The sequence below is a fragment of the Rhizobium laguerreae genome (assembly GCF_002008165.1).
GTDB classification, from domain to species: domain Bacteria; phylum Pseudomonadota; class Alphaproteobacteria; order Rhizobiales; family Rhizobiaceae; genus Rhizobium; species Rhizobium laguerreae.
Genome location: NZ_MRDM01000010.1, coordinates 227,358 through 282,163, shown reverse-complemented (window position 1 = coordinate 282,163; position 54,806 = coordinate 227,358). Strand labels below are relative to the sequence as shown.

The following is a 54,806-nucleotide window of genomic DNA, read 5'->3' as shown; positions in this document are numbered from 1 at the left end:
GATCGAGATCAGGTTCGAGAATGTCGAACCGCGCACCTGGACCAGCGCGATAGCCCAGCTCGTCATCAGCAGGAAGAGCAGGACCAGATGGATTTGCACGCGGTCACGCTGAACGACGCGGAAGATGCAGACGGCGATGCCGAACAGGCCGGCCGCATAGAAGGCACCGATCGAGAAGGGATCTGTGCGTCCGAGAGCGAAAATCGACTGCGCTTCCGAAACATTTCTCAGCCAGAGCTCGACCAGCATCGGGTCGAGACCGGCCAGCGGATCGCTCAGGCATTGCGGTGCAATCACGATCGCCGAACCGAGAACGCCGGCGCCGACGACGGCGAGCGCGGCAAAGCGCAAGGGCCGGCGCAAGCGGCTGGCAAAGACCGCTGAAAACAACAGCAACCCGCCGCCGATCGCCGCCAGGCTATAATAGCCGAGCGAGAGATTGTCGCAGGTGACCATCGAATAAAGCCGGGGCGGCACTGTTGCGAAGAAGAGGATGCTGATCGCAATCGCCAGCGCCAGCCCGAAGGCCCTCGCGGCGGCGGCGAAATTTTCGCCCTCCCATGCCCAGAGCAGGGCGATGGTCAGGCAGACGGCGGCGACGAAGGGGGTCGTCTCGGCGCCGATGGCGATGGCAACGGCTGCCGCGATGCCGGCGACCGCGTAACTCCAGGCGCGACGCTCTGGATCCAGCAGCATCGCGATCATCGTCGCGACCAGCGCCAGCTGCGCATTGTGATGATCGATGGCGCCCGGCGCGAAACGGTTTCCGGTGTAGATCGCAAGACCGGTCAAGCCGAGACTGATATGCATGGCGGCAACCCCGCCGATGCGCCGGCCGGCGACCGCCATGGCGAGCATGGCGGGCAGGATGAGCGATACCGGCCAGGCGGCGAGCGCCAGCGCTTCGGCCGTCTCGCGGGGCGCAAACAGGCCGAAGAACCAGATTAGCGAGGCGATCGGCATATCGATCAGCCGCGACCAATGCATCAGCGTGCCGCCGTCGAGGCCGAGACGATATTGCATCAGATCGAACCAACCCTGCCCAGCCAGAAAATCGCGAACCTCGACGAGACGCATTCCGTCATCATTGTCGGGGCCGACGTAATCGGTGGCGCCGGAAAGCTTGGTGATGAGGATAGCGGCAGCAAGGATGACGCTATAGGCGATGACGGTTGGCCAGAGACGCGTCAGCAAGTCGCGCAGCCAGCCCCTGGGAGCGTCAGTCACGGAGGATGCGTGGGAGATCGGCTGCACAGCGTTCATTGTGGTTAGCGGTTCGTTTCGATACCCGAACTTTAGCCGCCGCCGATCAAGAAAGTGTAAAGCCGTTTGTGGCAGCTGGCGATTTTGCCTGCGTCATAGGGTCTTATTAACGGCGCATGATTTAGGCTGAGCGCGGCTTTAAGTGTAACGAGTAGAGTCATGGCCCGATCGCGTACCGATAATCTGACTATTGCCGTCCTGCTCCCCTGCTATAATGAGGCCGCGACGATCGGCGCTGTCGTGCAGGGTTTCCGGGCGACGCTGCCCGATGCTGCAATCCACGTCTACGACAATAATTCCACCGACGGCACCGCGCTGCAGGCGATGCTTGCCGGCGCGCATGTCGTGCGCGAGCGGCGTCAGGGCAAGGGCCATGTCGTGCGCCGCATGTTCGCCGATATCGACGCCGACATCTACATCATCGCCGACGGCGACGGCACCTATGCACCTGAGGATGCCGAGGAACTGGTGCGCACGCTTCTGACCGAGCGCGCCGACATGGTGGTCGGCACAAGGCGCGGTGTGCACGCCGATGCCGGACGTCAGGGCCATGCGCTCGGCAACCGGCTTTTCAACCTGCTCTACCGGATGATCTTCGGCCCCGACTTCACCGATATCTTTTCCGGCTACCGCGCGTTTTCGCGCCGCTTCGTCAAGAGTTTCCCGGCAGTATCAGGCGGCTTCGAGATCGAAACCGAGATGTCCGTGCATGCCTCCCGGTTGAAGCTGCCGGTCAGCGAGCTGGAGCTCGACTACGGCCGCCGGCCGGAAGGCTCACATTCCAAGCTTTCGACATTTCGCGACGGCGCCAAGATCCTCTGGATGTTCGCGATGCTGATGAAGGAAACCCGGCCCTTCGCCTTTTTCAGCGCGATCAGCGCCACCTTCATGCTGGCGAGCCTCGGCTTCATGGCGCCGGTGCTGGCGGAATATTTCGAAACGGGTCTCGTCAGCCGCATGCCAACCTGGGTGCTGTCGACGGCGCTGATGATGATTTCCTTCATGCTGTTCACCGCCGGCGTCATCCTGGATTCCGTCGCGCGCGCCCGCGCCGAACAGCTCCGTATCCATTATATCGGCCTGGAAAGGCCGAGCGCGTTGAAGGCGCCGCTCAGCGACGCAGGGCCGGTCTCTCGCGCGCGTCCCGGCAAGGCGGATGCGGCATGAGAAAGCTCATCCGCTTCGCCATCGCCGGCGGCATCGGCTTCCTCGTCGATGCCGGCATCCTGTCGGCGCTGCTCCATCTCACGCCGCTCGGGCCGTTTCTGGCGCGGCTCTTGGCGATCGCCTCCGCCATGGCAGCGACTTGGGCTTTCAACCGGAGCTTCACCTTCGATCGCACCGGCCGTTCGCTTGCCGCCGAAGGCTTCCGCTACGGCTCGGTCGGGGTGACGGCAGCGCTCGTCAATTACGGGCTCTATTCCGCGCTGCTGCTGTCGCTGCCGGCGCTTCAGCCGCTGGCGGCCATGGTGATCGCCAGCATCGCCTCGATGATCTTCAGCTTCTTCGGCTATTCGCGCTTCGTCTTCCGCGCCGAGTGATTAGAGCGCCGCGCGTCCAATAGGACGCGCTAAGGACGCTCTAACCCTCTGAAGTGGCGCATAATCCTTTCCGAAAATCGATTCCGATTTTCGGGTTATGCGCTAGACTGCCTCCCAGCCGTCCTTCTCGCTGGCCCGGTAGATCGCATCGATCACCTTCTGGTTCAGCTTCGAATTTTCGAGCGTGACGATCTCTTCCTTGCCGTTCGTCACCGCCCGGGCGAAGGCCTCGACCTGCCGCTTGTACTGGCGGCTGTCCTGGAAGCGGAAGATGCGCGATTCAGTGTGGCTGCGGTCGGCAAGCTCGATCTCTTCCGGCCCCCAGCGATTGGCGTTGAAGGGCGACTTGACCTCGATGTACCCTTCGGTGCCGTGGAAGACCATGACCTGGCGGTTGGCCATCTGCGTCGAGATATAGAAGCTCAGCTCGAAATCGCCGAAATCGGCCTTGACGCTCGAATAGATATCCGTGCCGAAATCCGGATCGCGCTCGGTGATCGCCTGGATCCAGAGCGGCTCCTTGCCGGTGGAAAAACGCGTGCCCATAACGGGATAGACGCCGATATCGGGAAGGCCGCCGCCGCCGAGCTCGGGGACGTTGCGCATATTGGCGGGGTCGCGATTGAAATAGGTGAAGGCGCCCTGCACATGCCGGAGCGAACCGATGGCGCCCTCGTCGATCAACGAGCGCACCTTCTGCCAGACCGGGGAATAGGTGATCATATAAGCTTCGGTGACAACCACCCGGTTGCGGTCGCGGGCGGCGATCAGATCGTCGATATCGCCTGATTTCAGCGCTAAGGGCTTTTCGCAGAGCACGTGTTTGCCCGCATCTGCCGCCTTGATCGACCATTCGATATGCTGCGAGGTCGGCAGCGGGATGTAGACGGCGTCGATGAGGTCGGAGGCCAGCATCTCCTCGTAGGAGCCGAAGGCATGCGGCACCGAGAAGCGGTCGGCCATCTCCCTTGCGCGCGCCAGATCGCGGCTGGCAACCGCGGTGACGACGCAATTCTCCGCATCCTGGATCGCCGGAACGACATTGTCGCGGCCGATCTTCGCCGTTGAAATGATACCGAAACGCAGCATGATCCAAGTCTCCCGAACTGATTTCCGCGAACCATATTCAGGCCTTAGCTGCGGCGCAATGGCGCGGCCCGAAATCATGGAAGTTTGCCTTCCCGGATGCGCGGATCGCACTAAGTTGGTCAGGGCGGCGTTCTGCCGTATCCGCGATTTCAATTCCTTCACACTTCTGGAGAGCGTCATGGAAATGCGCCGGCTTGGAAAAACAGGTCTTTCGGTCGCGCCGATCGTTATCGGTGGCAATGTCTTCGGCTGGACAGCCGACGAAAAAACATCCTTCGCCATTCTCGACGCCTTCTTCGACGCGGGCCTGAATACGATCGATACGGCCGATGTCTATTCCTCGTGGGTTCCGGGCAACAAGGGCGGCGATTCCGAGGAGATCATCGGGCGCTGGCTAAGCCAAGCCAAGGTCTCCCGCGACAAGGCCGTTATCGTCACCAAGGTCGGCTCCGACATGGGGCAGGGAAAGACGCTGAAGGAGACCTATATCCTGAAGGCGGTCGAGGATTCGCTCAGCCGGCTGCAGACCGACTATATCGACCTCTATCTCTCGCACTGGCCGGATGAAGATACGCCGCACGAGGAAACGCTCGGCGCCTATGCCAAGCTGAAGCAGCAGGGCAAGATCCGCGCCATCGGCTGCTCAAACTATGATGCGACACTGCTTCAGGCTTCCTTCGCCGCTGCCGAGAAGGCCGGCCTGCCGCGGTACGATGTGCTGCAGCCGGAATATAATCTCTATGAGCGCGCAAGCTTCGAGGGGCCGCTTGCCGATCTCTGCGTCAAAGAAGACATCGGCGTCATCACCTATTTCAGCCTCGCCGCCGGCTTCCTCACCGGCAAATACCGCAGCAAGTCCGATACGCAGGGCCGCGCACGCGAGGGCCGAGTTTCGCAATATCTCGACGACAAAGGCCTGCGCATCCTGGCCGCGCTCGACACGGTTTCAAGCGAGACCGGTGCAGCGCCGGCAGAAATTTCGCTCGCCTGGCTGCTGCGCAAGAAGGGCGTGACGGCGCCGATCGCCAGCGCGACCAGTCTTTCGCAGCTTGAAAGCCTGGCGAAATCGGCGACACTGGCGCTTTCCGATGAGGCGATGGCGCTGCTCGACGAAGCCGGCGCCTGAAAGAAAGAGACGCCATGACCGTGACGATACGTGATGCCCGCCCCGAGGACGAAGCCCGCTGGCGCGAACTTTGGGCGGCCTATCTCGCCTTTTATGACGTCACGGTCGATGCCGATATCACGGATTCCACATGGCGCCGGGTCTTCGATCCGGAGTCGGCAATCGCGATGCGTGTCGCCGACGTCGACGGCAGGATCATGGGATTTGCGCTCTATCTCACCCATGAGGGCACGTGGATCCACGGCAGGGACTGCTATCTCGAAGACCTGTTCGTCGATGCCGATGCGCGTGGCAAAGGCGTCGGGCGGGCGCTGATGGACGATCTCGTTTCGACCTGCAGAGCCAAGGGCTGGTCGCGGCTCTACTGGCATACGAGCGAGCAGAACAGAACCGCGCGAGCGCTCTATGACAGCTATGTCGAGAGCGACGGCCATATCCGCTATAGGATCACCTTTTGAGCGATGGAAAATTCCCATACCATTCGGAATGATCGCCTTTCCAATTGGCCATACCCGGTTTGGTGAGTATGCCGCGCGGGCTGATATAGCTCTGGATCACCCGCTTCGGCCGTTCGTGCCACTGAATATTGAAGGCCCAGAGCTTGGGGAAAAAGCAGAGCGAGGCATAAGGCAGGTGGTCGTGAATCCACCAGGCGAGCCGCTGCCAGTCGCTTTCATCGTGGTAGTGGTCGATCATCCATGGCACGGCGATGCAGACGGCAGCACCCATGCAGCCGTCAAAATCCCTCATATCCCAGATGTGATGCGCTGATGTGGCGGCATTGGTCGAACAGTTTAGCTTGTTCTCGTTGCCGAACCTGTTGACCGTGGGCGAACGATAACCGGAACGGATGTGCAGGCGCCCGAACGTCGCTTCCAGTGGCTCCAGCAATTCCTCGCAAAGCCTCTTGCCCGCCTCGATCGCTAGATCGGGATCTTCGGGGATATTGGGGATGCGATGGAAATCGGCGATTTCGGAATGCAGGAAATCGCGAAGAAAGAAGTTTTGCGACAGCCGCACGCGGCCGAGATCCTCCAGACCCTTCATCGAATTCGGCTTTCGCATGACCTTACCCCCACATCGACGGCAGGAATCATCGCCCGGCACCGATTTCCAGTCCACCCGAAATCGATCGGGAACAATTAGCGCGATCTTCGCTTCTTAATGTGTCGCCGCATTCGCGGTTTTCCCCAGAACAAGGATTGAGAAAATGGCCAAGGAAAAGACGTTGGAAGATCTCTTCTACGACACGCTGAAGGACATCTACTTTGCTGAACGGCAGATTTTGCGCGCCCTGCCGAAGATGGCGCGCGCCGCCCAATCCCCTGATTTGAAGGCGGGCCTAGAGAAGCACCGCGAGCAGACCGAAGTACATGTCGAGCGCCTGCAGCAGGTTTTCGAGCTGATGGGCAAACGCGCGCAGGGCAAGACCTGCGAGGCCATCCAGGGCATTATCGCCGAGGGCGAGGAAATCATGGAGGAATTCAAAGGCACGGCCGCTCTCGATGCCGGCTTGATCTCCGCGGCTCAAGCCGTCGAACATTACGAAATTGCCCGTTACGGCACGCTGAAGACCTGGGCCGCGACGCTCGGCCTCAAAGATGCCGTCGGTCTGCTGGACCAGACGCTGCAGGAGGAAACGGCCACCGACAAGACCCTCTCTCAGCTCGCCACCACGGCGGCAAACCAGAAGGCAAAGGCTGCCTGATGCATAAGGCGCCCTAACGAGAACGGGCGGCCCGGTTTCCATTCCTTACCGGCCGCCCGTATCCTTCTCGCTGTATCTGAAGAAATCGATGAAGGCGCGTAGCGCCGGCCGCATCTGCCGCCGGGTGGGATAATACAGAAACGGTCCGGCATAGGGAGCGCACCAATCCTCCAATACCCGCACAAGCTTGCCGCTCGCCAGTTCGTCATCGACCCGCATGTCGAAAAGATAGGCAAGTCCGGCGCCGTTCAGCGCCGCAAGCAGGGCCAGCCGGTCCTCGCTGACGATCAGCGGCCCATCGACCGAAACGACAAGCTCCTGCCCGTCCTTTTCGAATTCCCAGCGATAGATCGAGCCATTGGTGAAGCGCCGCTTGATGCAACGGTGATGGACGAGATCGCGCGGATGCTCCGGCTTCGGATGATGCTCGAAATAATTGGGCGAAGCGGCGATCACCGTCGTCAGATTGGGCGAGACCTTGACGGCGATCATATCGGCCTCGAGGCTCTCTTCCAGCCGTATGCCGGCATCGAAACCCTCCTTGACGATATCGGTGAACCCATCCTCATTGGCGATCTCCAGGGTGATATCGGGATAGAGGTTGAGAAAGTCGCCGAGCCGCGGAGCAAGCAGCAGATCGGAGGCGAAGCGCGGCGCGGTGATGCGCAGGTTTCCCGCCGGCCTGGCGCGCGTATCGCGGACGGCCTCCAAGGCGATATCGATCTCCTCGAGTGCGGGACGAAGTCTTTCAAGCAGCAGGCGGCCCTCTTCCGTCGGCGCGACGCTGCGGGTGGTGCGCGCCAGAAGCCGCACCCCCAGACTTTCCTCGAGGCTCGATATCGCATGGCTGATGGCCGAGGGCGCGACGAGGAGTTCCTTCGCCGCCGCCCGGAAGCTGCGATGCTCCGAGACTGCGGCGAGAACGGCGAGTTGCGAAAGCTGGGTTCTGTTCATTGATCGAAATGATAGAACAACCCGTTAGAAACCGCATGTATTTTCTGATGGATAGCGCAGCGATAAAGTCTGCCCGTAACCGCAACAACCGATCAAGCGGCTCAAAATCAGCTCAGAGGAGCACATCATGAAAACCCGGAAACTCGGAAACGATCTGACCGTCTCTGCCGTCGGTCTCGGCTGCATGGGCATGAGCTTTGCCTATGGCGCCAGCGACGATGCGGAATCGATCAGGACACTGCATCGCGCCATCGATCTCGGCGTCACCTTCTTCGACACCGCCGAAGTCTATGGTCCCTTTACCAACGAGGTTCTTCTCGGCAAAGCGCTGAAGCCGTTCCGCGACCGCGTGGTAATCGCCACCAAATTCGGCTTCAAGATCGATGCCAGCAAGCCGGGCGCTGCCGCCATCGCCGGCGTCGACAGCCGCCCCGAACATGTGCGAGGCGTGGCCGAGGCCTCGCTGAAACGCCTCGGCATCGAGACCATCGACCTCTTCTACCAGCACCGGGTCGATCCCAACGTGCCGATCGAAGAGACCGTCGGCGCCATGGCGGAACTGGTGAAGGAAGGCAAAGTCCGGGCGCTCGGGCTTTCGGAAGCCGGCAGCGCCACCATTCGCCGCGCCCATGCAGTCCATCCGATCGCAGCCCTGCAGAGCGAATATTCGCTCTGGACGCGCGATCCCGAAGAGGAGGTGCTTGCCACGTGCCGCGAACTCGGCATCGGCTTCGTGCCCTACAGCCCGCTCGGCCGCGGCTTCCTCACCGGGTCGATCCGCAAAGTGGAGGATCTCGCTGCCGACGATTTCCGCCGTCAGGTGCCGCGGTTCCAGGGGGGAAATTTCGACGCCAATGCCGCCCTCGTCTCAACGCTCGAGCGGCTTGCTGTCGAGAAGGGCGTAACGGCGGCACAGCTCGCGCTCGCCTGGGTATTGAGCCAGGGCGACGACATCGTGCCGATCCCCGGCGCCCGCAAGCTTCATCATCTCGAACAGAATGTGGCCGCCGCCGATATCGTGCTGAGTCCGGCGAACCTCGAGCAGCTCAGCGAAGCGATCCCCACCGGACAGGTGGCCGGCAAGCGCTATTCGGACGCCTCGCTTGCCATGACGAACATCTGACCCCCCACCGAAACAAAGAGCGAAAGCCCGGTCGGTCACCACCGGCCGGGCTTGCCTTCGGGGCTGGCGAAACTATTTAACGCCATCTCTGAGAACGGGATGACAATATGTCGGACAGGCAGGCAGTCGAACAGACGGTTCATCTTTATGTCGAAGGCATGGCCTTCGCCAATGAGGCAGCCTTGAAAAAGGCCTTTCATCCGAAAAGCTCGATCATCGGCCATTACGAAAATGCGGTCGAATGGCTGACGCGGGACGAATTCATCGCCGCGATCCTGCAGGAGGAGCCGGCCCCGCCCGGCACGCAGCCCTACATGGACATCCAGAGTGTCGATGTCGAGGGCGAAGCGGCAAGCGTCAAGGTCACCGACGATTTCGCCGGCATGCGTTTTACCGATTATCTCTCGCTGCTGAAGATCGACGGCCGCTGGACGATCGTCAGCAAACTCTTCCACCTGCATCGGTGAAAAGACCGGCCACGATTCGCGACCGGTCCATTATCTGGCGACGTTGGATGAAGCTCAGCTTCTGAGGACACCGCCGGTGAATTTCATCACACTGGCGACGATCTTCTGCGTCAGCGCCTCGAAATCCTCGTCCGTCAGGGTGCGCTCGACCGGCTGGATCTGCACCTCGATCGCCACCGATTTCTTGCCGTCGCCAACCGATGCACCCTCGAAGATATCGAAGACATTGACACCGGTGACCAGCTTGCGGTCGGCACCGGTGGCGGCCTTGACGATGGCGCCGGCTTCCACCGTCTTGTCGACGACGAAGGCGAAGTCGCGCCGCACCACCTGGAAGGGCGACAGCTCAAGCGCCGGCTTAGTGCGCGTCGCCTTGCGCTTGGCCTCCGGCATGGCGTCGACATAGACCTCGAAGCCGCATAGAGCGCCGGAGACATCAAGCGATTCCAGCGTCAGCGGATGGAATTCGCCGAAATAGCCGAGCACGACCTTCGGTCCCATCTTGATCGTGCCGGAGCGGCCGGGGTGATACCATTCCGGTCCACCCTGCTCGATCTGGATATTGCCCATCGGCAGGCCGCAGGCTTCGATGACGGCGAGCGCATCGGCCTTGGCGTCGAAGACGTCGACCGGCTTGCCACCGCCCTTGGCGGCGTTCGACCAGGCGCGACCGGCGCCGGCAAGCGAGGCCGTGCCGCGGCGGATGCCGCCGGCCACGCGGCGCTGACCGTCCGGCCTGTCGTTCTCATAAGTGCCGGAGACCTCGAAAAGCGCGACGTCGCCATAACCCTTATCCGCATTGCGCTGGGCAGCGGTCAGTAGGCCAGGCAGCAGCGACGGCCGCATATCCGACATTTCGGCGGCGATCGGGTTGGCGAGCTTGAGGGCGGGCGAGCCACCGCCGAAGAGCTTTGCCTGGTCTTCCGGAATGAAGGACCAGGTAACGGCTTCGAGCATGCCGCGCGCGGCGAGCGCGCGCTTGGCGAGGCGGCTGCGGATCTGCAGCGTCGTCAGAATCTTGCCGTTGACGGCCGCATGGCTTTCAAGCGGCGCCGGCTTGATATTGTCGACGCCGTGAATGCGCATGACCTCCTCGACGAGATCGGCCTTGCCGTCGATATCGGGACGCCAGGAGGGGACAGAGACGGAGACGCGCTCGCCGGAACCGGAGACAGTGAAGCCGAGGCGCGTCAGAATCGTGGCGCTTTCCTCATTCGAGACGTCGAGGCCGGTCAGACGCTTGACTTCCGAATAGAGGAAATCGACGATCTTCGGTTCGTAACCCTTGTAGCCGACGACCTCTGCCCTAGCAGCCGTCCCACCGCAAAGCTCCAGCACCAGCTCCGTCGTGCGCTCAAGACCGGGAACCATATATTCCGGATCGACGCCGCGTTCGAAGCGGTAGCGGGCATCGGTGATGATGCCGAGCGCACGGCCGGACTTGGCGATGTTCATCGGATCCCAGAGGGCGGATTCGATCAGCACGTCGACGGTGTTCTCGTCGCAGCCGGAATGTTCGCCGCCCATAATGCCGCCGATCGATTCCATACCATTCTCGTCGGCGATGACGACGTTGTTCGGGCCGAGCTTATATTCGCGCTGATCGAGCGCCATCACCGTTTCGCCTTCCTTGGCGCGGCGCACAGTCAGGTTGCCCTTGACCTTGGCGGCGTCGAAGACGTGCATCGGCCGGCCCTGATCGAAGGTCATGTAATTGGTGATGTCGACGAGCGCATTGATCGGGCGCAGGCCGATGGCGAGCAGCCGCTGCTGCATCCAGCGCGGGCTCGGGCCGTTCCTGACGCCGCGCACGAGGCGCAACGCAAAGCCCGGGCAGAGCTTCGGATCGTCGAGACCGAGCGTCAGCTTCACCGGCGTCTCGCCTTCGGCGGCGAAGGACGGGGCGGGCCGCGTCTTCAGCGTGCCGAGGCCGGAGGCGGCGAGGTCGCGGGCGATGCCGTGGATCGAGGTGCAGTCCGGCCGATTGGGCGTCAGGTTGATCTCGATGAGAGGATCGTCAAGATGAGCATAGGCGGCATAACTCTGGCCGACCGGCGCATCCTCGGGCAGATCGATGATGCCGTCGTGGCTGTCGGAGATCTGCAGCTCCTTTTCGGAGCACATCATGCCATGGCTTTCGACACCGCGGATATTGCCGACGGCAAGCGTCACGTCGATACCGGGAACATATGTTCCGGGCGCCGCGAAGGCGCCGACGAGGCCGGCGCGCGCATTCGGGGCGCCGCAGACGACCTGGACCGGTGCTCCGGAACCGGTGTCGACCATCAACACCTTCAGGCGATCCGCCTGCGGATGTTTTTCGGCCGAGACGACCCTGGCGATAACGAAGGGCTTGAATGCCGCCTTATCGTCGACATCCTCGACCTCCAGCCCGATCTCGGTGAGGCGCGTGCAGATTTCATCGAGGCCGGCATCCGTTTCCAGATGCTCTTTCAGCCAGGAGAGCGTGAATTTCATCGTCCCAATTCTCCGTTCAAGCGCTGAGGCCGCCGAACAGCGTCGGCATGTCGAGCGGGCGGAAGCCGTAATGCGTCATCCAGCGGACGTCGGCGTTGAAGAAGTCGCGCAGGTCGGGCATGCCGTATTTCAGCATGGCGATGCGGTCGAGGCCCATGCCCCAGGCAAAACCCTGATATTCGTCCGGATCGAGCCCGCCGTAACGCAACACGTTCGGGTGAACCATGCCGCAACCGAGGATCTCCATCCAGTCGGTGCCTTCACCGAACTTGACGATCGGGCCGGAGCGGTCGCACTGGATATCGACCTCGAAGGAGGGCTCGGTGAAGGGAAAGAAGGACGGGCGGAAACGCATCGTCACGCTGTCGACCTCGAAGAAGGTCTTGCAGAATTCTTCCAGCACCCAGCGGAGGTTGGCGACATTGGCCTTCTTGTCGACGACCAGGCCCTCGACCTGATGGAACATCGGCGAATGCGTAGCGTCCGAGTCCTGGCGGTAGGTCTTGCCGGGAATGATGATACGGATCGGCGGCGTCTGCGCCTCCATGGTGCGCACCTGCACCGGCGAGGTGTGGGTGCGTAGCACCTTGCGCTCACCATTCTCATCCGGGTTGAAGAAGAAGGTGTCGTGCATCTCGCGGGCCGGATGGCCCTCGGGGAAATTCAGCGCGGTGAAATTGTAATAATCGGTCTCGATGTCGGGACCTTCGGCGATCGAGAAGCCCATGTCGGCGAAGATCGCAGTGATCTCGTCGACGATCTGGCTGATCGGATGGATACGGCCGCGCTCGGCCGGCGAAGAGCGCACCGGCAGGCTGACATCAACCGTCTCGGCCTTCAGCCGCGCATCGATCGCCGCTTGCCGGAGCGTCGTCTTGCGGGCGGTGAGCGCCTCGGTCACCGCGTTCTTCAGGACGTTGATCGCCGCACCCTTGCTTTGGCGCTCTTCCGACGTCATGGCGCCGAGCGTCTTCAACAGTTCGGAGACGGAGCCCTTCTTGCCAAGGGCGGAAACGCGCACGGCTTCGAGCGCCGTCTCGTCATCGGCGGCGGCGATTTCGGCGAGCAGCGATGCGTTGAGCTGGTCGATATCTGACATTGTCACTTCTTTCCGTCCAGTATCAGGCGGGCGATCGGGAGGTAGGCGGCGCCGGCCGGCGCCAGGAATATAAAGAAAGAAAAACCCGCGCTAGCCCAAACCAGCGCGGGTTTCCCAAATCATAAATTCAAAAGCTTGGGAAGCGCTGGTTACTTGACCGCGCCTTCAAACTCGTTCGCCGTGCCGGCTTCCTTGAGGTATTCAAGAGCCTTCTTGGCAGCGCTGACAAGCGCGCCGAATGCTTCCGGCTCGTGGATCGCCATGTCGGAGAGAACCTTGCGGTCGACTTCGATGCCAGCCTTGTTCAGGCCGTCGATGAAGCGGCCGTAGGTCAGGCCGAATTCACGCACAGCGGCGTTGATGCGCTGGATCCAAAGCGCACGGAAGTTGCGCTTGTTGACCTTGCGGTCGCGGTAGGCGTACTGCTTCGAACGATCGACAGCAGCCTTGGCGGTACGGATGGTGTTCTTACGGCGGCCGTAAAAGCCCTTTGCTGCCTTCAGAACCTTCTTGTGCTTGGCATGAGAGGTGACGCCTCTTTTTACACGTGCCATATCATGATCTCCTTAAATCTAGCGTTCGCGGACGAGTCTCAGAGACCGTTCGGCAGGTAATTCTTGATAACCTTGCGGCCATCCGGTTCTGCGAGAACCATGGTGCCACGTGCATCGCGAATGAACTTGTTGGAACGCTTGATCATGCCATGGCGCTTGCCGGCAGCGGCAGCTTTGACCTTACCGGTTGCGGTGATCTTGAACCGCTTCTTGGCAGAGGACTTCGTCTTCATCTTGGGCATTTTGCTACTCCTTCTGTCCTCCCTGCGCGCTTCATCAAAAAAGCCCTTCTCGCGAAGTCCGGTTCTCCGGCCGTCGCAACAAGGTGCGGGAGCGCTTGTTGTTGATCTGCGGCATCGGCGACGAACCGTTCCGCAAGCATTCGAAACTGCCACGGCATGCCCTGCCGGTCAGTTCGGACGCGCGCTTATAACCGCAGCGTCATGAAAGTGCAACGGGGCGGCGGAGGAATCTTCGCTGCTCCCGAAATACAGTGGCAGAAAGCACAAAAGCCGCCCTTGCGGACGGCCCTGGGCGAAAAACTGCCTGGCGCTTATTTCGGCGCCAGCACCATCATCATCTGGCGGCCTTCGAGCTTGGGCTCGGCTTCGACCTTGGCGAACTCGATCGTATCGGCCTTGACCTGCTGCAGAAGCTTCATGCCGAGTTCCTGGTGGGCCATTTCACGGCCGCGGAACTTCAGCGTCACCTTGACCTTGTCGCCTTCGTCGAAAAAGCGACCCATCGCCTTCATCTTCACCTCATAATCATGGGTGTCGATGTTCGGGCGCATCTTGATTTCTTTGACTTCGACGATCTTCTGCTTCTTGCGCGCCTCGGCAGCCTTCTTCTGGTTGGCATATTTCAGCTTGCCCAGATCGAGGATCTTGCACACCGGCGGTTCGACATTGGGGGAAATTTCGACGAGATCGAGGCCGGCTTCTTCCGCCATTTTCAAAGCCTGGTCGGTGGGCACGATGCCGACATTCTGTCCATCAGCTCCGATCAGCTGAACTTTGGGAATGCGGATTTCACGGTTCGAGCGCGGTCCGTCCTTCACGGGCGCATCGGTTTTAAAAGGTCTGCGAATGGTCGTATTCTCCTCGCGTTGTTTTCGGAACGTTGCAGCCTCGCGCTCCCGATCAGGGGCACAAACGTGTCGCGTCATCGCTGCAACGGAGTCAATATCATCCTTTAGCGGAAAAATCACCCGCTGTCAGCCTGCCAAGAATCTGTTTTATAGGCCAAAACAACAGGAGTTTCGCCGATGTCCGATCAGATGCCCGATTCCGCGCCGCAGTTCCTGACGGTCGGCGAGGGCGAGGCGGCGCGTGAGATCGCCATGCTCGTCCGCCCGGCGCAAGCCGGCAATGGCGCTCCGGCGCTTGTTTGGCTGTCCGGCTACCGCTCCGACATGAGCGGCACCAAGGCGGTAGAACTCGATGGGCTGGCGGCAGAACTTGGGCTCGCCTGCATCCGCCTCGACTATTCCGGCCACGGACTTTCCGGCGGCAGCTTCCGCGACGGCACGATCTCGCGCTGGCTGGAGGAGGCGCTTGCCGTCATCCGTCATGTCGCGCCCGATCGGGTGATCCTCGTCGGCTCGTCGATGGGCGGCTGGATCGCACTCAGGCTGGCGCAGGAGCTTGCGCGGCAGGGCGGCGTGACGCTCGACGGCCCAAAGCTCGCAGGCCCAAAACTCGCAGGGATGGTGCTGATCGCGCCGGCACCCGATTTCACCTCCGAGCTGATCGAGCCGAACCTCAGGGCCAAAGAACGCAAATCGCTGGCCGAGCGCGGCTATTTCGAAGAGCGTTCGCAATATAGCCCGGAACCCAACATCTATACGCGGGCGCTGATCGAGGACGGCCGAAAGAACCGGGTGCTCGACGGCATCATCGAAACCGGCTGCCCGGTGCACATTCTCCAGGGCATGAAAGACGCCGACGTGCCGCATGCGCATGCGATGAAACTGGTCGAACATCTTCCCGCCGACGACGTTGTGCTGACCTTCGTCCGCGACGGCGACCACCGCCTTTCCCGCCCCGGCGATATCGCGCTTCTCCTGAGTGCCGTCAAAGGCATCATCCGTTCATCAACAAATAGGCAGATGCCCGTTTGAACGGCAGAGGCGAATAAATTCGCCTGATGCAGGTCCCCCAACCCGTTGCATTTTAACCATATCGGCGGGTCGTAAGGTCCTCCCAAGAAGTAACGATTGACTCTTTCCGGCCCTCTCCATTAACACTTTGTTAATAAATAAGGGCGATGCAAGGAAAGAGCGGGCGTGCGGATCAAGGGTATCTTTGTGGCCATGATGGCCATGTTTGCGATGGCGACGGCCGCCATACCAGCCCCCAGCAGAAATGCTTCCATGGTGACAGGCAATGCCACCTCACAGCCGATCGGGCACTATGATTTCTGTCAGATTCACCGCATTGAATGCGGCGCAAATCGCAACGCCGGCCCCGTTGCCATGACCCCGGGGAAGTGGTCGCTGGTGCGTTCGCTCAACGCCACGGTCAACCGCACGATCACGCCGATGACCGACAAGGAAATCTACGGCAAGGATGAGGTCTGGGCCTATCCGACCACCGCCGGCGACTGCGAGGATTTCGCGCTGTTGAAGCGCCGCATGCTGATCCAGCGCGGCTTTCCGGCTGCCGATCTGCTGATGACCGTCGTGCGCAAGCCGGATGGTGAAGGCCATGCGGTGCTGACGTTGCGCACCGCCGAGGGCGATTTCGTGCTCGACAACCTCGCCGCCGACGTCAAGCCGTGGTTCGGCACCCCCTATTCCTTCGTCAAGCGCCAGTCGAGCTACAACGCCGGCCGCTGGGTCACCATCGAGAACGGCGGCGACGTCCTGGTCGGCGCGCTGCGGTAAGGGTTACAACAGAGAATGTGGAAAGGCCGGCGGTTTTGCCGGCCTTTTTGTTTTTGGGTCTCTCCGTTTGCACCAGGTCTGTTATTGGAGGAAAGGTGTTCGCGACCTGCCTTTCGCTTGCGCTCAAGGCGTTCGTCGCTACCGCTCCTCACCCCCCTCATCTGTCCTACGGGCATCTTCTCCCCGCTGGGGAGAAGGGGGAGCAAGACGTACGATCGTCGTTCCGATAGAAGGTCTCAAGGAGAGCGAGGCGCTGCCACGACTCCGCTTCTCCCCAGCGGGGAGAAGATGCCGGCAGGCAGATGGGGGGGTGAGCGGCGAAGCCGCGAGTGCACAGAGCGTAAGCGAAGGGCAAGGGCCGGCTTGATGCCGAGTATGACGCACCGTCTCCCGGCCCTTCGCTTCGGGCTCAGGGCGTTCGTTGCTGCAATCGATTCACTGGATCGATTGCTCGGGCTGCGCCCGACCGCAACTCACCCATTCCCGATCAGGATACCGGCGCCGAGAACCAGGCCGCCGCCGAGAACCACCTGGAAGGCGGCGCGCAGGAACGGTGTTTCCATGTAGCGGTTCTGGATGAAGGCGATAGCCCAGAGTTCGAAGAAGACGACGATGGCGGCGGTGATCGTCGCCGTCCAGAAATGCGGGATCAGATAGGGCAGTGCGTGGCCGAGGCCGCCGAGCGCCGTCATGATGCCGCAGGCAAGGCCGCGTTTGACCGGCGAGCCTCTGCCGGAGATCTTGCCATCGTCATGGGCGGCCTCGGTGAAACCCATCGAGATGCCGGCGCCGACGGAGGCCGAAAGACCGACGAGAAAGGTCTGCCAGGTATCCTGCGTGGCGAAGGCGGCGGCGAAGATCGGCGCCAGCGTCGAGACCGAGCCGTCCATCAGCCCGGCAAGGCCCGGCTGCACATAGGTCAGCACGAATTGCCGGTGCACCGTCGCGTCCTCGTCGTGCTTGACGTCTTCGGGCGTATGTTTGTCGCCCAGCATGCGGGCGATATCCTCATGCCCCTGTTCGGCAAGGGCGAGATCGCCGAGAAGCTCACGCGTCGAGGCGTCCGAGGTTCGTTTTGCCGCCTCGACATAGAAACGATAGGCCTGCTCCTCCATCGCCTCGGTTTCTTCCCGCATCGCATCCAATGAAAGGTTTGCCCTGAGCCAGTCGGGCTTGCGCTCATAGAAGCCCTGCACATGCTCGCGCCGAATCAGCGGGATGCGCTCGCCGAAACGCTGGCGATGGATCTCGATCAGCGATTTGCGATGCGTATCCTCGACCTCGGCCATATCCTCGAAGACCTTGGCCGAGGCCGGAAATTCGCGGCGCAGCCTGTCGGCATAGGCGAGATAGATGCGGGCATCGTCTTCCTCGGAAGCAATCGCCAGGGCGAGGATCTCCTGCTCGGACAGCGACTCGAAAGATCGTTTCGAGGATCTGAAAAATCGCGCCAGCATGACTTTCTCCAAATTTAGAATTATTCTAAATCTAAAGAACGTGGTGATAGCGGTCAAGTGCGCGTGCAAGCCAACTGACAGATTGCCGCAAGCGGCACGGAGGACTTTGGCACGCTGCGATAAACACCTATATGGGAGGGCGCCGCATCACGCGGCGCCGGGGTTTTGGAATGGATAATGAGATTCAGGGCCGCCCTGCCCATGTCGCGGCGATCCGCGAAAGGGCGGAGGCGGAGATGCGGGAGATGGGCGTCGACGCAGCCTTCATCGACAGGCTGGTCGAGACCTTTTACGGGCGCGTGCTGACGCATCCCGATCTCGGCCCGGTGTTCGACGCCAGGTTGTCCGGCCGCTGGCCGGAGCATATGGCGAAAATGAAGAGCTTCTGGTCGGCCGTCGCCTTCCGCAGCGGCGCCTATGGCGGCAAGCCGGTGCAGGCGCACACGGGTGTCCAGAACCTGACGCCCGATCTCTTTCCGAAGTGGCTGTCGCTGTTTGCCGCAACACTCGACGATATCGCCCCAACGCCGGAAGCCAAGGCGTGGTTCATGGCAACGGCGGAGCGGATCGCCAAAAGCCTGACACTGTCGCTCTTCTACAATCCGGCACTCGACGATCCCGCGCGGAAACTCGCCTAAGAAATCTTAGGCCTTTTCCGCCGAGGCGGTGGCGCCGGCGCTGGCCGCCACCACAAGCGCGGTACCCAGCATCTGCAACGCGGTCATCGGCTGGGCGAGGATCAGAAAGCCGGCGAGAGCGCCGAGCGCCGGTTCGAGGCTCATCAGGATGCCGAAGGATGCCGACTGCATGCGCCGCAGCGCCACCATCTCCAGCGCATAGGGCAAAAGCGGCACGAGGATGGCAAGGCCGAGAACCTCGACCAGTCCCTTCAGCGTGAAGGCGCCCCCTGTCTCGGCCAGGCCGAAGGGGGTCGCGACGAGGCCGGCAACGATCAGCGACATGGAGAGACCTTCCAGCCCCTTGAAGGCAGCGCCGACCTTCTTGGTCAGCAGGATATAGACCGCCCATCCCACAGCCGAGCCGAGAGCGAAGAGGACCCCAGGGAGATTGCCGACCCAGCCTTCGCCGTCATGGGCGAGGAAGAGAATGCCGGCCGCAGCGATCAACGGCCAGGTGAGCCGCCAGGTGAGGCCATAACCGAAGACGGCGACCGAGAGCGGCCCGAGGAAATCGATGGCGATCGCCAGGCCGAGCGGCAGCCGCTGGATCGCCGCGAAGAAACACAGCGTCATGGCAGCCGTCGTCGTTCCGAGCAGCAATGTCGCCCGCCATTGGGCGCCGCTATAACGCAGCACCGAAGGCCTGACGATAGCGGCAAGGATGATCGCCGCGAAAGCAAGCCGCAGCCAGGTGGCGCCGGCAACGCCATAAGTCGCAATGGCTGACGAAGATAGTGCCGCGCCGAACTGGATCGACGACATCGACATCAGGCACATGGCGACACCGGCCGCCAAGCCGCCCGAAGCCGGCGATACACCCGGCTGCGCGATCAAGGCTGCGCCGTCCGTGTTCTCGAAGTTCTTGATGTCCATGTGGCCCCCGATCCTGGCTCGGTTCTAGGCCGAAGACGTGTGAGAACCAAATTCAATCTTTTCATGCCGGGATCAAGAGCGCTGATGCTCAAGCGCCAAGGATCGGCCGGCAAGGATGATCTCTTCGGCGTCTTCGGCGCTCATGTCGAAGACCTTCCTGCCGATATCGAAGCTGAAGCCGTTGCGGGCGAAAGCCGAGAGCTCTTTCGCCTTTCGCTTTTCGTCAAGTTGGACCCGGCGGAAGGGGCCGAAGGCGCGCTTGCGGGCGAATATCGCCGCTGCATGGAGATCGTCAGCCTCTTCAAGCGCCGCCTCGACCTTGTCCCTGGAGACGCCCTTGGCAGCAAGCTTCTGGGCGATCGCGCGCTTCGATTTACCGCCACGCACGGCCGAGCGCGTGCTGATCTCCGCATAGGCGCGATCGTCTAGGACCTTGTTGTCATAGGCAAATTTGACCGCGAAATCGGCGATGGCCTTGAGTTGCGCCGCGCTGATATCCTCGAATTTCTCCTTCGCCTTGCGGGTGATGGCGTCAAAGAGCTGCTTTTCCGTCATCATCCGCCGCTCCAGGCGATAGATAGCGGAATTGCGCGCCCAGCTCAGCATGCGTGATGTCGGAATATCGGATGGAACGGTCTCGTCGGTCATCGGTGGTGATCAGGCTTCCAGACCCTTGAGGACATTGGCAACGTTGAGGCCGATCTCCGGCACACCGTAGCCGCCCTCCATGCAGGCGAGCACCGGCAGGCCGGCGGTTGATATCATCGCGCCCATGCGGGTGAAATCGTCGGAGGTGAGGCTGAAGAAGGAGATCGGATCGCGCTCGAAGGTATCGACGCCGAGGGCCACGACGATCGCCTCGGCGCCGAAGGTCTTGATGCGGGTGAGCGCATCGGCAAGGGCCGAAGACCAGACATGCCAAGGTGTGCCCGGCGGCATCGGATAATTGCGGTTGGCGCCGACACCCTCCCCCTCGCCTTCCTCGTCAGCATGGCCGAGGAAATAGGGAAAGGCGTGCATAGGATCACCATGCAGCGAGGCGGTGAAGACATCGCCGCGGCGATAGAAGAGATCCTGCGTGCCGTTGCCATGATGGAAATCGACATCCAGCACCGCGACTTTCCTCGCACCATGATCGAGCAGCCGCTGTGCGGCGACGCCCGAATTGTTGATGAAGCAATAGCCGCCGAAGAGATCGATGCCGGCATGGTGGCCGGGCGGGCGGCAGAGCGCGAAGGCGAAACGATTGCCTTCTGCCAGCCAGTCGGCGCCGCTGACGGCACAGCGCATGGAAGCGATCGCCGCCTCGTAGGAACCCTTGGTGATCGAGGTGTCGGCGGCATTGGCATAGTGGCCGATCGCACCGACGATATTGTCGGGCACGCGCTGGCTGGTGCGGCGAACGGCGAAGGAATTGGCGATCGCCTCGCCGGTGAAACCGGCCGCTACCCAGCGGTCCCAGACGGTGGCGAGAAAGTCCAGATAGGCGGGATCATGCACTTTTCGAGCCGTTCCCAACCCGTGCGCATCCGGTGCCACCACGTCGGTAAAGCCCGCCTCCTTGACCGCCGCGAGGATCCATTCGGCGCGGAACGGCGCCTCGAAGGGCGTCACCAGCTGACCGGCGTGCAGCTCCGTCCTGGCATCGCGCAGCTTGTGATCCTCGGAATAGATGACGCGCATTTCAGATCCTGTCCTTGATTGACAATGGAGATTTACACGGCTCGGCCCTGACAAAAAAGCGGCGCGGGCCCTTGATCGTCTGGAATAATGACGCCACCTTCGCCGGTGTTTTGAGAACGAGGAAATTTTCCGCATGAAAGTGCTGATGGTCGATGTCGACGGCGTGCTCATTCATGGTCGTCCGACCGATGGCCTGCCTCTCTTCACCTATCTGGAGCGCGATCTCGGCCTGCGCCTCGACCTGCTGCAGCAGGAATTCTTCCAGACGCACTGGGGCGATATCATCATCGGCCGCGAGGCACTGGAGCCGAAGCTCGCCGGCGTTCTCGCAAAGATCGCGCCCCACCTCAGCGCCGAAGCACTGATCGATTACTGGTTCGAGAACGATTCGCGCCTCGATCTCAATCTGCTGGAAGAACTCGCGCCTCTTAGGCAAAGCGGCATCACTCTCCTGCTGGCGACCAACCAGGAGCATAGGCGGGCACGCTACCTGATGGAGCAGATCGGCCTTAGCGCGCATTTCGACGACATCATCTATTCCGCAGCACTCGGGCACAGCAAGCCTTCTCTCGATTTCTTCCGGCTGGCGACCGAGCGGGCCGGCGTACTGCCCGGCGAGATCGCCTTCATCGACGATATGGCGGCAAACATCGAAGCGGCTCGACAGTTCGGCTGGAACGCCGCGCAATGGACGGCGGGCGCGACGCTTGGCGGCGCGCTTGCTGTCTTCGCCAAGCCGGCTTGAGCGGGGCCGGCGCAATCAGGCGAGCCGTTTGTAGAAGAGGGTGGTGGCGCAGAAACCGCCTTCCGGCCACAGCGCATAATCCGGAATGACACCGACGCGCTGCCAGCCCAGGCGCGGATAGATCGCCTCAGCATCGCTGCCGGTTGCCGTATCGAGCACGAGCAGGGTTTTGCCGCGGCTTGCCGCCTCGCGCTCGGCGGCATCCATCAGCAGCCGGGCGAGCCCCTTGCCACGGGCGGAGCGATGCACCAGCAACTTCTTCAGATCGCCGCGATGCGGCTGGTTCGGCATCTGCGCGGCACCCACCTGCACCGTGCCGACGATCCTGCCGTCGAGTTCAGCGATCAGCAGCAGATTGCCGCCGGTGGCAACGGCATCGGCGACATCACGCCAATAGGGCTCGGCATCCTCAGGCCGATAGGGTTGCATGAAGCCGACGGAGGCGCCGCCCGCGACGCAATCGACGAGCACCTCCGAAAGGGCCGGAACGGCGGCGCGGGCCTCCTCGGCGGAAAGGGTACGAATAGCAGGCATGCTGTTCTCCTGAAATGAATGCTTCTATCGGCCGCCGCGATCGAGCACGACGCAGTAACGCGCCGGCGCGTTGCCGGGATTTTGGAAGACGTGACCCTCGCCGACCGGCATGAAGAGGCAATCGCCCGGGCGCAGCCGGTAGACGATCTCAGCCGCCGTCATCTCCAGCTCGCCGTCGAACAGCCAGATATGCTGCGTCATGCTATGGGCGCTCGCATGCGGGGGGAAGCTGACGCGGGCGCCAGGGGGGAATTCGACCTCGACGATATCGACATCGGAAGCCGTGCCCGGGGGCGAAACAGACCGACGCATATATCCCGTCTCCGGATCGCGCCAGACCTGCTGTTCCTGCCGACGGGCGAGCGGCGAGGCCTGCCCCTTTTCCGCAAAGAAGGCCGACAGCGACAGGCCGAGCGCGGCGCAGATCCTTGCCAGCAACGAGGCGGTCGGGCTCGCCTCCGCCCGCTCGATGCGCGAGATCATCGCCCGGCTGACGCCGGAGGCCGCAGCCAGATCATCGAGCGTCAGAGCCTTTTCCTGCCGCAGCGTGCGGATGCGGATGCCGATCGCCTGTTCGAGTTCCGGTTCCATTTTCCAGTCCCCTGATTCCACTATAAGAGAAATACAGTATCTGATGATGGAATCAAGTGGCTAACAAAAGCGGCCAAACGCGCCTTGCTTTCGCCGCTGCGCCGTCCCTATATGGCGGCCTAATCCGAGGAGAGAGTGATGGACGCCAGTACACAGAGCACGGAACTGACGGGAAGCTTCACGGCTGCCGCCTGGGACAGGATCGCGCCCATCATGGCCGAGATCGAAGCGTTGCCATTGCTGCAGCGCCTTTCGGACGGCACGCTGCCGCCGGAAATTTTCCGGCACTACATCCTGCAGGATGCGCTCTATCTGAAGCATTATGCGCGATGCCTTGCGATCGTTGCGGCCAAGGCGCCCGATAATGCGCAGGTCCTGCGCTTCCTCGGTTCGGCGCAGAAGGCGATCACTGTCGAGCAGGGCCTGCATGCCGGCTTCCTCACCCAATTCGGCATCACCTCCGCCGACGTCACATCCGCCGAGCCCTCGCCTGCCGGCTTTGCCTATACGAACTTCCTGCTCGCCACCGCCTATCACTGTTCCTACGCGGTGGCGCTGTCCTCCATCCTTCCCTGCTTCTGGATCTACTGGCACGTCGGGGAAGCGATCAAGAACCGGCCTGTTATCGAAGGCAATGCCTTCCAGGCCTGGATCAACACCTATGGCGATCCACAATTTGCCGCCGGTGCCCGCGAGGTGATCGCGCTGACCGACATCGCCGCCCGCGCCGCGTCACCGGTGGAGCGGGCGCAAATGACCGATGTCTTCGTGCGCGCCTCGCAATATGAATGGATGTTCTGGGATTCGGCCTGGCGGCTGGAGACGTGGCCGGTCTGATACGCGCCCGATACAGGACGAAATAGCGTAAACGGCGGGATAATTACCGCTTTGCGGCAGGGGGCGGCGCTGCTATATGGCGCGCATGAGCACCAATTCCACCACTCCGCTGTCCCATATCCGCAACTTTTCGATCGTGGCCCATATAGACCACGGCAAATCGACGCTGGCCGACCGCCTGATCCAGACGACGGGCGGCCTCGCCGAGCGCGAAATGTCCGAGCAGGTGCTCGACAATATGGATATCGAGCGCGAGCGCGGCATCACCATCAAGGCCCAGACCGTGCGCCTGCATTACCAGGCGAACAACGGCGAGAAATACATTCTCAACCTGATCGACACGCCCGGCCACGTCGACTTCGCCTATGAAGTCTCACGGTCGCTATCGGCCTGCGAGGGTTCGCTGCTCGTCGTCGATGCCAGCCAGGGCGTCGAAGCGCAGACGCTCGCCAACGTCTATCAGGCGATCGACAATAATCACGAGATCGTCACCGTCCTCAACAAAATCGACCTGCCGGCGGCCGAACCCGACCGCATCAAGGAACAGATCGAGGAAGTGATCGGCATCGACGCTTCGGAGGCCGTGCTGATTTCGGCAAAGACCGGCCTCGGCATTCCCGACGTGCTGGAAGCGATCGTCCACAAGCTGCCGGCACCGAAGAGCCCCGGCGGCGAAAAGGCGCCGCTGAAGGCGCTGCTGGTCGACAGCTGGTACGACGCCTATCTCGGCGTCATGGTTCTCGTCCGCGTCATCGACGGCGTGCTGACCAAGGGCCAGACGGTGCGGATGATGGGCACCGATGCGAAATACCAGGTGGAGCGCGTCGGCGTGCTGACGCCGAAGATGGTCAATATCGACCGCCTTGGCCCCGGCGAGATCGGCTTCATCACGGCCTCGATCAAGGAAGTGGCCGATACCCGCGTCGGCGACACGATCACGGAGGATAAGCGGCCGACAGCGCAAGCGCTGCCGGGCTTCAAGCCGGCCCAGCCGGTGGTGTTCTGCGGCCTCTTCCCGGTCGATGCCGCCGATTTCGAGGATCTGCGCGCCGCCATGGGCAAGCTTCGCCTCAACGACGCCTCCTTCTCCTTCGAAATGGAATCGTCGGCGGCCCTCGGCTTCGGTTTCCGCTGCGGCTTCCTCGGCCTGCTGCATCTGGAAATCATCCAGGAACGGTTGGAGCGCGAGTTCGACCTCGACCTGATCGCCACCGCACCCTCCGTCGTCTACAAGATGTACATGACCGACGGCACGGAGCGTGAGCTGCACAATCCGGCCGACATGCCCGATGTCGTCAAGATCTCGGAAATCCATGAACCGTGGATCCGCGCGACGATCCTGACGCCTGACGATTATCTCGGCGGCATCCTGAAGCTCTGCCAGGACCGGCGCGGCATCCAGATCGAGCTCACCTATGTCGGCACGCGCTCGATGCTGACCTACGACTTGCCGCTCAACGAAGTCGTGTTCGATTTCTACGACCGGCTGAAGTCGATCTCGAAGGGTTATGCCTCCTTCGACTATACGCTCACCGACCACCGCGAGGGCAACCTCGTGAAGATGTCGATCCTGGTCAACGGCGAGCCGGTCGACGCGCTGTCGATGATGGTGCACCGGACGGCGGCCGAAAAGCGCGGCCGCGATATGTGCGAGAAGCTCAAGGAGCTGATCCCGAAGCACATGTTCAAGATCCCGATCCAGGCGGCGATCGGCGGCAACGTCATTGCCCGCGAGACGATCTCGGCGCTGCGCAAGGACGTGACCGCGAAATGCTACGGCGGCGACGCCACCCGCAAGCGCAAGCTGCTCGACAAGCAGAAGGCCGGCAAGAAGCGCATGCGCCAGTTCGGCAAGGTGGAGATTCCCCAAGAAGCCTTCATCGCAGCGCTGAAGATGGGCGACGAATAACGCTTCTCAAAGTCATCTTATGCGCATATCATCTGCGCATAAGATTGAGGAGATCGTTATGGCTCAGCAGACGAGAAAAGCAGCGAACCTGTCTCTTGACGAAGGTCTCGTCTCCCAGGCGCGCGAGCTCCAGATCAACATATCCCGGGCGGCGGAGGACGGCATTGCAAAGGCCATAAAGGCGGAGCGCGAGCGGCTTTGGCGTATCGAGAACGCCGAGGCTATCCGTCTGGAAAACGAATATGTTGAAAAGCACGGCTTGCCCTTCGACAAATACCGTCAGTTTTAGAGCGGTTCAACGTTCACGGAAGCGTAGAACCGCTCTAAGTTTTGCTTTTACGCAATTCCTGACGGAAAACCGCTTCGCACTTTTCCTGGAATGCTCTAGTGGCACGCTTTCACGTCTATCACCTTAAAAGCGGCAATCTCCTGGCCATCGATCTTCAGGCCAATCTGCTCGACGATCTGCCTTCGCGCGTCATGGTTCCGTTGCATCCAGTGCAGGAACTGAGCTGGTCGATCTCGCGACTGAACCCACGCTTTCCTATTGAGGGTGAAACCTATGTCATGGCCACCCAGCGTATGGCATCGGTCCCGACCGCGGAAATTGGAAAAGCGGTGGCGGATCTTACCGCCGACAGCGATCGCATTATCGCTGCCGTCGATTTTGTCTTCCAGGGCTTCTGAGATCAACTCCGCGCCATATACTCTTTCACCAGCCCCTCATACGCGTCCATCGCAGGCAGCGCCTCATAGCTGTACACCGCGCCAGTCTCGGCGAATGACAGCTTCTCGCCCGTCCACGTCTCGATGAAAGGCGTGAACCAGTTGGGGTCGTCGAGCATGGTCGCGCGCAGATTGACGAACCAGTCCATGCCTTCCGGGCGGGTGAACATCCAACTCATGCAATGCGGGCAGAAATAATGCTTCGTGACGCCATGCAGGCCGCCGATGACAGGCTCGCCTTGTGTGACCTCGAAGCCTTCGCTGGGGATGGCCGCACTCAGCGAATAGGCGCTCGCGGTCATTTTCTGGCACCCGGTGCAATGACAGGCCATGGTGAGCAGCGGCGGGGCGCTGACCTTCAATCGCACCCGGCCGCAACGGCAGCCGCCTTCCATGGGTAAATTCAGTTCGCTCATGCTTCCCTCCCGTTTGTCCTCTCATCTAGCGGAATGATCGCTGCTGTCGAGATGGCAGATCATCGCGGAATGGCGGTCTTGCCGGCGTTAGCGGATGCGGGCTGGATTGCCGACTACGGTTGCGCCGGCCGGCACATCCCTGGTCACCACCGCGCCGGCGCCGACGATCGCGCCGTCGCCGATGGTGATGCCGCCGAGGATGATGGCGCTGCCGCCGATCCAGACATCGCTTCCGACGGTGACCGGCCTGGCGATCTCGATACCTGTGCTGCGACGTGCCGGATCCTTGTGATGCTCGGCGCAATAGATCTGCACGCCGGGGCCGAACATGCTGCGGTCGCCGATGCTCACCCGGCCGGAATCGAGGATGGTGCAGCCGGCATTGAAATAGACGCGTTCGCCGAGAACGATATTGATGCCGTAGGAGCAGTGAAACGGCGCCTCGATGAAGACATTGAGTGCTGCCTGCGCAAAGAGTGCCCTGAGGGCCGGCGCGACGGCGCCGCGCTCATCCGGCGGCAGCGAATTATGCGCATGGACGGCGGCACGCGCCTGACGGCGCAAGAGATCGAGCTCGTCATCGAGGCAGCGGTACCATTCGCCTGCCGCCATCTTCTCGCGTTCGGTCACCGGCATCGCCTCACCCCTCACGCCGAGGCCTGCGACAGCATCGCGACCTCTTGCGGTTCGATCAGGCCGACCCAGGCGCGCGCGATGGCAAGGCCTGCGGCATCGGCGGCACCGGCGTGCCTTGCGGCCAACTCGGCATGGTTCTCCAGCCAGCCCGGCGCGATGCGCGCGATCGTATCGGGAAATTCGGCCTTCCATTGCGCGACGACCGCTGAGTTGGCCTCGAAATGGAACTGGGTGCCATAGACGGCGCGGCCGATGCGGAAGGCCTGGTTTTCGGCGACGGAGCTCGAGGCGAGACGGACCGCGCCTTCAGGCAGGGAGAACGTATCGGCATGCCATTCGAAGATGGTGAACTCGCCGCCAAGCGCCGACAGAAGCGGATCGGCCCGGCCCTCGGCGGTGACGCCGATCCCGTGCCAGCCGAATTCGCGGGCAATTCCTAAGTGATTGTCGGCGCCGTAAGCGCGGGCGAGGATCTGGCTGCCGAGGCAGATGCCGAGCACGGCCTTGCCGGCATCGCCGAAGCGGCGCGTGAGCCGGACGAGTTCCGGCAGGTAGGGGTGCGTTTCATCATCCAGCGCGCTCTGCTCACCGCCGAGAACGACCAGCGCGTCATGGCCGGATATATCTTTCGGCAGGATGCCGTCCTGCCACACCTGGAACCACTCGATCTCCGCGCCTACCTCGTCGAGGGCCGCGGCAAGCGCGCCGAGGCCGGTATTCCGCATGTTTTCGATGACTGCGACGCGCATGGGCTCTTCCTGGTATGGCCGACCACGGGAAGAGACCATGGCGGAGGACGGCGCGCAAGACGCTTATGTAAGGCGATTGCGCCGACGCGCGACAGGGCTTAAATCTCAGCAAACGAAAGGACATCGCCATGACCGAGAAAGCCCGCGTCACGATCCTCTACTGCACCCAGTGCAATTGGCTGCTGCGCGCCAGCTGGATGGCGCAGGAGCTGCTGCACACCTTTTCCGACAGTCTTGGCGAAGTGGCGCTGATCCCCGCCACCGGCGGTAATTTCGAGATCCGCGTCAATGGCGATCTGATCTGGGAGCGCAAGCGCGACGGCGGTTTTCCCGGGCCAAAGGAGCTGAAACAGCGGGTCCGCGACATCGTCGAGCCCGGCCGCGATCTCGGCCATGTCGACCGCGCCTCGCTCGAAAGCTGACGGCTCAGCGATAGGGCGAGCGGCAAGTCTTGTAGATGCCCTCATAGGTGAGGAAACGGTCGGTACGCGGATTGTAGGAGCGATATTCATTGCTGCACCAGGCGGCATGGCTGTTCATGTCGCGCGCCTTCGGCTGCACCCTTTGCACCGGCGGCGGATCATAGGTCAGCTGCGGCCGGCCGGCAGCCCCCGGCCGATAATAGGTAGGTCCGGTCGCGCCGCGTGGGCGGTAATTTGGCTGGACATAGGCGGGACGATGCCATTGCTGCGGCCCGAAACCGAAGCAGCCGCGAAAGTCGCAGAGCGTCGATCCCGTGTTCAGCGGCCCAACCCCCGGCTTGCCCAGCTTCAGCGAATCGGCCCCGGCGATTGCGGGCGTGAAAATGGCGAGAAGGCCGGCGAGCAGAAGCGTGCGAGCAACGGGCATGAGGCATTCCTTTCGATATTTCCTTTATATAGGGCGTGACCGCCGAAACGCTATGCCGCCTTGGGCCACTCCCGCCCATGTGATCGGCAGCTTTCTCGCCAACTGTCAGAAAAACTTCAAAAACCCAGTTGACAGTCAGGAGCCACCCCCTTACATCGCTCTCCGTCGCCCAGATGGCGGAATTGGTAGACGCGCCAGCTTCAGGTGCTGGTACCCGAAAGGGTGTGGAGGTTCGAGTCCTCTTCTGGGCACCATTCCATTCTTGATCGCTACCAAGATCAAGGAGTTAAGCCTTTTCAACTAAAGTTGCGCAGGTGCCTTGCAACAAAGGCTCAGCCCCAATGCGCTCAAAGGCTTGTTCGCTCAGCAGCTCCCAAGAACTCTCCGAAATCCTCATTTTTAGACGCTTATTCCCGCCGCTCTTGATAGCTCGCCTACATTGACTCCCTCACCCCCAAATGCGAACATAAGGAGAACGCAATGGAGTCTTGCAATGATCCGATTCGCCACATCCGCACCCAGCAAACCCGAGCCATCAAAGGCACGCGAGGTGTCGGCCACCGAGCCGGCCATTGAAATGCCGCGCACCAAGCCGGTCATTGAGGTAGCTTCTGCCGGCGCGGCGCTTGCTGCTTACCCGCTGCTGCCCAGCGGCGAGTCAGATGAGTTCGGCTCCGACACTCTGCAGAAGACCACCAAACCACCACGCCGTGCGGCAACCAAACGTAAGCCCAAGGTCGCCGAGGCAGATACTCCACTCCAGCTTAATCTAAAGGCTTAGACGCAACGATCCGGCCAAGGTTTGGCGGCGCGTAGAGAACTCCCACCATAATCTATATAGCACTTCGGAATCCCGAAATTGGTTGCGGGCCTGAAATCATTGGATGTTTCTCGGCGGCGACAGCCCGCGAAAGGCGTCGAATTTCGGAATCCCGAAGCGGGGGAATTTCGGGATTCCGAAGTGGGATTTTTTTCTTCGGGCCGACGCGCCGGGCTTTTGCCCGGGGGCAATCGGCCGGCTATCTGACGCTTTCCTATCAGGATCGGCCGCGTCTGGTCGGATCAATTACGCCCGCTTGGCACTCCTCGCAAAACTGGAAGGACGTGCCTTCAGCCAAACCGATATCCAAACGGCAGACGTTCTATTGCTCAACGCACGGCCCGCGAAACGCGCGGCTGTCGGTTTCCACACTCCCGTAAGCCTCGCACAAGAACGAAATCGGATACCGGGGCAAGGATGAATATACGGCCGTTCCGCCTGTAAAGAGCCCGGGGTGGCTCTGAGGGTGGTCGGGAAACCTGACTAGACACTCTGGAGTTCGCTTGGGATGAAAGTCGTAATTCTCGCCGGTGGCCTCGGCTCTCGTCTTGCCGAGGAAACCAGTATCCGACCCAAGCCTCTGGTCGAAATCGGCGGCATGCCGATCCTCTGGCACATCATGAGCATCTATGCTCATCACGGGCTCAATGATTTCATCATCTGCGCCGGCTACAAGGGCTATATGATCAAGGAGTATTTCGTAAACCTTGTTCTGCACCACAACGACATCACCGTCGATCTCGCCTCCAACAGCATCAATTATCACGGCGGCACGCGGCCGAACTGGCGCGTGACCGTGGTCGATACCGGCATACATTCGATGACCGGCGGGCGTATTGCGCGCATTCGCGACCATCTGACACCCGGCGAGCCTTTCTGCTTGACCTATGGTGACGGCGTCGGCAACGTCGATATCGCCGCCGAAGTCGCCTTCCATCGCAGCCATGGCCTCAAGGCGACGATGTGCGCGGTAACGCCCCCAGGACGCTACGGTGCGACGAATATCGAGGGGCAGTACATCACCTCCTTCGTCGAGAAGCCGAGAGGCGATGGCCAGCGCATCAACGGCGGCTTCTTCGTGCTCGATCCTTCGGTGGTCGACCTCATCCCGGACGACGACACGGTCTGGGAAGGCGGGCCGCTGGAATGGCTCGCCGCCAACAACCAGCTCGCCGCCTTCAGGCATGACGGCTTCTGGCAGCCGATGGATACGCTCCGCGAGCGCAACCACCTTGAGGAGCTCTGGAGTTCCGGAAAGGCGCCGTGGAAGCTATGGGCCTGACGGACTTCTGGAATGGCAGGCGCGTGTTCCTGACGGGAAACACTGGGTTCAAGGGATCCTGGCTGTCGTTGTGGCTGGAGAAGCTCGGCGCGGAAGTGACGGCAGTCTCGCTCGAACCCGAGACCAATCCCTCGCTCTACGCGCGGCTTGCACCCTGGAATGGACAGGGCCATCACATCGCCGACATCCGCGACGCGGCAGCGTTCAAGCAACATTGCAGCGATTTCCAGCCCGAAGTCGTCATCCACATGGCAGCGCAGGCGCTGGTGCGGCGCTCCTACGAAAACCCGACCGAAACCTTCGCGACCAATGTGATGGGAACGGCGAACGTGCTCGACGCGGTGCGGGAAACGCCCTCGGTCAAGACGGCTCTCGTCGTCACCTCCGACAAGGTCTATGCCAACAACGGCAGCGGCGTACCCTTCGTCGAGACGGATATGCTGGGCGGCAAGGACCCCTACTCCAACTCCAAGGCCTGCACCGAATTGGTCGTCCAGAGCTACCGCGACAGCTTCTTCAAGGGGCGCGATATCAGGCTTGCGACGGTACGTGCCGGCAATGTCATTGGCGGCGGCGACTGGTCGAAAGACCGGTTGATTCCGGACTTCATCCGCGCCTTCGAAAGCAGCCAACCGATCCTGCTGCGCTATCCCGAAGCGATCCGCCCCTGGCAGCATGTGCTGGAGCCGCTCGGCGGCTATCTCGCCTTCGCCGAGGCCTTGACACTTGCCGGCGAGCAGGAGCTGCCCGAAGCACTCAATTTCGGCCCAGACCCGCAGAGCTTCGCGACAGTCTCCGAACTTGCCGAGGCGCTCGGCCTGGCTCATGGCGTGAACGACGTCTGGAAGCCGGCGCCCGGAAAACATCTTCCGGAAGCGCCTGCCCTTACCTTGAGTTCGGCACTGGCGCTCTCCGCCATCGGCTGGCGTCCGCGCCTCGGCCTGAAGCAGACAATCGACTGGACAGCCGCCTGGTACAAGGCCAACCGCGAGGGAGCCGACATGCGCGCCTTCTCGCTCGGGCAGATCGCGGCCTATGAGGAAACAGTATCATGACAGCGCATAATTGCCGGTTCTGCAACACTCCGCTGAAGCATCGTTTTGTCGATCTGGGCTCGACTCCGCTCGCCAATGCCTATCTGACGGAGGAGCAGCTTAAACTACCCGAACCCTCCTACCCGCTGCGCGCCTTCGTCTGCACGGAATGCTGGCTGGTGCAAGCCGACGCCTTCGTTCCGCCGGAGGATATCTTCAGCCACTATGCCTATTTCTCCTCCTACAGCGACGGCTGGGTGGAGCATGCCCGCCAGTTTACCATCATGGCGCGCGAGCGCTTCGGCCTCAGCGAGGCATCGCAGGTCATCGAAGTGGCGAGCAATGACGGTTATCTGCTGAAGCATTTCGTCGAAGTCGGCGTGCCGGTGCTCGGCATCGAGCCGGCTGAGAACGTCGCGGAAGTGGCACGGCAGATCGGCGTTCCCACGGAAGCGCGCTTCTTCGGCAAGGAAACTGCTGCCGATCTCGTCTCGCGCGGCCTTGCCGCCGACATCGTCATCGGCAACAACGTCCTGGCGCATGTCCCTGACATCAACGATTTCGTCGGCGGGCTCTCGGCCGCGCTGAAGGCTGATGGCGTCGTCAGCGTCGAATTCCCGCATCTGCTGCGGCTAATCGAAAACATCCAATTCGACACCGTCTATCACGAGCATTTCTACTATCTGTCATTGCTGGCCGTCGAAAAGGTGTTCGCGGCGCACGGCCTCAAAGTCTTCGACGTGGAGGAATTGCCGACCCATGGCGGGAGTCTCCGCGTGCTCGCCTCCCGAGCAACATCCACGGCTCATGCAACCGGCCGCGGCCTTGCCAAGGTGCGCTCCGACGAGGCAGCCGCCGGCTTCGACACGGTCGAAACCTACGAGGTCTTCCAGAGCCGCGTCGCGCCAATCAAGGACGGACTGCTCGCCTTCCTCAACGAAGCCAAGCGCAACGGCAAGACGGTCGCCGCCTATGGCGCTGCCGCCAAGGGCAATACGCTCCTGAATTTCTGCGGTGTAGGCACCGACCTCATCGACTACGTGGTCGACCGCAATCCGCACAAGCAGGGCCACTTCCTGCCGGGCAGCAAGCTGCCGATCTACGCGCCGCAAAAGATGGATGAGACGCGGCCCGACTACATTCTGATCCTGCCATGGAACATCAAGAACGAGGTCGTTGCGGCCAACAGCAGGATCGGCGCCTGGGGCGGACGCTTCGCCGTTGCCGTGCCGGAACTGACGGTGCTCGGATGAAATTCGTTCCGACCGCGGTTTCGGGTGCTTTTGTCGTGGAGGTCGAGGCCCGCTCAGACGAGCGCGGACTGTTCGCGCGGACCTTCGACGCCAAGAGCTTTGCCGACCATGGTCTCGTACCCTCCTACCCGCAGTGCAACGTCTCGCAGAATCACAAGCGCGGAACCTTGCGCGGCATGCACTTTCAGGCCGAGCCGCGGCCGGAGATCAAGCTGGTGCGTGCCACGCGCGGCACGGTCTTCGACGTGGCGCTCGATCTCAGGCGGGATTCGCCGAGCTATCTCAAATGGGCCTCAGTCGAGCTCGATGCCATCAGTCACAACGCCTTCTATATACCTGCCGGATGCGCGCACGGCTTCCTGACGCTCGACGACGACTGCGAGCTCTTCTACCAGATGTCGGAAGCCTACGTACCGGAACTTGCTCGTGGCGTCCGCTGGGACGATCCCGCCTTTTCCATCGCCTGGCCGTTCCCGCCGAGCGTCATCAGCGAGCGCGACGCCGCGCTTGAGAGCTACAGCCAGGAGACAAACCTTTGAGCGGCATCAAACTCAGCATCTGCATTCCGACCTACAACCGCGAAGCCTTTCTCAGAAACTCGCTGATCTACTGCGAGAACGACTACAAGTTCGACTTTCCCTTCGAAATCGTCATCTGCGACAATGCCTCTACGGACGGCACCCAGCAGGTGGTCGAGGAATTCATCGGTCGCGGGCTGCCAATCCGCTACTACAAGCGCGAAAGCAATGCCGGCGCCGCGGCAAACGTCACGAGCGCTCTGCGCCTCGGCAAGGGCGAATACGTCGTCTACCTCGCGGACGACGACATCCTGATCGCCGATGCAGTGGCCGACACCATCAGATATCTCGACAACAATCAGGAGGTGACCTGCGCCCATGCGCCGTGGTTCTTCTACGACGAAGTCGCCAAAACCGACATCGCGAAATTCTACGATGTCGAGGAGGATCGGAAGTTTCCGCACGGCAGCTTCGGCGAAGTCTTCCAGTATATTTTCGAACGCCACATCTTTCCGGAAATCGCGATCTATCGTTCGTCACCCTTGCGGTCGGCCTGGATCCCGCGGGAATTCTGCTTCTACCCGTTCCCGTTCCTTGCGCATTTCCTCGATCAGGGGGCGGTCGCCTTCCTACAGCGGCCCTTCTACCGCTCCATCGGCAATTCGGCGATCGTCCGCGACCGCCCGCAGGAAGGCGCCAACGACGTCATGACGAGCTGGGATCGCTATCGGGGGGGGCTTGAGTACTTCCTCTATACGGGCGTCAGGCGCGGGGCGCTGAAGCTCACGCCCGAGACGCGTCTCAAGTATGACGAGATGTGCAAGATCTTCACGCTCAATCGTATGGCGGTCGCCTTCCGCTTCTGGGCGGAGAGGAAGAATTTCATCAAGGCCTATGAGCTTTATACCCGCCTCGCGTGGGGCGGGATGCAGGACCACCCGGAAATCCGCAGGTTCCTTGAAGGGCTGCCCCTGATGGTCGCCATCCAGACGCTGGTGAGCGAAGTGAATGCGGCAATCGGCATCGATACGCTGCTTCTTGGCGGTTTCACGGATATCGCGGCGCTCGAAGGCCTGATGCGCGAGCTCGGCCTCAACGAAAAGGTCAAGGTGACGGTGAAACTCGGCGACAGTCCACTGGAAAGCACCGCCGTCTTCGTCAGCGTCGACAGCGACCGAGAATATTTCCTGGCACTCGGCTACCTGCCCAATCTGGTGTTCCACGAGCACGATCTCGCCCGGCACATCATCATGTGAGCCTCGCGCCAGTTTCAAAAACTAGCATCGTTGCGGACGCCTGGGTCTCGATCTCAATTCAACAGAAATTAGCGGCATGACAAACCGGATCTTCTACACCAAACCTTCGATCACCCAGCTCGAAACGGATTATGCAGCCGATGCCGCCGCCACCGGCTGGGGCGCGCGCTGCTACGACTATCTCAACCGCTTCGAACGCGACTTCAAGACCTACCTCGGCAGCGGCTTTGCGATCGCGACCTCGAGCTGCACCGGCGCCATGCACATGGGGCTTGCAGCGCTCGGCGTCGGCGCTGGCGATGAAGTGATCCTCGCCGATACGAACTGGGTTGCGACCGTCTCCCCAATTGTCCATCTCGGCGCAAGACCCGTTTTCGTCGATGTGCGCGCCGACACTTGGTGCATTGATCCCGAGGAGGTCGAGCGCCATATCACGCCGAAGACCAAGGCCATTATCGCCACGCATCTCTACGGCAACCTCTGCGACATGGATGCGCTGCTGGAGATCGGCAAGAGGACGGGCATTCCGGTGATCGAAGACGCGGCTGAAGCGGTCGGCTCCCTCTGGCACGGCCGCCGCGCCGGCTCGATGGGCGCGTTCGGCACCTTCTCCTTCCATGGCACCAAGACGCTGACGACAGGCGAAGGCGGCATGTTCGTCACCAATGACGCCGCCCTTTACGAAAAGGTGCTGACGCTCAGCAATCACGGCCGGGCTCGCGGACAGACGAAGCAGTTCTGGCCGGATGCGATCGGCTTCAAATACAAGATGTCCAACATCCAGGCTGCCATCGGCTGCGCCCAACTCGAGCGCATCGAGGAACTCGTCAACCGCAAGCGCGAAATTCTGGCCTCCTACATGATCCGGCTTTCGGCCCTGCCCGGCATCACGATGAACCCGGAATACACCGGCACGATCAACGGCGCTTGGATGCCGACCGCCGTCTTCCATCCGTCGACGGGCGTTACCCGCGAGATGATGCAGCAGACCTTCGAGACCGCCAATATCGACGCGCGCGTCTTCTTCTATCCCCTCTCCAGCCTCTCCATGTTCGAAGATCGGCCCGAGAACGTGAACGCCTGGAGCATTCCGGGCCGTGCGATCAACCTGCCGAGCTATCACGACATGAGCGAAGCCGATATCGACCGGGTAGCGGCAACGCTGCTCGATATGGCGGCCGGGCGGATCTACCACAACAGCACGGCATTGCGGCAGTCGGTCTAAGACAGCCCTACAGCGAAGGACAAAGAACAGTCATGACCACGAAGGACGATCGTCTCGAATTCGAAGCCCACAAGCGGGAAATGTCGCTTGCACTCGGCAAGGACGAGGCAAGTTTCCAACAATCGCTGAACACGCTGATCGGGCTCGACAAGTTCGACTATTTCTATCTCTGGTCATGGATGGGCGTGCCGATCATCCAGCTTCCGGTCGATATCCTGGCGACCCAGGAGGTCATCTGGGCGACTAAGCCCGATGTCATCATCGAAACCGGCATTGCGCGCGGCGGCTCGCTGATCTTCATGGCGTCGATCCTCGCCGCCATGGGCAACGACAAGGCCAAGGTCGTCGGTGTCGACATCGACATCCGCGCCCATAATCGCCAGTCGATCGAATCCCATCCGATGTCGAGCCGGATCAAGATGATCCAGGGCGGTTCCGTCGACGACGACGTGCTTGCCGCCGTGAAGGCCGAGATCCCGCCGGGCGCCCGCGTGATGGTGGTGCTCGACAGCGACCATTCCTACGAGCATGTTCTGGCGGAATGCCGCGCCTACGGTCCGCTGGTGACGGAAGGCTGCTACCTCGTCGTCGCCGACACGCTCATCGGCCACCTGACCGAGGAACAGGCCTTCACAAAGCGCTCCAAGGTCTGGCTGCGCGGCAACGAGCCGCTGAAGGCAGTCACCGATTATCTGGCGGAAACCGACCGCTTCGAAGTCGATCCGGTTCTGAACGGCAAGCTCGTGCTGTCTTCCTCGCCGGGCGGCTACTGCATCTGCCGAAAGGCGTGAGAGAACAAGCGGGGATAGTCGTTCATGACACAGGTCGACATCGTCAGCCTCAAGGACAATGCGGATCCGGCCAGGCGGCTCCGACTTCCGATCAGGGACGATAACGGCAGGCATGTGGGCGACCTGCAATGCATCGACAGGTCTATGCTCGACGAGCCCGGCCTGATCGACGATCTGACGACGTGGCGCAACCAGTCGATGCCGTTTTTCCTCACCCAGTTTAGCGCCACCGAGGAACGCACGCGGCGGTGGCTCGAAACCATCTCACTGCCCGCCGCCGACCGAATCCTGTTCGTCATTTGCGATCCCGGCGGAAACCGGTTCGGCAATTTCGGCATCTGCAACATCCAGCCCGGCTCGGCCGAATTCGACAACGTCATCCGCGGGCGGGCGAGCGATATCCGCAATCTGATGTTCCATTGCGGCATGGCACTGCTGGAGTGGATGTTCTCCGGGCTTGGGGTCGAAACCGCCGAGCTGCATGTGTTCTCCCACAATGAAAAAGCGATCGGCCTTTACAAGCGGCTGGGCTTTGCGGTGGCCGCAAACTTGCCGCTGCGGCGCACCGAGGAAGAAGGCGTGGTCAAATATTCGATCGTCGATCGATCGGAAGCAAATGCCGGCTTCGACTATCTGAGGATGGAGCTTCCGATCGAACGTTTCCGGCAGGCGCATCCAGCGGCTTTGCTGATCGCCTGAAGCGTCTTACCGCACCGGCTGATAGTGGCCGCGGAGCGGAACTTTGCCACCGGTGGTAACGAAGCCGTGGCGTTCGCAGACATACATCAGCGTCGGCATGCCGCCCGAGCGGAAGATCTCGTCATAGCGGCGGCGGACCTGGACGGTTTCGGTGCGGCAATTGTAGGATTCCTCTTCCTTCTTGTCCGGCTGCGCCTTGACGCCGGGAAGACCCTTATAGGGATAGAGAGGTTGAACGCCCGAATCATCAAGCGGCCGTAGCGGGCGACTTCCTGAAATAGCTTCTGATGACGGGATGGCTTGGCGCTCCTCGCAAACTGGAAGGACGTGCCCTCGGCCAAACCGGAATGTCCGAACGGCAAGCTGTTCCATTGCTCAACGTACGACCTGCGAAACGCGCGGCTGCCCGTTCCGACACCCCGTAAGCCTCGCACAAGAACGAAATCGGATACCGGGACAAGGATGAACATACGGCCGTTCCGCCTGTAAAGAGCCCGGGCGGCTCCGAGAGTGGTCGGTAAACCTGGCTAGACACTCTGGAGTTCGCTTGAGATGAAAGTCGTAATTCTCGCTGGTGACGTCGATCAAGGATGGCTTGATCGCCTTCCTCGAACAAGCCAAACGCAGTGGCAAGAAAGTCGCCGCCGATGGCGCGGCCGCCAAGGGCAACACGCTGCTAAATTTCTGTGGCGTCGGCACCGATCTCATCGAATATGTCGTCGACCGCAACCCGCACAAGCAGGGCCATTTCCTGCCTGGCTGCAAGCTGCAGATGTATACGCCTGAGAAGATGGAAGAAACCAAGAACGAGGTAGTTTTGGCAACAGCAGTGTCGGCAGTTGGGGCGGTCGCTTCGCCGTCGCCGTGCCTGAATTGACGGTGCTGGGATCAAGTTCATTCCGACCGCGGTTACGGGAGCCCTGGTCGTTGAAGTCGAGGAACGCGCCGATGATTGCGGGCTGTTTGCGCGAACCTTCTGTGCGGAAACTTTCGCCGCTGTCTGAGGTCTACGCACCGGAACTCTCACGCGGCTTCCGTTGGAATGACCCCTCATTTTCAATCCACTGGCCTTTCGAGCCCGTCACCATGAACGCTCGCGATTCCAGCTACGACCTCTACGACAGCGGAGAAAAATCGTGAGCGCCATAAAACTCAGCATCTGCCTGCCGACGTTCAACCGTGCGGTATTCCTCAACAAGGCGCTTGCCTATTTCGTCACCGACTACAAGATTCCATTTGAATATGAGATTGTGATCTCGGACAACGCCTCGACAGACAATACGCGGGAAATCGTGGATGCCTATATCAGCGAGGGGTTGCCGATCCGGTATTTCCGCCGCACGGAAAACCTTGGTTATGAACCAAACCTTTCCAGTGCGTTCCGTCACGCCCGCGGAGAGTACAACGTCTATCTCGCAGACGACGACATGCTCATCATTGACGGTATCGTCGACACGATCAAATATCTCGATGCAAATCCCGATGTTACCGCCTGCTATGCTCCATGGTATCTGCATGACGAAGTGCAGAAGGTCGACCAGACGCTGTTCTATACCGTGAAGGCCGACCGGAAATATGAGCGGCGGGACTTCCTCGGGGTTTTCGCCTTCCTCGTCGAAAGTCACGTCTTTCCCGAAATCGGCATCTATCGCGCATCCGCCCTGCGGTCTGCCTGGGTGCCGCGCTACTTTTCCTATTGGGCATTCTCCCATCTCGCGCACTATCTGGACCTAGGGGCAGTGACATTCCGCCAGAAGCCGTTCTATCGCGCCGTGACGGTGTCAACCATTCCACGCGATCGGCCGCAGGCCGGCAACGACGAACTGCTGACAGCGTGGGACCGCTATCGGGGCGGACTCGAATATTTCGTCAATCTCGGCGTCAAGCGTGGCGTGCTGCGTTTCGACCAGCAGTTCATCGCTCAGTACGAGTCGCTCATCAAGCACTTCACGCTGAACAGAATGGCTGTGGCGTTGCGCTTCTGGTTCGCAAGAAAGGAGTATCTCAGATCATATGAGCTCTATTCCCGGCTCTGCTTCGGTGGCTTCGGCGATCATCCCGACGTGACCGGGGTACAGGGCCAATTGCCGCTGATGGCGGCAGTGCAGACGCTTGCCTGGGCGACGAATTCCGCAGCGGAGGTGAATCGGCTCGTTCTTCACGGTATGGCAGATCCGGCGTCAATCGAGGGGCTACTCCGGGAACTGGGGCTGAGAGCCGACATCGAGGTCGTTTACGGGGGAAGCGAACCGTCTCCTTCAGAGCCTGAGCGTGCCGCCGTCTTCGTCCCAAATGCTGCAGATCGAATCATCTATCTACAGAAGGGCCATCCGCAAAACCTCGTCTTCAGTGAAGAAGACCTCATCCAGCCGCTGGCGATCTAACCTCGCCTGCCGGTCAAGCGGTATACAAGGAATATCCGATGCCTTTAATCGCCGATCCGACAAGCCGCATTTCGGCTCTCGCCGACATCGAGGAGAGCCAACGCGGAACCCGGTACGCAATCGGCGCGGGTTCGATCATCGACAGTTTCGTTAAGATCAAGCCTGCCGGCGGCTGCGGTGATCTCCTCATCGGCGAGCGCGTGGTGATAAATTCCGGCTGCGTTCTGTATACCGGCAATGGCATCGTCATCGGCGATGACTGCGCGATAGCGGCAAATTGCGTCCTTGCACCTGTCAATCACGAGTACAGCCGGCGCGACATGTTGATCCGCGACCAGCGATTCAAGCCATCGCGCGGCGGCATCGTCATCGGCAAGGATGTCTGGATCGGTGCGGGATGCGTTCTTCTTGACGGCGCCGTCGTGGAGGATGGAGCCGTGATCGGCGCCATGTCGCTCATTCGCGGCCACGTCGAAGCGTATTCGGTCAATATTGGTACGCCGCTGCGGCAGATCGGCTGGAGGCATTGAAATGGGCGAGCGCAGTACGGCCACGATCATAGGCTCGGGCGGCTTCATCGGACAGGCCCTCACGCGTCATTTGCAGGCCGCGGGCTGGACCTGCCACCTGCCCTCGCGCGACGTGGCTTGGCCGCAGTGTGGCGTTTTGCACGGCCATATCTTCTACTGTGCCGGGCTGACGGCGGATTTCGCACGACGGCCTGCGGATACGATCGAGGCCCATGTGAGCCTCGTGTCGCGTGTACTGCAATCGGAAAAATATGATTCGCTCGTCTATCTCTCGTCCACCAGGCTCTACGACGGCCTTCCTGCCGGCGTCGAAGCGACGGAAGATCTATGCTTCCCAGTCTCTCCGCGGAAACCGCGCCATCTTTACGATCTTTCGAAGCTCATGGGCGAAGCCGCCTGCCTTGCACTTGGCTCCGGACGTGCGCGGATTGCGCGGCTTGCCTCGGTCTATGACAGCCGCGGCGGCGATGACGGATTCCTACCGCAACTTCTCGACAAGATTGCCGTGACTCGACGCGGCGGAGAAATCCGCCTTGCCTCCTCGCCGGCATTCTCGCGGGACTACGTCCATATGGACGATGTCGTGGCGGGCCTCGTTCACATTGCAACCAAAGGCAAAGCCGATATCTACAATGTCGCATCCGGCAAGAACATCCGGAACGGCGCGCTGGCTTCCTTGATACAAGAAACAAGCGGAAGGCGCATCCGGTTCGAACCCGGGAATGTACCGGTCGATCCGCCTGTCATAGACGTCACACGCATGGCCGGCGAATTCGGCTGGCGCCCGGATTCGGTGGCCGGTAAACTTTCACCGCTGCTTTCCGGTTTGGACTGAAGGAGCGAAGATGGAGATCGTCAACCTGGAAGCCGGCAGGCTTGCGGCCTATTGCTGCGAACAGATCCGCAGGCTTATCCCGTTCGGCGACGAGACCGAATTCGGGCTCGTCGAAAAACACCTCCCCGAAGCGCTGCAAAGGCTCGATCACTGCGTCTCGAACGTCGCCATCTGGAAAGCCGGCCGCTTCGATATCCTGCATTCCTCGCAATACTGCATTTTCCTCTACTATCTCTCCAATACGATCTGGAAGCAGGAAAAGGCGACGGCGATATGCACCAAGCTGTTTCTGTTGAACAAGCAGTTGAATGCCATTGACGTGTTCTATGAAATCGAAATGCCCGAAATTTTCTTCATCGGTCATTCTGTGGGGATAGTTCTTGCCAAGGCTACCTACGGCAACCACCTCGTGCTCTATCAAAACTCGACCGTCGGAAAGAACAATGGCGTTGCGCCCGTGATTGAGGATGGCGTCATCCTCTATCCGAATACAGCGGTGATCGGCGGCAGCCGAGTGCGCGAGCGCAGCATCATTGCGCAGGGCGTAAGCGTCATAAATCGTGACACGGAGCCAAAAAGGATCGTTTATCAGGGAGCGGAAAACACGCTGGTGTTCAGGGAAAGCAGGCGCGACATTCTTTCCGACTTCTTCCGCAGCGTCTGACAGGTCCTACCCCTCACCGCACCGGCTGATAGTGGCCGCGGAGCGGAACTTTGCCACCGGTGGTAACGAAGCCGTCGCGTTCGCAGACATACATCAGCGTCGGCATGCCGCCCGAGCGGAAGATCTCGTCGTAACGGCGGCGGACCTGGACGGTTTCGGTGCGGCAATTGTAGGATTCCTCTTCCTTCTTGTCCGGCTGCGCCTTGACGCCGGGAAGACCCTTGTAGGGATAGAGGGGTTGAACGCCCGAATCGACGGATTTCGTCCAGTCGACGGCAAGGGCGGAGGCCGGGGCGAGGCCAGACACGGCGACGAGCGATATCAGAAGCATCATCAACAGCCGCATGGTAACTCTCCTGCCGGCTAGAGCGGTTCAGCTTTTCACGGAAACGCAGAACCGCTCTAACGTTTTGTTTTACCCAATTCCGGACGGAAAACCGCTTCGCACTTTTCCTGGAATTGCTCTATAGGCCGCTTCCCCGATGTAGGGAAACCGACGACCGTCATCAAGCGGCCGCAGCGGGTGACTTCCTGAAATAACTTCTGATGACGGGATGGCTGAAGAGGCCGGCGAGGATCGCAAAGCCGGCGCCGACGACGAAACCGGCGAGAAAACCGCCGATGATGCCGGCGACCAGCAGGATTTTCTTTCCCGGACCGTCGGCCTTGACCGGCGGCTCGGCCGGCGAGATGACGCGAATGTTACTCTGGTTGAGGCTCTGCTCCTCGCTCGTCTGGCTGGAGCGCTTCAGCACCGTCTCGTAGATATTGCGCGCCGCCGTCGCCTTGCGCTGCAATTCGTTCAATTCTACCTGCTTGTCGGACGAACTCGCGTGCAGCGCCTTCTGCACGGCAAGCTCCTTAGCAATGCTGTCCTCGGCGGCCTTGGCCTGCTCGTATTCGCCCCTTGCCGAGGTGGCGAGACGCTGCAATTCGCCCTTGATTTCGACTGATATGCTCTGCAGCGACGAGCGGGCCGCCTGCAGGCGCGGATGACGCGTGCCCATCTGGCTTTCGAGGCTGCCGACGGCGGCGGCCTGGGTGGCATATTGCTGACGCAGGCTGACGAGCGGCGAGGTGACGCCGCCCTCCATCTGGTTGCCGGCGACGATGTCCTCGACGCGGAGATTGGCGACGGCATCGGCGCGCGCCTTTGCCTGGATGGTCTTTTCCTGCGCGGTCACCAGCAGCGTGTTCAGCGAGACGAGCCGCTGATCGGAGATCAGGTTGCCTTCGGTCGCGGCCATGTCGTTGTCGGCGCGGAAGGTTTCGACGGCCTGCTCGGCTTCCAGCACCTTCTGGCGCAGGTCGTCGAGGCGTCCATCGAGCGTCGAGGAGGTGTTTTCGTAAATGCCGTTCGAGGCGCTGTTTTCTTCCTCGGTGAAGGAGGTGACGACCTGATTGGCAAGCCTTGCGGATTTTTCGGGATCGTTGGTCGTGGCAGCCAGCGAGACGACATAGGTGCTGGCCTCACGGGTAATAACAAGCGCCTTCTGCAGAGTGCCGATCACGGCGGCACCATCGGTCCGGCCGCCGGTGAATTCGGGGTCCTGGTCGAGCTTCATTGCTTCGGCGACGCGGCGCAGCACATTGCCCGAGGTCAGGATCTGCACTTGGCTGTCGATCAGCGCCGAGATCATTTCCGGCGAGGGACCCGACGATTGCGCTCCCGCATCGGCAAGGCCGATCTGGCGCGGGTCGAAATAGAGGCTGCTGACGGCGGTGAATTTCTGGGCGATGAGCGGCGCCATCGCCCCGCCGGCGAGGGCTCCGAGAAGCGCCAGGCCAAACACGATCAGCCGCCGGCTCCAGATCGCGGCGATACTCGAGCGGAGGTCGAGAAGCGGTGCGGCAGGTGCGAACGCTGCATTCGGCGGCGCGTCCACGACAGGCTGTTTTTCAGGCGGAGGAGCCGGACGCTCATATTGGCGGGTTTCCGCAATGCTTGCCGGCGGCACGAAGGGGGGCGGGGCGGGTTCGGGCGATGGCCGGACGAAATCATCCGGGCGGATGACAGGACTGCGCATGCGCACGCCTTCCGGCGCAGTCTGAGATGGCTCAAAACTGCGCCAGCCAGGGAGCCGGCTTACCCTGTTCCTGTCATACTGGTTCATACGCGCACTCGTGTCCTGCCCAGCGTGAAAGACTGAAGCCGAGGTGCCGATACTTTAGAAATTCTTAGCTAACGGACCGTTAAAATAAGCTCAGCGACGCCGATGTTGCGATTTGCCGCGATAGCGAGGATGGCCATGCAGACGACACGACATCTGACAGCGCTGCTGCTTGCAGCCGCTCTGATCCCGTCGCCGGCCCTTGCGACTGGTGCGCCCTGCTACCGCGGCGTCAATCTGTCCGGCGGCGAATATGGCGAGCGCGGCGGCATCTACGGCACCAACTACACCTATCCGAGCGAATCCACGATTGGCTATTTCGCCGAAAAAGGCATGACGATCGTCCGGCTGCCCTTCCGCTGGGAACGGCTGCAGCCGGCGCTCGGCGGGCGGCTCGACGAGGATGAGCTCAAGCGGATCAAAGATACGATCGGCCTGATCCGCAAACACGGCATGGCGGTTCTGCTCGACCCGCATAATTTCGGCTATTACGACAAGACCCAGGTCGGCACGGCGCCGGCGACGGATGCCGCCTTCGGGGATTTCTGGGCAAGGCTCGCCGTCGAATTCGCCAATCAGGATGGCGTTCTCTTCGGCCTGATGAACGAACCGCACGACATCAAGGCGACGGACTGGCTGGATGCCGCCAATGCCGCGATCCGCAGTATCCGCGCCGTCGGCGCGCGCAACCTCATCCTGGTGCCGGGCACGGCATGGAGTGGCGCGGGCAGCTGGGAAAAGGATGTGATCGGCGGCGCCAATGGCACGGTGATGCTCGGTGTGCGCGATCCGCTCGATTTCTACGCCTATGAGGTCCACCAGTATCTCGACGCCGACTCCTCCGGCACCCATCCGACCTGCGAAGGCTCGACTGCTGCGGTCGAGGCGATCGCTGGGGTAACCGCCTGGCTGAAGCGGAACCACAAGCGCGGCTTTCTCGGCGAATTCGGCGCCTCCGCCGACAAGGACTGCATGAGCGGGTTGACCGAAATCTACACCACCATGTCTGATAATAGCGATGTCTGGCTCGGCTGGTCCTATTGGGCCGCCGGCGATTGGTGGCCGGCGAACGAGCCGTTCAACGTCCAGCCGCGCGAAGGCCCTGAGCGGCCGCAGATGCGGCTTCTTGCCGAGGTGGCAAAAGCCGGTGCCGGCACTTGCTCCGCCATTAAGCCTGCGGGGAAATGAGCATGGCGGTCGTCGATCACAGGGCAGCGACATTCACTGTAGCCGGTAACCGGCTCGATGCCGCCGGCAGGGCATCGCGCACCGATCATACGGTGCTCTGGCTCGGCCTGCTCTCCGTGCTCTACAACGGCATTCTCGCCTTCATCAACCACAACATCGTGCCGCTCTCGATGACGCATGTCGCCGCCAGCGAAGGCCTGATCATGGCGAGCGCCATCATCTATATCCTGCACAAGGGCATCTACGAGACCGACCTGCCGGCCTTCCTGTTCCTGCTGTTCACGCTGATCGTGACCATCTATGTCAGCGTACTCAACCGCATGCTGTTCATCGATCACTTCCGCAACGTGCTGATCATCTTCTGCTTTACCGGACTCGGGGGCTGGAGCAACGAGAAAACGATGAAGCTCGCCTTTCGCTGGGCAAGCCTTGCCGTCATGATCTTCCTGATCTTCGAGATCGTCAGCGTGCCGTTCTACGTCAGCATCGTCCATCCGTCCGATTATTTCGCCAATACGCGCGGGCTGCTGCCGCTGAGCTACAACACGACGGGCCTCTTCCAAAACGCGCTCGGCTTTCCCGAGCGCTTCTCCTTCGGCATCATCGACCACCGTTCCTCCTCGATCTTCCTCGAGCAGGTGTCGCTTGCCAATTTCTGCGGCGTGATCGCCGTTTACCTGATTTCCATGTGGGAAAAGCTCGGCCGCGGGGACCGGTTGCTGATGATCGGCACGGCCGTGCTGATCCTGGTGACGAACGACACGCGCACAATGCTGATCTTCTGCTTTGCCTGCATCGTCGGCTATTTCATCTTCCCGAAGATCCCGAAGAATTTCAATCTGGCGCTGATGCCGCTGATCGTCGCCGCGGGCTTCCTCGTCTATGTCCTGAAACCCAACGCGACCGGCGACAATTTCACCGGCCGCATCAACCTGACGATGAAGAAGATCATGGAGCTCGATGCGCTCGCCGTCCTTGGGCTTGCGGTCGACCGGGTCGCGGAATTCGCCGACAGCGGCTATGTCTACCTGATCTACGCGGCGACGATCTTCGGCGTCATCGCCCTGTGGCTGTTCGTCTGCCTCTTTCCCGCCGGGCGCACGGCAGCGCAGCGGCGCTGCGCCCATTCACTTTCTCTTTTCATTTTTCTGAATATGATGATCGGAGGAACCGCGGTCTTCTCGATGAAGATCGCCGGTCTCCTCTGGTTCGTCGTCGGATATATGCGTTTCCACGACAGCCCGCGCATCCGGCAGGATCGTCCGGCAGATGTACTGAGTTGACCGCAGCGGCGCGGCTGAGACCGACGCCCGCGCGAGCCCGAGGGAGCAAGACGCTCGATGCTTGTCCAGCTTCAATATCTGCGCGCCATAGCGGCGCTGATGGTCGTCTATTTCCACGCGGTCTTGCAGCTTGCCAAGGTCAATCCCGCAGTCGACGCCACCGCCTTCGTCTATGGCGAAACCGGCGTCGACATCTTCTTCGTCTTGAGCGGGTTCGTAATGTGGCTGACGACGAGCGGACGCGCGATGAGCCCGATCGACTTCGCCCGGCGGCGCATCAAGAGAATCGTGCCGCTCTACTGGCTGGCAACGCTGTTTTCAGCGACGGTGGCGCTTGTGGCACCGTCATTGCTCAAATCGACGGTGTTCGACCTGCCGCATCTCATCGCCTCGCTGTTCTTCCTGCCATGGGCCAATCCTGCCGATCCGAGCACGATCACGCCGGTGGTCGTTCCGGGCTGGACGCTGAATTACGAAATGTTCTTCTACTTCGTCTTCGCGCTGCTATTGCCGCTACAGGAAGTACGGCGCATCCCGGCGATGTTTGCCGTCTTTGCCGTCATCCTGATCGCTTGCCGGCTGCTGCCGGAAACGACTATGACCCGGTTCTACCGCGAGCCGATCATGCTGGAATTCCTCGCCGGCGTCGTGCTCGGCTGGCTCTACGGACAGAAGGTGCTTCTGCCGAACCGCTGGGCCTGGGCGGCCCTTGCCATGGGCTTTGCGTTTCTCTCCATCAACGAGGCGCTGATGCCACCGGAAAGCCGGTTTTATGCCTGGGGAATCCCGGCGATCTTCATCGTCTACGGCGCGATCTCCATCGATTTTTCCAGGCTGCCGCTGATCGGATGGCTGAACTATCTCGGCGACTGCTCTTATAGCATCTATATCACCCACGCCTTCACACTGGCTTTTCTCAGGGTCGCCGCCGACCGCCTGCCGATCGGCATCCTGCAGCAGCCGGTGCTCTTCGTGATCCTCTCGCTGGTGCTCTCGTCGATCGGCGGTGCGATCATCCATGAGATCACCTCGCCGCGCCGCCGGAAGGTTGCGGTGGCGAGCCGGCCGCCTGCCTAAAGCGCGTCGAAGGCGAGAATACGCATCCAAGCGGCGCTGACGGTACAGTTTTTCGCGGAACTTCTCCTAAGCTTCAGACTGAAGCAATGACAGAACTTTCACAAACGTGATGGTTATCTTGCAATTTGTCGCATGGATGAAAGTGCGTCGGCCTATCCGCGGCCGGGGCTTTGATCTAAGCACAGCGGCGGCCTTGGAGAGGGAAGAGGGAAAGACATGACAAGTTACGTATTGACGGTATCCTGCAAGTCGACGCGCGGCATCGTGGCGGCGATTTCGAGCTATCTGGCCGAAAAGGGCTGCAATATCGTCGATAGTTCGCAGTTCGACGATCTCGATACCGGCAGGTTCTTCACGCGGGTCAGCTTCATCTCCGAGGAAGGCGTGCCGCTTGCCGAACTGAAGGAAGGCTTCGAGCCGATCTGCAAGCGGTTCGCCATGGATGCCGAGATCCATGACGGCAATGCACGCGTGAAGGTGTTGCTGATGGTATCGCGCTTCGGCCATTGTCTCAACGACCTGCTTTACCGCTGGAAGATCGGCGCGCTGCCGATCGACATCGTCGGCGTCGTCTCCAACCATTTCGACTACCAGAAGGTCGTGGTCAACCATGACATCCCCTTCCACCACATCAAGGTGACGAAGGAGAACAAGCTGCAGGCCGAAGGCCAGATCATGGATATCGTCGAACAGACGGGCACCGAGCTGATCGTGCTGGCGCGTTACATGCAGGTGCTTTCGGATGCGATGTGCCAGAAGATGTCTGGGAAGATCATCAACATCCACCATTCCTTCCTGCCGAGCTTCAAGGGCGCCAATCCTTACAAGCAAGCCTATCAACGCGGCGTGAAGCTGATCGGAGCAACGGCGCATTACGTCACCGCCGATCTCGACGAAGGCCCGATCATCGAGCAGGACACGGCGCGCATCACCCATGCGCAATCGCCCGACGACTATGTCTCGATCGGCCGCGATGTCGAAAGCCAGGTGCTGGCGCGCGCCATCCACGCCCATATCCATCACCGCACCTTCCTGAACGGCAACCGCACCGTGGTCTTCCCGGCCAGCCCCGGCGGCTACGCCTCCGAACGCATGGGGTAAGCGCCGCCAACATCTCTTTTGCTGGCAAATGAACAATCCCCGTTGCCTGCCAGCGGCAAGTACTTGATTATCGCCTTCAATAGGTAATCGAATCATGCTGCGGGAGGGGTGTCGTGACCGACGAGGCGCTTGTTGATCGCATGGCGCTGCCGCGCCCCGACGTGACCTCCAGCGACGCGGAAGAGATCCTCCTTGCTCATTACAGCCTCTCCGGCACGCTTGTCGAACTCGGCAGCCAGCAGGATAGGAACTATCGCGTCGATAGCGATCGTGGCCGCTACGTCCTGAAGATCTGCCATGCAGCCTACGAGACCCGCGAGCTCGAAGCACAGAATGCGGCGATCCATCATCTCAAAAGCAAGCAAGATGCGCCGCGCGTTCCGAAGGTGATCGCCACCAATGACGGGCGGGAGATCGTCGTCCTTACCGTGCGCGGGCAGGGTTATCAGGTCCGGCTGCTCGAATATCTGGAAGGCCAGGGGCTGACGGAGCTGACCTATCTGGCGCCGGCTTCCGTTGCAGCCCTCGGCGCGCTCTGCGCCAGGCTGGCGCAGGCGCTTGCCGATTTCGATCATCCCGGTCTCGACCGCAGCCTGCAATGGGACCTCAGACGGGCAGGTCCCGTTGCGGTGCAGCTGCTTTCGGCCATCACCGACAGCGCCGCGCGCGACCGGATTGCCAAGACCATGGTGATGGCTGTTCGCCGCATTCAGCCGTTGGCGCCGTCGCTTCGGCTGCAGGCCGTCCATCACGACGTCACCGGCGACAATGTCGTCGGCCACCGTGACGCCCGTGGCCATATCATCCCCGACGGGGTGATCGATTTCGGCGACATCATCCGCGGCTGGCTGGTCGGCGACCTCGCCGTCACCTGCGCTTCGCTGCTGCATCAGGCAGATGGCGACCCTTTTCATATCCTGCCCGCTGTCACCGCCTATCAGGCGATCTATCCGCTGAGCGACAAGGAACTGAAGGCGCTCTGGCCACTGATCGTCGCACGCGCGGTCATTCTCGTCGCCAGCGGCGAACAGCAGATTTCGGTCGATCCCGACAATGACTATGTCCGCGACAATCTCGACCGCGAGCGGGCGATCTTCGATACGGCGATGTCGGTTCCCTTCGATCTTATGGAAGCGGCGATCCTCAAGGCAGCCGGCGCAGATGTCGCCGCGCCGGAAACATCGGGATGGCTGCCGTTGCTGCCCGACATCGATCCCGCCGGAATCGCCTATGTCGATCTTGGGGTGCGGAGCCCGCATTTTTCCGCCGGCAACTGGCTAAATACCGACATGGACTGGCGGCTGCTTGCCCGCATGGCAGCCGAAAACGGTACGGCAGCGACGCGCTACGGCGAATATCGGCTTTCCCGCGCGGGAACTGCGAAGGCACAGGCGACCTGCGCCCTGCATGTCGACATATGCCTTGCCGCAGGCAGCGCGATTGCCGCGCCCTTTGCCGGCCGCATCGGCTGGAAGGACCAGCATCTGACGCTCGTCGGCGACAACATGACCCTGCATCTCGATGGGCTCGACCTCTCGGTCGAGGATGGAGCCGAGATTGCCGCCGGTGATCCGCTCGGCACGGTTTTCGGAGAGGCGCCGTCGCTCGGCGGGCTGCGCGTCCAGCTTTGCAGCGTCGCCGGTCTCGAACCGCCGCTCTTTGCCTCACCGCGCGCGGCGGCGGCCTGGTCGGTGCTCTGCCCTTCGCCTTCGTTGCTTCTCAGCCCGCAAGCGGATGCGCCGCAACCTGAAACCGCCGCGCTCTTCGCCAGGCGGCGGGCGCATCTCGCGACGCCGCAGAAGAATTACTATGCGGCACCGCCGCAAATCGAGCGCGGCTGGAAGGAGCATCTGTTCGATGTCGAGGGCCGCGCCTATCTCGACATGGTCAACAACGTCACCATTCTAGGCCATGGCCATCCCAAGTTCGCGGCGGCGATCGGCGCGCAATGGCTGAAGCTCAACACGAATTCGCGCTTCCACTATGGCGCGATCACGGAATTTTCCGAACGCCTCGCCGCCCTGTCGCCGGATGGGCTCGACGCGGTCTTCCTGGTCAACAGCGGCTCGGAGGCGAACGATCTGGCGCTTCGGCTCGCGCAAGCCCATAGCGGCGCGCGCAACATGCTCTGCCTGCTCGAAGCCTATCATGGCTGGTCGGCGGCAAGTGATGCCGTCTCCACCTCGATCGCCGACAATCCGCAGGCACCGACCACCCGGCCGGACTGGGTGCATGCCGTCGTTTCACCGAATACCTATCGCGGCGCATTCCGTGGTCCCGATACCGCGGCAGGCTATCTCAGCGAGGTAACGCCGGTGCTGGAGGCGATCGACGCCGGCGGCAACGGCCTTGCGGGCTTCATCTGCGAATCGGTCTACGGCAATGCCGGCGGCATTCCACTGCCGGACGGTTATCTCAGGGAAATCTATGCGCAAGTGCGCGCCCGCGGCGGCCTTTGCATCGCCGATGAGGTGCAGGTCGGTTATTCCAGGCTCGGACATTATTTCTGGGGCTTCGAGCAGCAGGGGGTCGTGCCCGATATCATCACCATCGCCAAGGGCATGGGCAACGGCCATCCGCTCGGCGCGGTCATCACCACGCGGGAGATCGCGCAATCGCTGGAGAAGAAAGGTTATTTCTTTTCCTCCACCGGCGGCAGCCCGGTCAGTTGCGTCGCCGGCATGACGGTGCTCGACGTCATGGCCGAGGAAAAGCTGCAGGAAAATGCCCGGACGGTCGGCGATCATCTGAAAGCGCGGCTCGCCGCGCTGATCGACCGCCATCCGATTGCAGGCGCCGTGCACGGCATGGGCCTCTATCTCGGCCTCGAATTCGTCCGCGACAGAACGACGCTGGAGCCGGCGACGGAAGAGACGGCTGCAATCTGCGACCGGCTTCTCGAACTCGGCGTCATCATGCAGCCGACCGGCGATCACCAAAATGTGCTGAAGATCAAACCACCGCTCTGCCTCAGCATCGACAGCGCCGATTTCTTCGCGGACACGCTGGAGAAGGTGCTCGAAGAAGGCTGGTGACACAGGGCTTCCAGCATTAACCAAATCGGTCATTTCGAGGCATGTCGATTTTTAATGAAACGGCCATTGCCTGATACAGCAAGGCTTCCTATGTCTGCCGCTGTGATCGATCGAACTTCCGATTCTGTCATGCGAATTTAACGAAGAGCTGATATGTTTCATTCTGTAAGTTCGGGCTGTGACGGAATGAATTTTTTCGAATCGTCGATATTTTGACACGTTTCGGAATATGTTTCTGACAGGCTGTCTGGTAATCTCTACCAAGTTAGTGGATTATCGAAGACAGCCTTCACCGGCCCCGGGCTCTACCGGGACCACTCAAGTGCAACGCCAACACAAGGAACGAGCATGATAGACATCGATATTCTCGCTGATCTCCTTGGGCGATCTGTGCTTGGCAATGACCGTCCGGGCGCCCTCTCCCGCCCGAACTGTCGAATGTGACGTTCGTCCTCCTTTCAACGGTACCAGACAAGTCAATTCGCCATGGCTGCGCATATCGTGCGGCAGGAGTTCTATCTATGAAGAAGCAAGTTATCGAATATGCAGGCGTTCCCGTCGGGATCGTCATTCCCGATGAAGACCGGCTGAAGTTCATCGCCGTGAAATTTCATGTCCACGACCTCGACGAGCAGCGTTTCGGCTCGCCGGACGAGGTGCGGCTGGCCATCCATGACCTGATGACCCGCCGTCATCCGAAGCCGCTTCATGCCTGAGGGCATGACGCCGCGATTAGAATTCACGGCTTTTCCCGATGTCCGACCGGTCCCGCCAAATGGGGCCGGTCTTGTTTTTTGAGGGCATTACAGCGCCGCGCGTCTTTATCAGACGCGCAAAGGACGCTGTAACACTTTGAATTGCTGCATAATTTTATCCTTAAATCGATTCCGATTTAAGGAATTATGCAGTACAGTCCTACCGGCCGCCTTTCCGTGATAAGGATCCGCCCTTGCCCGATCTTCTGAACCTCATCACCGACATCGAAGGCGTTTCCGTCGGCCATGCAACCGACCTTGCGCTCGGTTCCGGCGTCACGGTCATCGTCTTCGACGAACCGGCCGTCGCATCCGGCACGGTGCTCGGCGGTGCGCCCGGCGGGCGCGACACCGGCCTGCTCGATCCGTCGATGACCGTCAATGCCGTGGATGCCTTCGTGCTTTCCGGCGGCTCGGCTTTCGGGCTGGATGCCGCCGGCGGCGTGCAGGCGGGCCTGCGCGAACTCGGCCGCGGCTTTGCCGTCGGGTCGGTGCGCATTCCGATCGTGCCGCAGGCGATCCTGATGGACCTGCTGAACGGCGGCGACAAGGATTGGGGCCTTCACTCGCCCTATCGCGACATGGGTTATACGGCACTGCAGGCTGCGGCCAAGGGCACATTCGCGCTCGGCACGACAGGTGCCGGGACGGGAGCGACGACGGCCACCGTCAAGGGCGGGCTCGGCTCTGCCAGCGCCGTCAGCAGCGCCGGGCATCGCATCGCGGCGATCGTCGCCGTCAATGCGCTCGGTTCGGCAACGATCGGCGACGGGCCACATTTCTGGGCGGCACCCTTTGAAAAAGATGCGGAATTCGGCGGGCTCGGCATGCCTGCGGTGGCCGACCATCGGATGCGGCTCAAGGGCATGAACACGCCGGCAACGACGATCGGCGCAGTGGTGACCGATGCGCAGCTGACGAAGGCCGAGGCGCACCGGCTATCGCTTGCCGGCCATGACGGCCTTGCCAGGGCACTGCTGCCGGCGCACCTGCCGCTCGACGGCGATACCGTCTTTGCCGCTTCGACGGCTAGGTATCGAAGAGACGACATGGCAAGCCTGATGGAGCTTTGCCACCTTGCGACCATCGTCATGGCGCGGGCAATCGCCCGTGGCGTCTACGCGGCGACCGCCCTTCCGGTCGAGGGCGCGCAAAAGGCATGGCGCGACCGCTATCCGAATGGTCGTTGATTGAGATCTTTGTTTTTATGCCTGTCGCCCAAACCGCTGCGCACTTTTGGGCGACATGCATTAGGGTAGGAACCGGACCCCACAACGTGCCGAATGGCGGAGAGACGTGAATGCAGATCCGGGCGCTGATGTATTTCGACGAGCTGGTCAGGACCAATTCGATGCGCCAGGCGGCCGAGAACCTCAATGTCGCGCCGACGGCGATCAGTCGGCAGATCGAGAACCTCGAATATCATTTCGGCGCGCCGCTCGTCGAACGCAGCGCCCGCGGCGTCAAGCTGACGGCCGCCGGCGAGCTGCTTGCCGCCCGCGCCGGCCGGACGCTGCGCGAGCTCGATCATGTGCAGCAGTTGATCGAAGACCTGAAGGGCCTGCAGCGCGGCCGTGTCAGCATCTATGCCAATGGCGCCACCGTCGCCAATCTGTTGGCGCCTGCGCTTGCCGAATTCAGCCTGAAATATCCAAAACTGCGTTTTAACGTGACGATCACCAGCGCGCGGCAGGCGGTCGATGCCGTCAACAGCGCCGAGGCGGATATTGCGGTGACGCTTTTTGCGCCACCGATGTCCGGCACCAAGGTGCGGCTGCGCTCCGAGATCGGCTATGATCTCATCGCCACGCCGCAGCATCCGGCCGCAGCACTTTCCGAGATCCCGCTGAGGACGCTCGCCGACTACGCATTGGCGCTGCCGGATCAATCCTTCGGCTTCCGCCAGGCTTTCGACGCGCTGTTCGAGAAGGAGGGGTTGAGCCTCGATCCGGTCTTCGTCACCAGCTCGCTCGAAATGCTGAAGGAACTCG

Annotated in this window: 59 protein-coding genes, 1 tRNA gene and 2 pseudogenes (2 of these 62 cut by a window edge); 40 read left to right on the top strand and 22 right to left on the bottom strand. The window is 61.3% G+C overall.

Translation table 11 applies throughout. The features are described from left to right. Positions 1–1,263 carry the 5' portion of a hypothetical protein gene (locus BS630_RS09810; RefSeq protein WP_077977266.1) on the bottom strand. The gene continues 585 nt to the left of window position 1, outside the view, so 1,263 of the gene's 1,848 nt are visible here — the first part of the coding sequence; the start codon lies at positions 1,261–1,263; its stop codon lies beyond the left edge, outside the window. A gap of 159 nt (positions 1,264–1,422) precedes the next feature. Between BS630_RS09810 and BS630_RS09805 the strand changes: the two genes are divergently transcribed. Together BS630_RS09805 and BS630_RS09800 are read left to right on the top strand one after the other, a co-directional pair. Next, entirely contained in the window at positions 1,423–2,430 is a 1,008-nt protein-coding gene (locus BS630_RS09805) for a glycosyltransferase (RefSeq protein ID WP_077977265.1), read from the top strand. Beyond that, positions 2,427–2,804 (top strand): GtrA family protein, encoded by a 378-nt coding sequence (locus BS630_RS09800; protein ID WP_077977264.1) that lies wholly within the window; start codon positions 2,427–2,429, stop codon positions 2,802–2,804. The genes BS630_RS09805 and BS630_RS09800 overlap by 4 nt, the downstream gene beginning before the upstream one ends. A 102-nt stretch (positions 2,805–2,906) precedes the next feature. On the opposite strand, the gene BS630_RS09795 is transcribed toward BS630_RS09800, so the two are convergent. Further along, on the bottom strand, positions 2,907–3,893 hold the full coding sequence (locus BS630_RS09795; RefSeq protein ID WP_077977263.1) for a Gfo/Idh/MocA family protein: 987 nt from the start codon (positions 3,891–3,893) through the stop codon (positions 2,907–2,909). Between the two features lie 178 nt (positions 3,894–4,071). Here BS630_RS09795 and BS630_RS09790 point away from each other — a divergent pair, with 178 nt between their 5' ends. Together BS630_RS09790 and BS630_RS09785 are read left to right on the top strand one after the other, a co-directional pair. Beyond that, positions 4,072–5,019 (top strand): aldo/keto reductase, encoded by a 948-nt coding sequence (locus BS630_RS09790; RefSeq protein ID WP_025396756.1) that lies wholly within the window; start codon positions 4,072–4,074, stop codon positions 5,017–5,019. Positions 5,020–5,033: 14 nt separating this feature from the next. After that, positions 5,034–5,477: a GNAT family N-acetyltransferase gene (locus BS630_RS09785; protein ID WP_077977262.1), complete on the top strand. Its 444-nt coding sequence runs from the start codon at positions 5,034–5,036 to the stop codon at positions 5,475–5,477. Here BS630_RS09785 and BS630_RS09780 read toward each other — a convergent pair. After that, complete coding sequence (locus tag BS630_RS09780) at positions 5,467–6,084, bottom strand: hypothetical protein (RefSeq protein ID WP_017962866.1); 618 nt, start codon at positions 6,082–6,084, stop codon at positions 5,467–5,469. The genes BS630_RS09785 and BS630_RS09780 overlap by 11 nt on opposite strands. Positions 6,085–6,229: 145 nt before the next feature. Between BS630_RS09780 and BS630_RS09775 the strand changes: the two genes are divergently transcribed. Continuing rightward, positions 6,230–6,727 carry a YciE/YciF ferroxidase family protein gene (locus BS630_RS09775; RefSeq protein ID WP_017962865.1) on the top strand — a complete coding sequence of 166 codons (498 nt, stop codon included), beginning with the start codon at positions 6,230–6,232 and terminating at the stop codon, positions 6,725–6,727. 45 nt (positions 6,728–6,772) lie between these two features. On the opposite strand, the gene BS630_RS09770 is transcribed toward BS630_RS09775, so the two are convergent. Continuing rightward, positions 6,773–7,681 carry a LysR family transcriptional regulator gene (locus BS630_RS09770; RefSeq protein WP_077977261.1) on the bottom strand — a complete coding sequence of 303 codons (909 nt, stop codon included), beginning with the start codon at positions 7,679–7,681 and terminating at the stop codon, positions 6,773–6,775. Between the two features lie 127 nt (positions 7,682–7,808). On the opposite strand from BS630_RS09770, the gene BS630_RS09765 reads away from it, so the two are divergent. Then, positions 7,809–8,804, top strand: coding sequence for an aldo/keto reductase (locus BS630_RS09765; RefSeq protein ID WP_077977260.1), 996 nt, complete (start codon positions 7,809–7,811; stop codon positions 8,802–8,804). Between the two features lie 107 nt (positions 8,805–8,911). Further along, positions 8,912–9,271: a nuclear transport factor 2 family protein gene (locus BS630_RS09760; RefSeq protein ID WP_017962862.1), complete on the top strand. Its 360-nt coding sequence runs from the start codon at positions 8,912–8,914 to the stop codon at positions 9,269–9,271. Between the two features lie 54 nt (positions 9,272–9,325). Here BS630_RS09760 and pheT read toward each other — a convergent pair whose 3' ends face one another. The 5 genes from pheT to infC form a co-directional block, all read right to left on the bottom strand. Beyond that, entirely contained in the window at positions 9,326–11,749 is a 2,424-nt protein-coding gene (gene pheT / locus BS630_RS09755; RefSeq protein WP_077977259.1) for a phenylalanine--tRNA ligase subunit beta, read from the bottom strand. A 16-nt stretch (positions 11,750–11,765) separates the two neighbouring features. After that, a complete protein-coding gene (gene pheS, locus BS630_RS09750) occupies positions 11,766–12,848 on the bottom strand; it encodes a phenylalanine--tRNA ligase subunit alpha (protein ID WP_077977258.1) in 1,083 nt (360 codons plus the stop codon). Between the two features lie 149 nt (positions 12,849–12,997). After that, on the bottom strand, positions 12,998–13,402 hold the full coding sequence (rplT, locus tag BS630_RS09745; protein ID WP_003544622.1) for a 50S ribosomal protein L20: 405 nt from the start codon (positions 13,400–13,402) through the stop codon (positions 12,998–13,000). 38 nt (positions 13,403–13,440) lie between these two features. Then, complete coding sequence (gene rpmI, locus BS630_RS09740; RefSeq protein ID WP_003544621.1) at positions 13,441–13,644, bottom strand: 50S ribosomal protein L35; 204 nt, start codon at positions 13,642–13,644, stop codon at positions 13,441–13,443. 311 nt (positions 13,645–13,955) lie between these two features. Continuing rightward, positions 13,956–14,492 carry a translation initiation factor IF-3 gene (gene infC / locus BS630_RS09735; RefSeq protein WP_072640862.1) on the bottom strand — a complete coding sequence of 179 codons (537 nt, stop codon included), beginning with the start codon at positions 14,490–14,492 and terminating at the stop codon, positions 13,956–13,958. A gap of 177 nt (positions 14,493–14,669) precedes the next feature. Here infC and BS630_RS09730 point away from each other — a divergent pair, with 177 nt between their 5' ends. Further along, positions 14,670–15,524: an alpha/beta hydrolase gene (locus BS630_RS09730; RefSeq protein WP_077977257.1), complete on the top strand. Its 855-nt coding sequence runs from the start codon at positions 14,670–14,672 to the stop codon at positions 15,522–15,524. A 165-nt stretch (positions 15,525–15,689) separates the two neighbouring features. After that, a complete protein-coding gene (locus BS630_RS09725; RefSeq protein ID WP_077977256.1) occupies positions 15,690–16,289 on the top strand; it encodes a transglutaminase-like cysteine peptidase in 600 nt (199 codons plus the stop codon). A gap of 473 nt (positions 16,290–16,762) precedes the next feature. Here the strand turns inward: BS630_RS09725 and mbfA are convergent, their stop codons facing one another. Then, positions 16,763–17,746, bottom strand: a complete 984-nt coding sequence (gene mbfA, locus BS630_RS09720; protein ID WP_025396747.1) for an iron exporter MbfA — start codon at positions 17,744–17,746, stop codon at positions 16,763–16,765. A 170-nt stretch (positions 17,747–17,916) separates the two neighbouring features. On the opposite strand from mbfA, the gene BS630_RS09715 reads away from it, so the two are divergent. Further along, positions 17,917–18,384 (top strand): group III truncated hemoglobin, encoded by a 468-nt coding sequence (locus BS630_RS09715; protein ID WP_020052469.1) that lies wholly within the window; start codon positions 17,917–17,919, stop codon positions 18,382–18,384. A 6-nt stretch (positions 18,385–18,390) separates the two neighbouring features. On the opposite strand, the gene BS630_RS09710 is transcribed toward BS630_RS09715, so the two are convergent. From BS630_RS09710 to BS630_RS09700, 3 genes are all read right to left on the bottom strand, one after another. Beyond that, the gene (locus BS630_RS09710) at positions 18,391–19,299 is read right to left on the bottom strand and encodes an EamA family transporter (RefSeq protein ID WP_077977255.1); all 909 of its coding nucleotides are present in this window, start codon (positions 19,297–19,299) and stop codon (positions 18,391–18,393) included. A gap of 72 nt (positions 19,300–19,371) precedes the next feature. After that, positions 19,372–19,947, bottom strand: a complete 576-nt coding sequence (gene recX, locus BS630_RS09705; protein WP_077977254.1) for a recombination regulator RecX — start codon at positions 19,945–19,947, stop codon at positions 19,372–19,374. A gap of 9 nt (positions 19,948–19,956) precedes the next feature. Continuing rightward, complete coding sequence (locus BS630_RS09700) at positions 19,957–20,982, bottom strand: histone deacetylase family protein (RefSeq protein WP_077977253.1); 1,026 nt, start codon at positions 20,980–20,982, stop codon at positions 19,957–19,959. A 133-nt stretch (positions 20,983–21,115) separates the two neighbouring features. On the opposite strand from BS630_RS09700, the gene BS630_RS09695 reads away from it, so the two are divergent. After that, entirely contained in the window at positions 21,116–21,727 is a 612-nt protein-coding gene (locus BS630_RS09695) for an HAD-IA family hydrolase (RefSeq protein WP_077977252.1), read from the top strand. 15 nt (positions 21,728–21,742) lie between these two features. On the opposite strand, the gene BS630_RS09690 is transcribed toward BS630_RS09695, so the two are convergent. Both BS630_RS09690 and BS630_RS09685 read right to left on the bottom strand, forming a co-directional pair. After that, positions 21,743–22,261 carry a GNAT family N-acetyltransferase gene (locus BS630_RS09690; RefSeq protein WP_077977251.1) on the bottom strand — a complete coding sequence of 173 codons (519 nt, stop codon included), beginning with the start codon at positions 22,259–22,261 and terminating at the stop codon, positions 21,743–21,745. Between the two features lie 24 nt (positions 22,262–22,285). Beyond that, on the bottom strand, positions 22,286–22,852 hold the full coding sequence (locus BS630_RS09685; RefSeq protein WP_077977250.1) for a helix-turn-helix domain-containing protein: 567 nt from the start codon (positions 22,850–22,852) through the stop codon (positions 22,286–22,288). A gap of 138 nt (positions 22,853–22,990) precedes the next feature. Between BS630_RS09685 and tenA the strand changes: the two genes are divergently transcribed. The 4 genes from tenA to BS630_RS09665 all read left to right on the top strand — a co-directional run bounded on the left by tenA (position 22,991) and on the right by BS630_RS09665 (position 26,285). Further along, positions 22,991–23,689: a thiaminase II gene (tenA, locus tag BS630_RS09680; protein ID WP_077977249.1), complete on the top strand. Its 699-nt coding sequence runs from the start codon at positions 22,991–22,993 to the stop codon at positions 23,687–23,689. Between the two features lie 76 nt (positions 23,690–23,765). Further along, positions 23,766–25,598 (top strand): translation elongation factor 4, encoded by a 1,833-nt coding sequence (lepA, locus tag BS630_RS09675; protein WP_077977248.1) that lies wholly within the window; start codon positions 23,766–23,768, stop codon positions 25,596–25,598. Between the two features lie 58 nt (positions 25,599–25,656). Continuing rightward, positions 25,657–25,887 (top strand): type II toxin-antitoxin system CcdA family antitoxin, encoded by a 231-nt coding sequence (locus BS630_RS09670; RefSeq protein ID WP_077977247.1) that lies wholly within the window; start codon positions 25,657–25,659, stop codon positions 25,885–25,887. Between the two features lie 98 nt (positions 25,888–25,985). Then, a complete protein-coding gene (locus BS630_RS09665; protein ID WP_077977246.1) occupies positions 25,986–26,285 on the top strand; it encodes a CcdB family protein in 300 nt (99 codons plus the stop codon). Between the two features lie 2 nt (positions 26,286–26,287). Here the strand turns inward: BS630_RS09665 and BS630_RS09660 are convergent, their stop codons facing one another. The 3 genes from BS630_RS09660 to BS630_RS09650 all read right to left on the bottom strand — a co-directional run bounded on the left by BS630_RS09660 (position 26,288) and on the right by BS630_RS09650 (position 28,164). Then, the gene (locus BS630_RS09660; RefSeq protein WP_077977245.1) at positions 26,288–26,740 is read right to left on the bottom strand and encodes a GFA family protein; all 453 of its coding nucleotides are present in this window, start codon (positions 26,738–26,740) and stop codon (positions 26,288–26,290) included. 87 nt (positions 26,741–26,827) lie between these two features. Beyond that, on the bottom strand, positions 26,828–27,376 hold the full coding sequence (locus tag BS630_RS09655; protein WP_077977244.1) for a sugar O-acetyltransferase: 549 nt from the start codon (positions 27,374–27,376) through the stop codon (positions 26,828–26,830). Positions 27,377–27,387: 11 nt separating this feature from the next. Next, the gene (locus BS630_RS09650; protein ID WP_183594491.1) at positions 27,388–28,164 is read right to left on the bottom strand and encodes a type 1 glutamine amidotransferase; all 777 of its coding nucleotides are present in this window, start codon (positions 28,162–28,164) and stop codon (positions 27,388–27,390) included. 89 nt (positions 28,165–28,253) lie between these two features. On the opposite strand from BS630_RS09650, the gene BS630_RS09645 reads away from it, so the two are divergent. Then, complete coding sequence (locus tag BS630_RS09645; RefSeq protein ID WP_003544579.1) at positions 28,254–28,547, top strand: Rdx family protein; 294 nt, start codon at positions 28,254–28,256, stop codon at positions 28,545–28,547. A gap of 4 nt (positions 28,548–28,551) precedes the next feature. Here BS630_RS09645 and BS630_RS09640 read toward each other — a convergent pair whose 3' ends face one another. Beyond that, positions 28,552–28,974, bottom strand: coding sequence for a BA14K family protein (locus BS630_RS09640; protein WP_077977242.1), 423 nt, complete (start codon positions 28,972–28,974; stop codon positions 28,552–28,554). A gap of 167 nt (positions 28,975–29,141) precedes the next feature. Here BS630_RS09640 and BS630_RS09635 point away from each other — a divergent pair. The 10 genes from BS630_RS09635 to BS630_RS09585 all read left to right on the top strand — a co-directional run bounded on the left by BS630_RS09635 (position 29,142) and on the right by BS630_RS09585 (position 37,852). Then, positions 29,142–29,228, top strand: a tRNA-Leu gene (locus BS630_RS09635). Positions 29,229–29,467: 239 nt separating this feature from the next. Then, complete coding sequence (locus tag BS630_RS09630) at positions 29,468–29,755, top strand: poly(hydroxyalkanoate) granule-associated protein (RefSeq protein WP_077977241.1); 288 nt, start codon at positions 29,468–29,470, stop codon at positions 29,753–29,755. Between the two features lie 547 nt (positions 29,756–30,302). Continuing rightward, a complete protein-coding gene (gene rfbF, locus BS630_RS09620; RefSeq protein WP_077977240.1) occupies positions 30,303–31,076 on the top strand; it encodes a glucose-1-phosphate cytidylyltransferase in 774 nt (257 codons plus the stop codon). Then, positions 31,067–32,131 (top strand): CDP-glucose 4,6-dehydratase, encoded by a 1,065-nt coding sequence (gene rfbG, locus BS630_RS09615; protein WP_077977239.1) that lies wholly within the window; start codon positions 31,067–31,069, stop codon positions 32,129–32,131. The genes rfbF and rfbG overlap by 10 nt, the downstream gene beginning before the upstream one ends. Continuing rightward, complete coding sequence (locus tag BS630_RS09610) at positions 32,128–33,363, top strand: class I SAM-dependent methyltransferase (protein WP_077977238.1); 1,236 nt, start codon at positions 32,128–32,130, stop codon at positions 33,361–33,363. The genes rfbG and BS630_RS09610 overlap by 4 nt, the downstream gene beginning before the upstream one ends. Continuing rightward, entirely contained in the window at positions 33,360–33,902 is a 543-nt protein-coding gene (gene rfbC, locus BS630_RS09605; protein WP_077977237.1) for a dTDP-4-dehydrorhamnose 3,5-epimerase, read from the top strand. Before BS630_RS09610 ends, rfbC begins: the two co-directional genes overlap by 4 nt. After that, on the top strand, positions 33,899–35,137 hold the full coding sequence (locus BS630_RS09600) for a glycosyltransferase family A protein (RefSeq protein ID WP_077977236.1): 1,239 nt from the start codon (positions 33,899–33,901) through the stop codon (positions 35,135–35,137). The genes rfbC and BS630_RS09600 overlap by 4 nt, the downstream gene beginning before the upstream one ends. Positions 35,138–35,213: 76 nt before the next feature. Further along, the gene (locus tag BS630_RS09595) at positions 35,214–36,362 is read left to right on the top strand and encodes a DegT/DnrJ/EryC1/StrS family aminotransferase (protein WP_077977235.1); all 1,149 of its coding nucleotides are present in this window, start codon (positions 35,214–35,216) and stop codon (positions 36,360–36,362) included. A gap of 32 nt (positions 36,363–36,394) precedes the next feature. Continuing rightward, positions 36,395–37,153 carry a cephalosporin hydroxylase family protein gene (locus tag BS630_RS09590; protein ID WP_077977234.1) on the top strand — a complete coding sequence of 253 codons (759 nt, stop codon included), beginning with the start codon at positions 36,395–36,397 and terminating at the stop codon, positions 37,151–37,153. Between the two features lie 24 nt (positions 37,154–37,177). Beyond that, the gene (locus tag BS630_RS09585; protein WP_077977233.1) at positions 37,178–37,852 is read left to right on the top strand and encodes a GNAT family N-acetyltransferase; all 675 of its coding nucleotides are present in this window, start codon (positions 37,178–37,180) and stop codon (positions 37,850–37,852) included. Between the two features lie 6 nt (positions 37,853–37,858). Here the strand turns inward: BS630_RS09585 and BS630_RS09580 are convergent, their stop codons facing one another. Continuing rightward, positions 37,859–38,224: a hypothetical protein gene (locus BS630_RS09580; protein ID WP_312876017.1), complete on the bottom strand. Its 366-nt coding sequence runs from the start codon at positions 38,222–38,224 to the stop codon at positions 37,859–37,861. A 196-nt stretch (positions 38,225–38,420) separates the two neighbouring features. On the opposite strand from BS630_RS09580, the pseudogene BS630_RS09575 reads away from it, so the two are divergent. From BS630_RS09575 to BS630_RS09550, 6 genes and pseudogenes are all read left to right on the top strand, one after another. Beyond that, positions 38,421–38,740: pseudogene (locus BS630_RS09575) on the top strand (methyltransferase C-terminal domain-containing protein); the annotation flags it as partial. Continuing rightward, positions 38,740–38,992 (top strand): annotated as a pseudogene (locus BS630_RS38635) (hypothetical protein). The pseudogenes BS630_RS09575 and BS630_RS38635, both read left to right, overlap by 1 nt. After that, the gene (locus BS630_RS09565; RefSeq protein ID WP_077977231.1) at positions 38,989–40,236 is read left to right on the top strand and encodes a glycosyltransferase family 2 protein; all 1,248 of its coding nucleotides are present in this window, start codon (positions 38,989–38,991) and stop codon (positions 40,234–40,236) included. Before BS630_RS38635 ends, BS630_RS09565 begins: the two are co-directional and overlap by 4 nt. A gap of 38 nt (positions 40,237–40,274) precedes the next feature. Continuing rightward, positions 40,275–40,766: an acyltransferase gene (locus BS630_RS09560; protein WP_077977230.1), complete on the top strand. Its 492-nt coding sequence runs from the start codon at positions 40,275–40,277 to the stop codon at positions 40,764–40,766. 1 nt (position 40,767) lies between these two features. Further along, entirely contained in the window at positions 40,768–41,601 is an 834-nt protein-coding gene (locus BS630_RS09555; RefSeq protein ID WP_077977229.1) for an NAD-dependent epimerase/dehydratase family protein, read from the top strand. A 10-nt stretch (positions 41,602–41,611) separates the two neighbouring features. Beyond that, positions 41,612–42,265: an LbetaH domain-containing protein gene (locus BS630_RS09550; RefSeq protein ID WP_077977228.1), complete on the top strand. Its 654-nt coding sequence runs from the start codon at positions 41,612–41,614 to the stop codon at positions 42,263–42,265. A 13-nt stretch (positions 42,266–42,278) separates the two neighbouring features. Here BS630_RS09550 and BS630_RS09545 read toward each other — a convergent pair whose 3' ends face one another. Both BS630_RS09545 and BS630_RS09540 read right to left on the bottom strand, forming a co-directional pair. Further along, entirely contained in the window at positions 42,279–42,611 is a 333-nt protein-coding gene (locus tag BS630_RS09545; RefSeq protein ID WP_077977227.1) for a hypothetical protein, read from the bottom strand. A 160-nt stretch (positions 42,612–42,771) separates the two neighbouring features. Then, a complete protein-coding gene (locus BS630_RS09540) occupies positions 42,772–44,379 on the bottom strand; it encodes a GumC family protein (RefSeq protein WP_077977226.1) in 1,608 nt (535 codons plus the stop codon). A gap of 135 nt (positions 44,380–44,514) precedes the next feature. On the opposite strand from BS630_RS09540, the gene BS630_RS09535 reads away from it, so the two are divergent. From BS630_RS09535 to BS630_RS09500, 8 genes are all read left to right on the top strand, one after another. Further along, on the top strand, positions 44,515–45,564 hold the full coding sequence (locus BS630_RS09535; RefSeq protein ID WP_077977705.1) for a glycoside hydrolase family 5 protein: 1,050 nt from the start codon (positions 44,515–44,517) through the stop codon (positions 45,562–45,564). Positions 45,565–45,566: 2 nt separating this feature from the next. Next, the gene (locus BS630_RS09530) at positions 45,567–46,847 is read left to right on the top strand and encodes a hypothetical protein (protein WP_077977225.1); all 1,281 of its coding nucleotides are present in this window, start codon (positions 45,567–45,569) and stop codon (positions 46,845–46,847) included. Between the two features lie 57 nt (positions 46,848–46,904). Continuing rightward, positions 46,905–47,924 carry an acyltransferase family protein gene (locus tag BS630_RS09525; RefSeq protein ID WP_077977224.1) on the top strand — a complete coding sequence of 340 codons (1,020 nt, stop codon included), beginning with the start codon at positions 46,905–46,907 and terminating at the stop codon, positions 47,922–47,924. Positions 47,925–48,140: 216 nt separating this feature from the next. Further along, positions 48,141–49,025, top strand: a complete 885-nt coding sequence (gene purU, locus BS630_RS09520) for a formyltetrahydrofolate deformylase (protein ID WP_077977223.1) — start codon at positions 48,141–48,143, stop codon at positions 49,023–49,025. Positions 49,026–49,138: 113 nt separating this feature from the next. Beyond that, complete coding sequence (locus BS630_RS09515) at positions 49,139–52,060, top strand: aminotransferase (protein WP_077977222.1); 2,922 nt, start codon at positions 49,139–49,141, stop codon at positions 52,058–52,060. 521 nt (positions 52,061–52,581) lie between these two features. Further along, a complete protein-coding gene (locus tag BS630_RS09510) occupies positions 52,582–52,776 on the top strand; it encodes a hypothetical protein (protein WP_003544544.1) in 195 nt (64 codons plus the stop codon). 233 nt (positions 52,777–53,009) lie between these two features. Further along, on the top strand, positions 53,010–54,005 hold the full coding sequence (locus BS630_RS09505; RefSeq protein ID WP_077977221.1) for a P1 family peptidase: 996 nt from the start codon (positions 53,010–53,012) through the stop codon (positions 54,003–54,005). Between the two features lie 110 nt (positions 54,006–54,115). Further along, a protein-coding gene (locus BS630_RS09500; RefSeq protein ID WP_077977220.1) for a LysR family transcriptional regulator crosses the window boundary here: on the top strand, positions 54,116–54,806 show its 5' portion. Its footprint extends 230 nt past the window's final position; the window shows 691 of its 921 coding nt (coding positions 1–691); the start codon lies at positions 54,116–54,118; its stop codon lies beyond the right edge, outside the window.

What these genes read in the sequence shown, in the direction of transcription:
- BS630_RS09805 (WP_077977265.1), top strand. Translation starts at nt 1,423, where the DNA reads ATGGCCCGATCGCGTACCGATAATCTGACTATTGCCGTCCTGCTCCCC.
- BS630_RS09800 (WP_077977264.1), top strand. Translation starts at nt 2,427, where the DNA reads ATGAGAAAGCTCATCCGCTTCGCCATCGCCGGCGGCATCGGCTTCCTC.
- BS630_RS09795 (WP_077977263.1), bottom strand. Translation starts at nt 3,893, where the DNA reads ATGCTGCGTTTCGGTATCATTTCAACGGCGAAGATCGGCCGCGACAAT.
- BS630_RS09790 (WP_025396756.1), top strand. Translation starts at nt 4,072, where the DNA reads ATGGAAATGCGCCGGCTTGGAAAAACAGGTCTTTCGGTCGCGCCGATC.
- BS630_RS09785 (WP_077977262.1), top strand. Translation starts at nt 5,034, where the DNA reads ATGACCGTGACGATACGTGATGCCCGCCCCGAGGACGAAGCCCGCTGG.
- BS630_RS09780 (WP_017962866.1), bottom strand. Translation starts at nt 6,084, where the DNA reads ATGCGAAAGCCGAATTCGATGAAGGGTCTGGAGGATCTCGGCCGCGTG.
- BS630_RS09775 (WP_017962865.1), top strand. Translation starts at nt 6,230, where the DNA reads ATGGCCAAGGAAAAGACGTTGGAAGATCTCTTCTACGACACGCTGAAG.
- BS630_RS09770 (WP_077977261.1), bottom strand. Translation starts at nt 7,681, where the DNA reads ATGAACAGAACCCAGCTTTCGCAACTCGCCGTTCTCGCCGCAGTCTCG.
- BS630_RS09765 (WP_077977260.1), top strand. Translation starts at nt 7,809, where the DNA reads ATGAAAACCCGGAAACTCGGAAACGATCTGACCGTCTCTGCCGTCGGT.
- BS630_RS09760 (WP_017962862.1), top strand. Translation starts at nt 8,912, where the DNA reads ATGTCGGACAGGCAGGCAGTCGAACAGACGGTTCATCTTTATGTCGAA.
- pheT (WP_077977259.1), bottom strand. Translation starts at nt 11,749, where the DNA reads ATGAAATTCACGCTCTCCTGGCTGAAAGAGCATCTGGAAACGGATGCC.
- pheS (WP_077977258.1), bottom strand. Translation starts at nt 12,848, where the DNA reads ATGTCAGATATCGACCAGCTCAACGCATCGCTGCTCGCCGAAATCGCC.
- rplT (WP_003544622.1), bottom strand. Translation starts at nt 13,402, where the DNA reads ATGGCACGTGTAAAAAGAGGCGTCACCTCTCATGCCAAGCACAAGAAG.
- rpmI (WP_003544621.1), bottom strand. Translation starts at nt 13,644, where the DNA reads ATGCCCAAGATGAAGACGAAGTCCTCTGCCAAGAAGCGGTTCAAGATC.
- BS630_RS09730 (WP_077977257.1), top strand. Translation starts at nt 14,670, where the DNA reads ATGTCCGATCAGATGCCCGATTCCGCGCCGCAGTTCCTGACGGTCGGC.
- mbfA (WP_025396747.1), bottom strand. Translation starts at nt 17,746, where the DNA reads ATGCTGGCGCGATTTTTCAGATCCTCGAAACGATCTTTCGAGTCGCTG.
- BS630_RS09715 (WP_020052469.1), top strand. Translation starts at nt 17,917, where the DNA reads ATGGATAATGAGATTCAGGGCCGCCCTGCCCATGTCGCGGCGATCCGC.
- BS630_RS09710 (WP_077977255.1), bottom strand. Translation starts at nt 19,299, where the DNA reads ATGGACATCAAGAACTTCGAGAACACGGACGGCGCAGCCTTGATCGCG.
- recX (WP_077977254.1), bottom strand. Translation starts at nt 19,947, where the DNA reads ATGACCGACGAGACCGTTCCATCCGATATTCCGACATCACGCATGCTG.
- BS630_RS09700 (WP_077977253.1), bottom strand. Translation starts at nt 20,982, where the DNA reads ATGCGCGTCATCTATTCCGAGGATCACAAGCTGCGCGATGCCAGGACG.
- BS630_RS09695 (WP_077977252.1), top strand. Translation starts at nt 21,116, where the DNA reads ATGAAAGTGCTGATGGTCGATGTCGACGGCGTGCTCATTCATGGTCGT.
- BS630_RS09690 (WP_077977251.1), bottom strand. Translation starts at nt 22,261, where the DNA reads ATGCCTGCTATTCGTACCCTTTCCGCCGAGGAGGCCCGCGCCGCCGTT.
- BS630_RS09685 (WP_077977250.1), bottom strand. Translation starts at nt 22,852, where the DNA reads ATGGAACCGGAACTCGAACAGGCGATCGGCATCCGCATCCGCACGCTG.
- tenA (WP_077977249.1), top strand. Translation starts at nt 22,991, where the DNA reads ATGGACGCCAGTACACAGAGCACGGAACTGACGGGAAGCTTCACGGCT.
- lepA (WP_077977248.1), top strand. Translation starts at nt 23,766, where the DNA reads ATGGCGCGCATGAGCACCAATTCCACCACTCCGCTGTCCCATATCCGC.
- BS630_RS09670 (WP_077977247.1), top strand. Translation starts at nt 25,657, where the DNA reads ATGGCTCAGCAGACGAGAAAAGCAGCGAACCTGTCTCTTGACGAAGGT.
- BS630_RS09660 (WP_077977245.1), bottom strand. Translation starts at nt 26,740, where the DNA reads ATGAGCGAACTGAATTTACCCATGGAAGGCGGCTGCCGTTGCGGCCGG.
- BS630_RS09655 (WP_077977244.1), bottom strand. Translation starts at nt 27,376, where the DNA reads ATGCCGGTGACCGAACGCGAGAAGATGGCGGCAGGCGAATGGTACCGC.
- BS630_RS09650 (WP_183594491.1), bottom strand. Translation starts at nt 28,164, where the DNA reads ATGGTCTCTTCCCGTGGTCGGCCATACCAGGAAGAGCCCATGCGCGTC.
- BS630_RS09645 (WP_003544579.1), top strand. Translation starts at nt 28,254, where the DNA reads ATGACCGAGAAAGCCCGCGTCACGATCCTCTACTGCACCCAGTGCAAT.
- BS630_RS09640 (WP_077977242.1), bottom strand. Translation starts at nt 28,974, where the DNA reads ATGCCCGTTGCTCGCACGCTTCTGCTCGCCGGCCTTCTCGCCATTTTC.
- BS630_RS09630 (WP_077977241.1), top strand. Translation starts at nt 29,468, where the DNA reads ATGATCCGATTCGCCACATCCGCACCCAGCAAACCCGAGCCATCAAAG.
- rfbF (WP_077977240.1), top strand. Translation starts at nt 30,303, where the DNA reads ATGAAAGTCGTAATTCTCGCCGGTGGCCTCGGCTCTCGTCTTGCCGAG.
- rfbG (WP_077977239.1), top strand. Translation starts at nt 31,067, where the DNA reads ATGGGCCTGACGGACTTCTGGAATGGCAGGCGCGTGTTCCTGACGGGA.
- BS630_RS09610 (WP_077977238.1), top strand. Translation starts at nt 32,128, where the DNA reads ATGACAGCGCATAATTGCCGGTTCTGCAACACTCCGCTGAAGCATCGT.
- rfbC (WP_077977237.1), top strand. Translation starts at nt 33,360, where the DNA reads ATGAAATTCGTTCCGACCGCGGTTTCGGGTGCTTTTGTCGTGGAGGTC.
- BS630_RS09595 (WP_077977235.1), top strand. Translation starts at nt 35,214, where the DNA reads ATGACAAACCGGATCTTCTACACCAAACCTTCGATCACCCAGCTCGAA.
- BS630_RS09590 (WP_077977234.1), top strand. Translation starts at nt 36,395, where the DNA reads ATGACCACGAAGGACGATCGTCTCGAATTCGAAGCCCACAAGCGGGAA.
- BS630_RS09585 (WP_077977233.1), top strand. Translation starts at nt 37,178, where the DNA reads ATGACACAGGTCGACATCGTCAGCCTCAAGGACAATGCGGATCCGGCC.
- BS630_RS09580 (WP_312876017.1), bottom strand. Translation starts at nt 38,224, where the DNA reads ATGGAACAGCTTGCCGTTCGGACATTCCGGTTTGGCCGAGGGCACGTC.
- BS630_RS09560 (WP_077977230.1), top strand. Translation starts at nt 40,275, where the DNA reads ATGCCTTTAATCGCCGATCCGACAAGCCGCATTTCGGCTCTCGCCGAC.
- BS630_RS09555 (WP_077977229.1), top strand. Translation starts at nt 40,768, where the DNA reads ATGGGCGAGCGCAGTACGGCCACGATCATAGGCTCGGGCGGCTTCATC.
- BS630_RS09550 (WP_077977228.1), top strand. Translation starts at nt 41,612, where the DNA reads ATGGAGATCGTCAACCTGGAAGCCGGCAGGCTTGCGGCCTATTGCTGC.
- BS630_RS09545 (WP_077977227.1), bottom strand. Translation starts at nt 42,611, where the DNA reads ATGCGGCTGTTGATGATGCTTCTGATATCGCTCGTCGCCGTGTCTGGC.
- BS630_RS09540 (WP_077977226.1), bottom strand. Translation starts at nt 44,379, where the DNA reads ATGAACCAGTATGACAGGAACAGGGTAAGCCGGCTCCCTGGCTGGCGC.
- BS630_RS09535 (WP_077977705.1), top strand. Translation starts at nt 44,515, where the DNA reads ATGCAGACGACACGACATCTGACAGCGCTGCTGCTTGCAGCCGCTCTG.
- BS630_RS09530 (WP_077977225.1), top strand. Translation starts at nt 45,567, where the DNA reads ATGGCGGTCGTCGATCACAGGGCAGCGACATTCACTGTAGCCGGTAAC.
- BS630_RS09525 (WP_077977224.1), top strand. Translation starts at nt 46,905, where the DNA reads ATGCTTGTCCAGCTTCAATATCTGCGCGCCATAGCGGCGCTGATGGTC.
- purU (WP_077977223.1), top strand. Translation starts at nt 48,141, where the DNA reads ATGACAAGTTACGTATTGACGGTATCCTGCAAGTCGACGCGCGGCATC.
- BS630_RS09510 (WP_003544544.1), top strand. Translation starts at nt 52,582, where the DNA reads ATGAAGAAGCAAGTTATCGAATATGCAGGCGTTCCCGTCGGGATCGTC.